Below are 57,671 nucleotides of genomic sequence, written 5' to 3' on the forward strand. Positions count from 1 at the left end.
GTATTCATTTTTGACAAGACGACTATTTGGACGGCGTCAAATGTCACATCAATAGAAAACTCTCTTGCCAGTGGGCCGTTATTGCAAAAAGCATTTTTTAAAATCGTATTTAACAATTCTCTTTCTTGCGGCTGGTTGAGATAGGGGCCGTAGGCAAAAACGGCGCCAAATACATTTCGCCTGTTGTAGGGGCCGAGGAGCTGGCTATAAAGTTTCGGAGTGATTTTTTGACCATAAACTTCGTGATTGTCTTTGAAGAGTTTAAGATAAAAGTCGGCATTAAAGGTTTCATTTCCGCGAAAATGACTAAACACCAATGGAAGAGGTGAGGCCACAGTAGCCAGGCCGAGGCCTCGAAGCGCGCTGAAGCCAGGGATCATTCCAAAAACCTGAAACAGACCTACAAAAATAAGTATGTAGTATGGCCACCGGCGGCTATTCATCTAGATCCCGTTTCTGATTTACATTTTTAAAAGTAAGCATTTTATAAAACATCAGCTCTCTTTCTAGGCGAAACCCACATGTGACCTCTCTGTGGGGATTTTCAAATGTGCCAAAGATCATATCCCACAATGGAAGATCAGCAAAATTTTTATAGTGTTTGTTTCGTTCATGGTGTACTCGGTGGCTTTCAGGCCGTTGAAAGACAAAACCCCACCAATAAGGGGTTTTAATATTCATGTGATATAAAAATTCGGCGAGTCCAGTACACACAGTGACCCATGCGCCTGCTTGTAAAGAAAGTCCCATAACCGGGTAAACAATGGTCGCAATGATAATAGAATTCAAAAAAATTTCTAAAGGGTGTTTATAAAAAGAAGTGATGGTTTCAATACGACTAGGACTGTGATGTATTTGATGACAGGTGGTCCATAGCCATTCGACATCGTGTCGCCACTTGTGCCACCAGTAAAAAACAAATGTGATAGCGAAATAGGTCGTGGCCACAGCAAACACCTCATTGGGCCAAGGTACGTTGACCAAAGAAAGTGATTGCAGATATTGCTCCCAGGTGAGTCCACCCAATACCACCACGCCCGCTTGCATGATGTTGATAAGAATGACTCGCATCCACCAACCCGGTACATGAGGCAGAGACCGTGCCGGCAAAATTCTTTCTAAAATCATCAAGATAATACCGGCAGTGACTAACACTGCTATTGGCCAAATCAGCATAAAATTCATTTTGATGTAATTAACACTTTCGTCAAGTTATTCCCGGATAGCGGGGCTATCCCATTTGCCGAGCGTGTCTCAGCCGGTGGAGGGGAGAAAAATTCAACTTTTGTTGGCTTGCGCCAACAACCCCGCCACGTCTAAGTAGTTGAAATTGCGCGGTTATTGGTAATAGGAAGTACCTATCGCGCGATCGCAAATCAATATTAAACATCTATTGTGTTTCAGGTGATGGTGATTGTGTACACACAGTAAAAATAAAGGAGATCACTGCGTAAAATTGAACTAACCGTTGCATTAGTTAAAGAAAAGTTAACATTTTATAACTCAACTATCTATTAGTTAGAACTAGTAGAATTATCGAATTCAGAAAATCGAATTTTAAGCAAAGGAGCAAAAATGAAAACATCGATGTTACTAGTGGCAGCATCCCTGATTGTGGCGGGATGTTCTTCCACCTCGTCGGATAAGGCCATGAAAGGGCCAGCCCCCGGAGAGGCGAAATCAAGTCAGTTTTGGTGGCCTGAGGCGTTGAATTTACAACCACTCAGACAACATTCTGCAGAGTCGAGCCCCTTGGGAGAAAAATTCGACTACGCAAAGGAATTTAAAAAATTAAATCTTGCGGCAGTTAAACAGGATATCAAAAAAGTGCTGACGTCATCTCAAGACTGGTGGCCAGCCGACTACGGACATTACGGGGCGTTTTTTATACGAATGGCTTGGCATAGTGCAGGTACTTACCGCACATTAGACGGACGTGGTGGTGCTGGTGGCGGTCAGCAAAGATTTGAACCTCTTAATAGCTGGCCAGACAATGCCAACTTAGATAAAGCCCGTCGCCTGTTGTGGCCAATCAAAAAGAAATACGGCAACAAGATTTCTTGGGCTGATTTGATGGTGTTAACCGGTAACGTGGCGCTTGAGGACATGGGCTTTAAGACCTATGGATTTGCTGGCGGAAGAGTAGATGACTGGGAAGCTGATCTTGTCTATTGGGGCCCAGAAACAAAAATGTTGGCTGATGCCCGCTTTAAAGGTGATCGTCAGTTAGAGCGCCCTCTTGCAGCTGTTCAAATGGGTTTGATCTATGTGAACCCGGAAGGTCCAAACGGCAACCCTGACCCCTTGCTTGCTGCAAAAGACATTCGTGAGACATTCGGCCGCATGGCGATGAATGACGAAGAGACGGTGGCCCTTATTGCTGGTGGGCACACATTTGGTAAAACCCATGGAGCCCACAAGGTGGAAGAGTGTGTTGGAAAAGAGCCGGCCGCGGCAGGAATCGAAGAACAAGGTCTTGGCTGGAAAAACAAATGTGGAAAGGGCCATGGCGTTGATACAATCACGAGTGGATTAGAGGGCGCTTGGACAGCCACTCCCACATTATGGACGCATCAATTTTTAACCAACTTGTTTGCTTTCAACTGGAAAAAAACAAAAAGTCCAGCTGGCGCCATTCAGTGGATTCCAGATGATGAAAGTGTGGCAAATCTTGTACCTGATGCTCATGATAAAACAAAGAGACACGCTCCGATCATGCTCACCACCGACTTAGCGTTAAGGGAAGATCCTATTTATCGAGAAATCTCTCTTCGATTTAGGGATAAACCGAAAGACTTTGAACTCGCCTTTGCAAAGGCCTGGTTTAAACTCACTCACCGAGATATGGGTCCTCGTGCTCGCTACATTGGCCCTGAGCAACCAAAAGAAGCTCTAAGTTGGCAAGATCCGGTGCCGGCAGCGAACTATAAAACGATTAGCTCCGCTGAGGTCGAACGACTTAAAAGCAAAATCCTAAAGTCGGGTTTGACTGTGCCTGAGTTGGTAAGAACCGCCTGGGCGTCTGCTTCAAGTTATCGCGGGACGGACATGCGCGGTGGGGCTAATGGTGCTCGTATTGCTCTTGCCCCTCAAAAAGACTGGCAAGCTAATGATCCTGCTGACCTAGAAAGAGTGTTGGGTAAGCTAACTAACATTCAAAAAAGTTTTAACAAAGAGCTCTCTGCTGGAAAGAAAGTATCTTTGGCTGACGTCATCGTATTAGGTGGAGCGGCAGCAATTGAGAAGGCGGCCAAAGATGCTGGATATCGCAATGTAAAAGTGCCTTTTAAACCAGGGCGGACGGATGCATCTCAAGAGCAAACGGATGTAAGTTCATTTGCGGTTCTTGAACCTAAAGCTGATGGCTTTCGCAACTATTTCTCTTCGAACAGCATGCAGTCGCCCACCTTCATGTTAGTGGACAAGGCCAACATGTTAACGCTTACCGTGCCTGAGATGACAGTGCTTGTGGGCGGCTTGCGGGCATTAAATGCAAACTCTGGCGGCACCAAACATGGGGTGTTCACAAGTCGACCAGGAGTTCTAAGTCCAGATTTCTTTATAAACTTACTCGATATGTCTACAAGGTGGACACGGTCAGAGGCTTCACCTGGCGTCTATGAGGGCTTAGATCGTGCTTCTGGAAAACTGAAGTGGACGGCCACTCCGGTTGACCTTGTTTTTGGATCAAACGCTGAACTTCGCGCCATCGCTGAGGTTTATGCGGCAGATGATGGTAAAGACAAGTTTGCCAAAGACTTTGTAGCGGCTTGGTCAAAAGTGATGCAGTTGGATCGCTTTGATCTCAAGTAAGCGCATTAAGAAACTAGACGTTTATAAAACCAAAAGGGGCCTTGATACAGGCCCCTTTTTTTATACCAACGTTCTTTTTCATGGCCGATGTTGAATCTTTTTAGATTTCAAGTAGGCTGAATGGGCCCAGATAACTTAACCGTTGAGGCGAACTGATATCCATACCAGTCCATTAAGTGGTGCCCGATGCATGATCTTAATTTATTGCTAATTTTGTTTTTGTTTTCTGTGGCCACAGGCACCTTATCGGGCGTTATTGGGATGGCTGGCGGTGTGACTTTGCTCTCGTTGATGACGTTTGTTTTGCCATTTTCAGCAGTGGTGCCGATTCATGGCGTTGTGCAATTGGTGAGCAATTCTTCACGAGCCTATTTTTTGCGAAAGAACATCATTCGTCCGGTCGTTGGATGGTTCGCCCTGGGGTTGCCAATAGGCGTGGCTGTGACCGTGTGGTTGATTCAACAGATCAACAACAAAGAGGCATTGTTGCTATTGATAGCAGCGATGATTTTTTATGTGCTTTTAAAGCCAAAAAAATTGCCGAGCCTAAAAATACCCATGTGGGCATTTTTCTTTGTGGGCATCGCTGTAGGTTTTCTTGGGCCATTGGTAGGCGCCACCGGACCCTTTATTGCACCTTTCTTTTTAAGGAATGATTTTAGTAAAGAAAATATAGTGGGAACCAAGGCCGCAATTCAGTTTTTAGGACATGTGGTCAAGGTGCCAGCCTTTTTATATTTGGGTTTCGATTATCTAGAGTACTTACTTTTAATCATTGTCATGAGTATCGGCGCCATATTTGGAACGAATCTTGGCGTTAATTTGTTGGGAAGGGTGAATGAGAGTCTTTTTCGGCGCCTCTATCAAGCGGCGTTATTTTTTGCGGCATTACGCATTTTATATAAGGTTTTTTCTGGCTAGAGATTTAGCTTTTTTAAGTTAGACATTTTGAAAGCAAATATTGAGCTGTTTTGTTGATTCATGCTAGCTTGTGTGTCGCAATGTTGTATTCAAAGAGACATCAATTGAGGGGAGCGAAGATGAAAACTAAATTTTGCATTACAAAATATCGGTTGGTCGGAATTTTTGTTATTATTTTACTCCTATCTTCAGTTAGTCAGGCAAAAACTGTTGAGTACGAGCTGATCGCAAGAAAGAGCACCATCAATTTAAGCGGTCAACAGGAGGTTGACTGGGCTTTGATGATAAATGACAGCATTCCTGCACCCACTTTGGAATTCACAGAGGGAGACGATGCTGTTATTAAATTGATTAATCAAATTCCAGATGAAGAAGTATCTATACATTGGCATGGAATCCTGTTGCCACCAATTATGGATGGTGTGCCGTACATTACGACGCCCCCTATTTTGCCCGGCCAGTCATTCACTTTTAGGTTTAAAATCAGACAACACGGGACTTATTGGTATCATTCCCATACTTCGGTGCAAGAGCAGAGAGGGGTGTACGGGGCTATTGTAATCCACCCTAAAAAGCCAATCATAAAGGTGGATCGCGACGTCGTATTAGTGGTGAGTGATTGGTCCGATGAAAGGGCCGACAAAATTATGAAGAACTTAAAAAAAGACGGCGATTACTACATGTATAAAAAAGGCACCATTCGTTCGTGGTGGGGTGCGATGTGGGCCCATTCATTAGGATCGTTCATAATGAGTGAGTGGACGAGAATGGGCGGGATGGATTTGTCCGATGTGGGATATGATGCCTTTTTAATCAACGGAAAGAAAAATCTAAACATACCCGCAAAACCTGGAGAAAGGCTTCGTTTACGAATCATAAATGCGGGGGCCTCTAGCTACTTTTACGTAACATTGGGCAAAAAGCCCATGCGAGTGATTGCAGCAGATGGAGTGGACGTAGAGCCTGTCGCCGCGAACGAACTGTTGATGGGAATGGCTGAGACTTACGATGTGCTATATGACGTGCCAGACGGGCAAAGTGTAGAGCTTAAAGCTACAGCTCAGGACGTGACGGGGTCAGCTTCAGCCTGGATCGGTGATGGTGAAAAAGTTTTTTCTAAAGAAAGGCCCGTTCCTAATCTCTACGCCGAGATGGATCATGGCCAGCATGCAGATGATGACAGTGGACATAACGGAAGTGGAAGTCATGGTGAACACGGAGGCCATAGTCATCATTCAAAGCCAGCAAAAATGGGGCACAGTGCAAGGCCAGCGGTATCGACTCTTACTGTAGACGACCTTCGATCCCAGTCCATGACGCATTTTCACCATGCTAAAAAAACTCACGATGTAAAACTGGTCTTAGACGGCGACATGGAACGATATGTTTGGCACATTAATGGGAAAGCCCTGTTTCAAGATCGATCTATAGAAGTGGAAGAAGGCGAGATAGTACGATTTCAATTCGTGAATAATTCGATGATGCATCATCCGATGCATCTGCATGGGCATTTTTTTAGAGTGTTAAATAAAAGTGGACACTACTCGCCACTGAAACACACAGTGGACGTTCCGCCTCATGGGACCAGAACCATTGAATTTCTTGCAGACGAGCCAGGGCAGTGGATGTTTCACTGTCACAATCTATACCACATGAAAACCGGAATGACGAGAATAGTGAGTTACAAAGGATATACGCCTGACCCAGAGATAGCGGCTATTCAAAGTCAATCACCAATGTTTAAAGATCATTTGCATTTGACAAGTGAAGTGAGTTTTTTCACAAACCACATTAGTTTGTTAGCGAAGGGCAAGCGAACTTGGGATGATTTCGAAATGCGATATGAGAACAGCTCTTATGACAATTTAAATGAGGCCGAAGCTGATCTTTGGTACCGGCGCTGGTTCGGCAAATACTTTAGTTTAATTGCGGGGGGTGTGTACTATGCCGAATACATGGTGGACCAATCTCGAGCTTCGCTGGGATTTGGATACATACTTCCGTTTTTAATAGAAACCAATTTTTTAATAGATCATCGTGGCGAGGTCAGGCTAGATGTTGAAAAGCGATTTCAGTGGACCAAATTTATCTTTACCGACATAGAGGCTACCTTTCGTAAAAATGCCACAGATTTTGAAGCCACACTGATGTACGCCAATAGCTGGACGTGGGCCGCCGGCTTGATGTTTTCCCACGACGAGGTGGGTGCTGGTCTGCAGATGAAATTTTAGGCGCAAAACTGCATGCATATGTGGGGTTTAAGACATACTAATTTGCGCCAATAGTGGGAGCCTTTTCTGTCTTGTGCAATTCTGCCACATAGGTGTTTAGTAGAAGCGAATATCTAGTTGAATCATCGATGCGAAGTGGGCTATCCAAAAAATTGTTAAAAAAACGACTAATTAGTATTCAGTTTTTACGTTGTCAGTGATGGAGCAGCCATTGGGTGAGTCTCCGCAGGAGCCTAAAAGGTCAGTGGCTGTAGCCGGCAAATCTGAAAGAGATTGGTTTAAGCTTTCGCACTCATTCAACGAAAAGGAAATCTGGTGGGAAGAGTTAGTGGATTCAAAAATCACTAGGTCGCCTGCCAGGGAACTCATCATTCCTTCCCCAGGCGAAGAGGTGAGATCACAGTCAATTATCAGATTATCTATTGAGCATTGAGTGGCGGGTTTTACATAGGACCACGAGGGCAGACTGTGGTATTGAAAGTCGTCAAAAGAAGCGGCAAAATGGTCCTCGGTGGCGATCACTTGGGAGTGAATGCCGCCAGCGAAACTTTCGCAAAAAATAACCTTTTCCACAGCAAGAGGTTGTGGCGTCTGTTCGACGCCGCCTTCATCTTGGGATGTGCAGGCCACCTGAATAAGTAGCGAAGCACTTAAAATAACTAATGTATTAAACTGAGACATTTTATTAAGCCCCCCACATATTGATGTGCAAACCCTAAACCAACTAAGGGCCTAAGTGCCGCCATTAGAGCGGAAAACCAGTATACATCGTCCATAGTCTTTTCAATAAATTAAGGATTTTCTTTTCTTAACATCCACCCATTGCTAGATGCTTTAAAGAGTTAATTTCGTGAAAGGTGACTCGGTTTACTAGATGGCTGAGGTTTTAATTACATTCGTTCTGTCACAGGTGGCTTTGCTGGTCTTGTCGGCGATTCTAAATTTGGGCAGAAACCGACTTTCCAACACCATGTTGGCCCTTTTGTATGCCAACGTGGCCGTGTCTGCCGTGATTGTTTACTTGTATCTACATTATGGCACAGCTGTGGCCATTAGGTTGCGAGGGGCTATGGCACCACATGTGATGGGTGTGGGGCCGCTTCTCTATTTTTACTTACAGTCGGAGCTGAACCCAGGATTTCAGTTTAGAAAAAAACATATTCTATCATTGTTGCCGTATGTCGGTGGTGTTGTGGTTGCGGTGTATGCGATATACGCATTTGATGCGCATGAACGAGCCCAGATGCAGACACAGCTGTGGTCATTTAACGCCCTTAACTTGATTCGATTGTTGGATAGCGCTGTGGTTGGTTATTTTTTGGTGAAGTCGTACCAGTTGGTGCGGAAACGTAGCCTTCTTTTAGAAGAAGTAACGGCGAACCAAGATATAGTAAAACAAAACTGGGCATTATTGCTTTGTGGAATTGTGTTTGGAGTTTTGCTGCTCATGCTTATGTTTGCAGTGTTCGGAGCATCTAACGTAACGGTCGTAGTGGCCCTGCTGACCATGGCTCTTTTATTTTTTACAGCAGCTCTGTATGGGCACTTTCATTCAAAGGTATATGGGTTAGATAAAGAGTGCGAAGAGTTTTTGGCAGCGAGAAACTCCAGTAATGGCCACTTTTCGCAGATAGAAAATGGCCAAAAATACAAAACTTCTGGATTAACCCCAGAGCAAATAGATTCGTATTCGCAAAAAATTGTGGAAGCCCTCAATGATAATACTCAAGAGGTGTTTGATCCCCTTTTCCAATTGTCTCGGCTGGCAAAAATGGTGGGTTTATCAAATAGTGTCACCTCCCAGGTGCTTAGTATGGGTTTAGGAAAAAGTTTTTACGATCTGGTAAATGAGTTTCGAATTGAATAGGCCAAACAAATGCTCGCAGACCCGGCATCATTCCAAACCAGTATTTTGGATGTGGGACTATCTGTAGGATACAATTCCAAGTCCACATTTAATGCCGCATTTCGGCGAATCGTAGGGGAAACGCCCTCAGCGTTTAGAAAAGCCAACGCTCATGGTCAGTGACGTCCTATTCAATGGAGTTGTACGGTTATTTGGCCTGATTAATTGAGAAAGACGAAAAAAATAAAAATTTAGCGTCTTCTGGAGGTATCAATCCAGGAGGCAAAAATGTTGGTACCAAAAATCTACCTTGTTGACGACAGCTACGACTTCAGAATTTTGGCAAAAGCGTTATTAGAGGCTTACCTGCCGTCGGCGGCAGTGGTCGCCTATGAAAATGGTCTAGATATGCTAAAAGACCACGAAAAAGAGAGGGCTGATATTATCATCACCGACACAAACATGCCCCATATAGACGGGGTAAATTTGGTTAATGAGGCTAGAAAAATAGACCGACAAACAACCATTGTGCTTCTGTTTAGCGGGACCATTGAATCCCCGGGGTTGACTGAAGAGATCATCGCCTCCAGTGAAGCCAATGTGATCCTATCAAAACCCGCATTTGTCGATTGGATCAAAGAGATGTTCAAGGAGTAGTTACTTCTAGCTGAACGCTCCCGCCAGTTGAGATCTGCTATGATAAACCAAGAGCAAAAGTGTTAAGTCCCGCATCAGATAAGTCGAGCCGAAGTAGCTCTTGGCCATTTGAGTTTTGGCAAATCCAGCTAGTAAATTTCTATTGCGCAAGCAACGTATCCCAGATCCAATCAGCTACTATAGCGCATATGGCGACTTACAACTTTGGCTGGGACCTTATGGTTATGCGCTCACCTCACAGGTTCTGGCGATCAGCCAGAGACTTCTCGTCTCGATGTTTAAACTCGAGTATCCGTAGCAATTCGCCCACTCGGCCAACAGGCATAGGCCCTTTATCTAGCTATTACCCATCATTACACCCATAAATACCCTTAAATAGCCATATTTTTTGACTTTACGGGTATTTATGGGTGTAATTGTGGGTATATGAGAGCACCTAAAATAGACCTGATACCGATAAAGATTAACAACATCATTGCGGAACTCGATGAGTTCAAAGGCCGGTGGGCCGCCACTCAGGCCCTAGCACCCGACAGGCTGGCGGCCCTCCGTCAGGTGGCAACTATTGAATCCGTAGGATCCAGCACCCGTATCGAAGGTGTGAAGCTGACCAACTCTGAAGTCGAAGCCCTACTTCGTGGCGTGAAAACATACTCATTCAAATCTCGCGATGAACAAGAAGTGGCCGGTTACGCGGAACTGATGGAGATGATCTTCTCGTCTTTCAAAGATATTCCGTTTACCGAAAATCACATCAAGCAACTACATGGCGTGCTCCTCAAATACAGCACTAAGGATGACCGTCATCGCGGTGATTACAAAAAATTTGCCAATAGCGTGGAGGCCTTCGGTCCTGATGGTAAAAGTAAAGGCGTGATATTCCATACGGCATCGCCGTTTGATACTCAGGCCTTGATGACTGAACTTATCGAGTGGACCAATACACAAATCAAACGCAAGGAATTGCACCCACTCCTTGTGATCGCCGTATTCGTGGTCGTATTTCTGCACATCCATCCATTCCAAGACGGCAATGGTCGCCTGTCGCGTGCACTCACAACTCTGCTGCTCATGCAGCTGGGATATAGCTACGTGCCCTACAGCTCATTTGAACGTGTCATCGAAGAGAACAAAGACGCTTACTACCTGGCTTTGCGCCGTGGGCGGGCGGAGCTCGAAGAGATCAACGTCAAAACCAAAAGTAAAACCAAAGTTAAATCCGGTGGCATTAACGACTGGCTGGAGTTCTTTCTCAAATCTATGCAGAAACAAAAGGTCGCACTTGAAGTGAAGATGAAAGACGAATTGGCGGCGACCAAGATGCCACGCCTTTCACTCCAGATCATCGAACTTATCAAAAGCCGTGGGCCGACATCCATTGGTGAGGCCGTGGCCGCCACTGGTGCCAACCGCAACACCGTCAAACTTCATTTCAAAAATTTGGTGAAGGACGGGCATCTTGAGAAAGAAGGCGTGGGGCGTGGCATGAGATACCGGATGCGGTCTTGAGTAGAGATTTACCTGTTCTTGTTAAGAAACAACAAAGACGGAATTGTATTTAGTTACAGGCCATAAGTATCTACCTCATACTATTGAAATTTACTCGCTGAAATTGCCAAACCCTAGGTGGCCATGAGCTACTTCGGCCCGACTTATCTGATGCGGGACTTAACACTTTTGCTCTTAGTTTATCATAGCAGATCTCAACTGGCGGGAGCGTTCAGCTAGGGACTTCTGGCCTTCGCTTTAGACCCTAGTGCTCGTTAATATACGTCTCATGTCCTTGAAATCTACGGCTAGCCCCGAGGCTCGCCGACTCTCGTGCTGGAGACGGCACTTTCTCCTTTCTTAATTCAGCACCGCTTTATTTCACTGTCTCCCGTAGGCATCATAGCATGTTGTGTGCTATAAGATTGACTGCCAAAACTAGGGTTGAATAGAAAAAAGGCCAGAATTAGAGCTTCAAAGGATCTCTTTGTTTGAACGCACGTCGAGCGAGTAAATTTCCATATCCAAAGGCGGCGATAAGCTTTACCCAGTGGCGTTGGGACCTTCTGGGACGTTCCCATCCACTCGTACCGTCCAGGCGGCTAGCCTCCTCGGTTCGCATCACTCTTGTTGCATCCGTGATTTGAGTGGGAAATTTCTTGGTATGAGGAATCGAACCGGCAGGCTTCGCTCCCTCGCCCCCTTGGGGCTCGGTCGCTCGTCTTGCTTCCATGGTTCGTTCTTGATGGTGTCTGTAAGATGTATGTGTCATCTTGGTCATATACCGAGTAGCCAGGGCGCGAAGCCCCAGCCCTCACCGAACCGGACGTGCACGTTGAATGCATCCGGCTCTTTCAACTTAAAACAAGTGTATTTGGACTTGTTTCTGGCGAACTAAATCTGGAATGACTCTAACAGGGCGAAATCCGATCTTCAAACTTCGCAATAGTGGCCATAGCCTGCGCCAAGCCACTGGACGTCGTTGCTGGCGGTACTTGCGTCTGAGGTATCGCACCAAAGCTTTGTGAACAGACCTGACCTCGCGGTAAAATACCCGATTGGCATTGCTGTACCTAAAGTAGTTGGCCCAGCCCAGCCATATCTCCTTTGCTAGCTTGCGAGCCTGCTCCAGAGTGTGGTGGGGCAAAAGCTTTTCCCTCAAGGCCTGATGCAGTTGCTTACGGGCTTTCTCCGAGGGCTGTCTGGCCACCCAAAAACGCTTGGGGTTGTCACGGAATGCTCTTAAGTGGAACTTAAACCCAAGGAAGGTAAATTTGGCGTCATGGTTTCGGCTGCGGTTTTTCATGTTCACCCTGGTGGTCTTTGATCCCTTAAGGGTGAGCTTTACTTCCCGCATCCAGTAGTTGAGCCACTTACTAGCAAGGTCCAGATCCCTCTTTGTTCTGGCCGCGATGACGAAGTCATCAGCGAAGCGAAAAAGATGTATATCCAGTCCTTGCGCTTTCACATCCTCGACTTTCTTATCCAATCCATAGTGGAGGTAAATATTGGCCAGCAGGGGCGACAGGGGGCCACCTTGTGGTGTCCCTTCTGGTGTCGGCTGCCAGGGTTTATTGACCTCTTTAAATCCTGTTTTGAGGATTTGGTGGATAAGATGGAGGATTCTTGGATCGACGATTTGCTCTTTGAGCATGCCAATGAGCTTTTTGTGTGAGACGCGGTCAAAGAAAGACTCAATGTCCGCATCTAGCACGTGGCGATACTTGAAGACCGTGTTTGCCACATCTGCGGCGCAGTCTACGGCTCGTCTATTCGGTCGGAACCCATAGGAGCAAGGCAGGAACTCTTGCTCATAGATAGGCTCTAGTAAAATGAGAAGAGCTGTCTGCACCACCCGGTCTTCGATGTTAGGTATTCCCAAGGGACGCTCTCTGCCATCCGCTTTAGGGATGTAGACTCTGCGGACCGGACCTGGTTGATAGGTCTTCATTTTAAGCTGTTTGGAAAGCTTCGTGGCGTAGGACCATTCCTTACCTTTAAGTTCTTCCACACCCAGACCATCGAGACCGGCAGAGCCGGAGTTATCGATCACCCTTTGTATGGCGTCACATAGTAAGAACGGGTCACACAACCACCTGAAAAGATCCCAGTGTTTGCGCCCTTGTTTTGTTTGAGTTGCCAGTCGGTGTTGCACTCGAATGGTTTGCGGGTGAAGGGACTTGCGCTTCTTCGCCCGGGCGGTATTTGTGTTCATTTTCACTTTCCTCCTTACCTACGAGTGGAACAACGAACTTGCGTTGAACCTGACAACCCCTTCCCCTTATCCTCCTTGAAGTGTAGTGGGCTTTCCCCAGCTTCTGAGTACTATGGGTGTCTCTGACTCCTGCCCTGGCCTCTGTTGCCTTATGTGTTCGGCTTTTGAGTGGGGTGGCTTACCAACCCAGCCACCTCCTGCCAGTCAGGTCTCACCAGTTAACATCATCCTCATACATCCGATCCTACCTGCCCGCACTCTGTGCAAGGAGCCGTCCTTTAAGATGTGATCGCTTTAAGTTCCACGAAGTTAGTGGGGCCTGACGATCACCCAACCAGACACCCTAAAAGATGTAGCCTTCCACGCCACCATACGCTTGGGCACAGACTCAACTTCCTATTAACTCACATTAAGAGTGTTCGTGTTCCTCGGGCCGATAGGTTTGGCTTTCTCAGAGTACCTCCTGATACTTTTCCATCGCAATTTCACCCCCGATGTCACCATCCAAAGGCGGCGATAAGCTTTACCCAGTGGCGTTGGGGCCTTCTGGGACGTTCCCATCCTACTCGTACCGTCCAGGAGGCTAGCCTCCTCGGTTCGCATCACTCTTGTTGCATCCGTGATTTGAGTGGGAAATTTCTTGGTATGAGGAATCGAACCGGCAGGCTTCGCTCCCTCGCCCCCTTGGGGCTCGGTCGCTCGTCTTGCTTCCATGGTTCGTTCTTGATGGTGTCTGTAAGATGTATGTGTCATCTTGGTCATAATGGCGGAGAGGGAGAGATTCGAACTCTCGATACCGGTTAAGGTATACACGCGTTCCAGGCGTCAACCCTGTTTGTCCAAAAAGAGCGTAAACACTTATTTTAATTAATTTATATGTAAGATCAGCTCATTCTGAAGCCTTGGTTATTTTTGATTGTTTTTAGTTGGTTTTGGGGGGTGGGTTCCCAAAAAGTTTCCCGAAACGCAGTTGTGTGAGCTTCCCCAAATTTAGTGGACACATCGGAAGGCAGGATGGTTCCTCTCGGCACCGGTTGTTAGTTAGATGTGTTGTAACTTTGCATTTCTGGGCTATTTAACGCCTAGGTAGACATTGCTGAGTGACTCAATCACAGGGGGTATGGTGTATGTTTGGTAAGGGATATAGTAGGTGGCCGTATTGCCGCCGTCAGCTTCAATTTGGCAGGCACCAGTTTCATCGCGATAAGAAGCGTTGGTCACCCCATCTCTAGTAAAAGAACTTTCATCGCCCATCCATTTATACCAGACTCGTGCACCAGTATCGTCATTGTGAAACGTTAGCGAGTTTCTAGGTGGTCTTTCATATCTGCCACAGCTTCCTGAGCATACTGTGTTGTTGTAAAGGCATATATATGAAAGCCCGCTCGGTATCCTATGGATATAGAACTTGGAGGAGAGGTCTGTGGAAAGGTACTTGAAATGATCTGTTGTTAATCCTTGGTTGGGTGTAATAACTAAAAAAGCACCATCGTCCATAAATACTGTGAAATCACCTGATTCCTTTAATACCTTGCCAACATAGGTGCCATCGCCGTTGTATAGCGCAGGACTGGGTGCTGCATTCTCGCCATCCATACCATCGGCACCAGCCGGCCCTGCGGCCCTGGAGGCCCCTGGGCGCCGTCTGAACCCTTTTGCGCAACAAGCGACCAATTGGACCCTGGGGGAGTATCATTGGTATTTGAGGCCGTCGCCATGTACGTAGAGCCATTATAGCTGACCAAATCATTCGTGCTGTTTGCGGTGCCACTATCCCAAGCGTCCTGCCAGCTACCTACACCAGGGGTGCCTTGGGCCCCTTGCGGCCTAGGCTCGCCTGGTGATCCAGCAGAGCCTTTTTTGCCTTCCAGGCATCCTAAGGCAAATGAAACAAATAGCAAAAGCGAACAAATACCAATGATTCTAGTCAAAACTATCCCCCGAATGATTTTTGTGCCTCGATTGATTAAATGGTAACAAAAAATTGGTATCGATTGTGAGTCTAGTAAAAAAATACCGCTTGGGGGCGGGTGAAGTGGCCGTGCATTGTATTTCGCTGGCTATTTCTGTCTGTAGTGTAATATTTTGATACGCAGAAGATTGCTGGTAGGGGTCAAAGTGCCCATTAATTTAGCACTGTCTGTTGCAGTGATTTTTTTCGGTAACTTCAGTCCAAAGGCGACCTGCTTAATGGATGGGCATTTTGGTCTAGGTGCCTCAATTCGATACGACTGGGCGGATAATTCGACATAGCACACATGTGTGGAATAGGATTTAGGGTAATACTTTAGGCCGAGATGTTTTACAGGGGGCTATTGGCAATGTCGCGTGATTTTGGTTCTTTAATTAGTGAGCTGCGAAATGAATACGGTGGCAAGCTTATCTTCGAAGAAAATGGGAGAATGGACGATGTTGTGGTACGTGGCCGAGGGCGTGCCCGTGGGTTAATCATGAAAGGGCATATTGTCGAAACAGACTACGTTGATGGTCGAGTTAGCGTTGAAGATATTCGGAGCAGGATTGATACTTTCCTTACGGAAGTCGAGGCATATCTTGGGCAACAGAGTCAAACTGAGTAAGTCGTGGGCGAACATTTTACTAGGGATTTGAATTAATTTTTTTAGGGAGAAGCTTGGTGCAACAATACCTCAAACAAACTATTTTTCTTTTGGCCTTGGTTGGATTCTTCACGGGTTGCCCGGGAGTCGACAAGCCTGAAAACGACGACCTAGTGTTGCCGTCGGTCACCATAAGCGCCCCAAATCCCTCAACAGGGGATATTAGTACGACATTTCAATTTTCTGTCGTCTATACGAACGCTGCAAGTGTCAGTCTTTTGGAAGCCAAAGTCGATACCGATGTCGCTGGTGACGTTGTTTGTGCGCCACCAATTGTGGTTTCACCGGACACGGCAAATCCGACAATTGAGCTTACTGGTTGCACGGGGAATGGCACTGTAAGTGTTACGATACTTGCTGGCACTAGCTATAGTGCGGCCGGCACTGCAGACGCTGGCTCAATCCCGAGCCCAACGGCCACAGTTATCAATTCAGTCTTACCGTCATGCCCAGACGGCTATGTCCCGGTTCCAAATGACGGGATCAATACTACGGAAGATTTTTGCGTTATGAAATTCGAAGCTAAAGCTGAAATTGACGCTGCTCCAGGTACATACAACGACAATGGTTGTGATGGTACGGGTAGCGACTGTACTGGGAGTCCAAACAATTGGGGAGTTGCAACCCATACACCAAGATCAGTAGAAGACGCTAAGCCGTGGAGAAAAATCGACCGAGTTAACGCAAATGCCGAATGCAGAAGCCTAAATTCTGAATCGAGTTCAGCCAACATCGACAGTGATACGAACGGTGATGGTACCTTTAATTTAATCGCCAATGCGGAATGGCAAACCATTGCGCAAAATATAGAAATGCAAAGCACAAATTGGTCGGGTGGCGCGGTAGGAAGTGGCTGCATTTTTCAAGGTAACAATGGGGGTGCAGGTTGTGGTTATGATGGGGCCGACCCAGAAGGTGGGCCAGTTGCTAGTCGCGATTCAAGAGGCAAACATGTGATTTCCACTGGAGAATTCATTTGGGATTTGGCTGCAAATGTTGTTGAGTGGGTAGCAGAGGATTCGAGTTTCGCATACGGGCCTGACAGCTACGTATCAACCTGGACGCCAATGTTTGGCATTAGTGGTCCTCTAGGTTATCCCAAGCCGGCATTTGGACCACTGGGTGACTATACATCTGCAAATGCAGGTAACAGCTATGCAGGTTTAGGTTTTGGCTATATCAACCATACTGCTGGAGCGATTTGGCGCGGTGGCTATTGGGTCTACGGCGTCAGCTCAGGCATCTTCGCCGTCAATTTCACCAATAGCCCCACGCTAACCAATAGCCCAGTCGGGTTTCGCTGTTCGTTCACACCCCCGTGATTATGCATGAGCTTTCTAGACGCAAAATAGAACTATCATTTGAACAAAACATGCGGGAGATTGAGTGGCGATGAAAAAATTAGCGCGTTATACATTTTTAGTATTTTTGGCGGCAACCTCGCTTGCGAGCAATAGCGAAGAAAATGAATACGATGTTATATTGCGTGACATGAATCGAATTAAGGTCATCGATGCTTATGGCGGCAAAGTCGTTAAGATTGAGGGCGAGATCAAGAAAGGTGATTATCAACGTTTCCTTGCTGTGGTGAAGAAGGCAGGGAGCTCAGTTAGGGAGATCTATCTCTACTCCCCAGGTGGCGATGCTCAGGAGGCAATGAAAATTGGCCGTTTAATGCGCAAGCTGCGCTATAGCGTTAACGCGCCTGCATTTGATGTTGAGGGTAAGAGGGTTTGTACGCCCCCACCGGATAACCCCGAAAACTGTAGATGTGATAGTTCCTGTTTTCTGATCTATGTCGGAGGGGCTCATAGAAATGCTAAGTTGTTAGGCATTCACCGAATATATATTGATCACAAATTTCAAAAAGGGTTGAGCGGTACTGACTCATCAAAATTCTCCAAGGCAATAAAGGCGGATGTATCTTCGTACTTAAAGGAAATGAGCGTGCCTACAACGTACACGGACAAGCTGTTCTCGGTCCCCTCCACTAAGATCGAATATATATCGCAAGCAGATCTTGCTCGTTATTTCATCGGCGACATACCTGAGTTTCAAGAATGGATCATAGCTCAATGCGAAAAAGAGATAAAATACAACGATGAGATGATGCATATTTGGAAGCGGGTCAAGGCTGGTGTCTCCTCAAAAGAAGAGCAAAAGAAGTTGCAGCAAGAAAAGCAGTTCTATCTCAAGCTAACAGACTGTGAGATGCATGCTCGCACGAAGCTGACCAATGAAGTTTGGGTTCGTGAGTTGCGCAAAGCAATCAAGGAGGAATTTCCTAATACGAAGTTTAAGTTCTAACATGTCAAGGCCGGCATGTTGCCACTATTATTCGGACACGGCTGCCTTGTCCGGGCCTTGGTGAAGTTCATTGGCGTTGATGATATATAGCTCAGGTTTTTTGAAGCTTTCTGGGTCTTTGCATCCACAGTTTATTTTGTTGCAAGCTAGTGGTTGAATCTTCGATAAAAGTTTAGTCCCATTTGATGTCTCCAACAAAGCGCGCTTGGCTTTTGAGAAAAACGCTGGGTCATGGGGTAACGTCTCAATTTCAATCGTTTGGCAGAGATTCAGAGGTATTCCATCTATTCCTGAGATTACAACATCTGGCCACCTGCCTTTTTTTTCCCGAAAAAAGTTCTCGCCGCGCCTTGGGGCATCAAATTGCGCCGCTAAATCCTGCAGTGAAGTAACCCACTTTTGTTCACCAGCATAAGCAGGCTTTTCCCAATCTGAAGGCGGTATTTTTGTGATACTAATCTTCGCACCTTGTACACGGCCAAAAAAATTCAACAAAATGTCTATTGAAAAACTAAAGGAAACTGGGCCATATGTATTGGGGCGGCAAAATCGTCTGTGTTGATTTGAGAGGTTTAAAAACAGATCGTGCCAAATGCCAGATCTTTTATCTAGAGAATCTGTGTACTGATCTGTTTGAAACATTCCTTCGCTCTCGACTGCACCGCGACTTAAAAGACGGAAAGCCTCACAAAAAGTCTTTGCTGTGATAACTGAGTTCGCATGAATCAAATGTTTTTTACCCAAAGAACGCAATAGGTCGAGTACGTCACAAGGGTCAAATGATATTCTGCCTTCGCTCATGCTTATGTGTCGGCTACTTTTAAAGACAACATTAATGTTACCTGTGAATTACGACTTGGCCGTGGCATATAGTGTAGTCAGGTTAGGCCAACCAGGGCTAAAGTTCTGCTATTAATTTGTTGACCGCAACACCGTAAAGTTCGGCGAGTCGCTTAAGAGTCACGACCGATACATTTTTCTTACCAGTCTCGATCTGCTGCAAATGTCGCCAGGAGGGCCAGCCCTTCGACTGTCGTATTTCACGGAGCCTGGACCCAAGGCTAGCTAAGAATTTTCTATCTGACGGCGACAGATTCATATAAAGATCGTCGCGGAAACTGCCGATGAGGTGTACTGCCGATCGAGAGTAAACAACGGGGGAGGAATAAATGGGTTATGTTGAAAAAAATTTGATGAATAACGAAAGGGTCATGCACAAGACGAAGCTAAACGCGGTGCACGTTCTAGCGTTGCCAGCGTTTTTTGTCGTGGCGGGTATAGTGATGGTAGTTTCAGAATTTGTCTTTGGCGTATTTCTTGCGCTTGCTGGACTATTTATGGCGGTTACCGGATTCGTAAACCTAATGTCATCTGAATTTGCGGTCACAAATAAGCGGATAGTTTTCAAAACTGGCCTAGTGCGTAGGCAGACCGTGGAGCTAATGCTGGGGAAGATAGAGGGCATGAATTTGGGCTAGGGGCTAATTGATCGAATCTTGGGGACTGGCACTATTACAGTGACCGGTACAGGCGGCAAACCAGTTGCCTTCAAAAAGATCGATGGGGCACTTGCGCTAAGAAAACATATTAATGAACAAATTGATGGCGTAGGTAGTGCAAATAATAAAAATAACGTCGCCTAGGCACTAAGTTTGTGGTGAGCTTCAGCAGCCTGGACTAGTTCCACTAATTGATCGTGGAAAGACCTTGGCTCGGCTATTTCCTGTGACGGTCTCGGTATTGGTTTACCAATGAGTTGTTCAATCAAAAAAGAGACTCGGTGGTAATCGCCGGATTCTACGGCCCTCTCGATGGTAGCTATGATCATGAGATCGATCATTGGCGTAGCCCGGTTCTGCTTAAGTGCTGCAAGAGTCGTTGGCGGTAACATAAGCAATTCATTCAATCGCTCCTCTAAATAGCTTCTGTTAAACCTCCGTAATGCCTTCTGTTCAGGCGGTGTTCTGGGGCGGCCATTAGGGTTCCCAGATTGTCCAGGCTTGAAGTTGCGCCCACCCGTCTTTTTGCCTTTAGCCATCCTATTTGCCTCATAGTCGCTGTTTTTTCGCTGTTATTGCCCATTATCTCTTTCTTGCCTTGCGCTATGCAAGGGTGGGCGATATAGGCCATATGAACCTCATGGAACAAATAGAAGAACAAATTCGTGATATTTTAGAGACCTATTTCGCAGTGATCCATTGGAGGGGCAAGCATGGTGGGCAAGACGGGGCTCCGATAGCGATTGGTCTCAATGACATCCTTTTCGAGCGGGGTCTTTTGGTAGATACCTTTCTCAACATTTACGACAAATACGACAATTACGACAAAACTATGGATGTGAATATGTGGAGTGCTAGCGGTTGGGACAGATGGCTGCAGATGCTTGCCCCCACGGCTGGGTGGTTGAGTGATGGGAAGCTCTTGGTTGATGATAGTAGCGGTGGGTATCGGCAGGAAGTTGGATGCTATATAAACAAAGCTAAAGATTTTTTTCAATTCAATGAAACTGACTGGGATAAAATTGACTACCTTTCAAAGGGAATGCCCTCAGAGGATCAAGTAAGACTGTGGAATATGGCTAACGGGGGTATTCACTCACTCAGTATAGCCTTGAATTGTTTGGTTAGTATCGAAGACCTGGATAGTCAGCTTAGATACCATCCATTGTATAAAGCTTATCCACGTATAGCGCTGTTGAAAGCACCTGATAACTGGGCAATTTTTTCGATGTCTAGATTATTGCAGTCAAAACAGCGAAAGTCGCCAACTGACAGATCACGTCGCACAAATTGGCAAATGATACTTGGTATTCTTAGGGCGATTGATCTGGGCAGGAAGTTTCTCGGTGGGCTTAGCTGCGAAGGCTTGGAAGACAAAGACATTGCGAAGCGCCTTAGTGAAAGAACTCGTAAGTGGGAAGCTCAGTGCCAAAGAGAAAATTTGGCCCCCTAATATCTACAATATGCGAGTCTAATTAGTTACTTACAGAGTACTCCAGCAAAGACACTCAGGAACCTGGCTTTAGGGTTGCGACGATAGCTCTTAGGGTCTCTCAAAACAAAAGGAGATTCTATGAGTACAAAAGACACCAAAATCTATCGTCTAAAAGACGTCGTCCATTTAACCGGCCTCAGTCGGTCCACTATTCTTCGGCTTGAGAACAGTGGCAAGTTTCCTCGTCGAATTATGTTAACGGAGCGGGCGATTGGGTGGCGAATTGCCGACGTTCACGGCTGGCTGGATCAGAGGATTGTAGGGACAGGGGGGGTAAAATGAAAATTCGAGAAGAAGCCCTGTATGGTTTATTCGGAGATATAGTAAAAGCAGTCGATCCACATACGGAGTCCTCACCCCTTGCTGTGTTGGTTCAATTGGTCGTTATTGTCGGTAATGTCGTAGGGCGTTCAGCTTACTATCGAGTCGAAGCAACTAAGCATTTCGCTAATACATCGATTGTTTTGGTGGGGCCAACTGCTACGGGGCGTAAAGGCACTTCCTTCGGCTACGTTCGCGCAATGGCTGAAAAGACAGACCAAATATACGTGAAAAATAGAATTGTGAGTGGCCTATCTAGTGGTGAGGGGGTGATAGCTTTTGTGCAAGACGCTGGGGAGAGTCAAACTGATTGCAATCGTAGTGCTCCCCCGGTAATTCAAAGCGGCATCAGAGATAAACGAATGCTAGTAATGGATGCCGAATTTGCTAACACACTCAAAGTGATGAATCGGTCAGGCAATACACTATCGACCATATTGCGAAATGCCTGGGATGGCACTTGTATTGAAGCGCGTACCAAAAAGGAAAGCATTAGGTGTCAAGAGCCTCATATTTCAATAATAGGTAACATTACTGAAGAGGAACTTGGAAGTCTTTTGACTTCGGCAGAGATCAACAATGGCTTCGGAAACAGAATCTTATTCTTCAGGGTAGACAGATCAAAGTCCCTTCCTCACGGCGGTAAGTTTTTAAGCTCTCCAAAGTTTCAATCACTTGTTGAGAGGCTGGAAGCAGCTGTTCGTTTTGGAAAAGCGACCGGTGAAGTAACAATGGCTGAATCAGCAAAACAGTTTTGGGAAAGTATTTACGAAGGTGTTTCTGCGGCGACTCCAGGCATTGTTGGGGCGCTAAGTGCTCGGGCAGCCCCACATATTATCCGCATTGCAATGATATATGCGTTGGTTGACCAAAGGACACAGATAGAGCGGGAGCATTTGGCTGCGGCATACGGCCTTTGGCTACATAGCTATGAGAGTCTATTTGAAATATTTGGCAAAGCTCTTGGCAACAGGGTGGCAGATGATTTGCTGCCAGAGCTTCGCGAACGTCAAGACGGCATGACTAGAACAGAGATACGCGACTTCTTTAAAAAGAACAAGTCTCAAAATGAAATTGAAATAGGGTTGAAGCTCTTGCGTGAACATGGCTTAGCAGAATTTGTTCTGATTCCATCCGGCGGCAGACCACTGGAGCGATGGTTCGCCACTAAGAATAAAGCCGGCAAGTACGACCAAGGAGACTTAAACGATGAAATATCAGAGCGTGATCATGAGCCAGTATTATACTCCTGACGAACTCGCGGCGTTGATAAAGGTTCCAAAATCCACCATATACTACTGGGTATGTCGTGGAAAAATCCCGTATATCAAATTTGAGAAACACCTGCGCTTCTATTTGCCTGAAATTATTCAGCATTTTAGGGCCAAACACGCCTCTGAAGCAGGTTGCATAGATTGGGAGAAGTATATAGATATGGACCCACGCTCTTTGACAACCAAGGTGGATGAGTCAGCTGGTCTCCAAGACTAAGGAGAACAGTATGGCAATAGTAAAGCGAAAAACTAAAAGAGGCACTGCCTTTCAGGTGAAGGTGAAAGGTGTGGATGGCCGGTGGATTACTGAAACTCACTACGATGCCAAACTCGCAAAAAAGCGTGAGCTTGAGTTGTCAGAAATGAAGGAAGCAGGTCTGCCGGTTAAATCCATATCGAACAGCCTGACGCTGTCTCAATATTTTGGTGCGTGGCATGAGCATACCAAGGATGGTAATACCTCAGCTGGGTGGCGGAACTCGCAGATACAAATGTTCAACTCGTACATTCATGAATCTGTTGGCACGATCAAGCTAAGGCAATTTGGGCCTGCACACGTTCAGAAGGTTCTAAATGGCGCGAAGAGATTGGGGCGTTCTCCCCAAACTTGCTTACATTTATATAACCTCATGCACAAAATGTTTGAGGACGCAGTCGAGTTGTTTGAGATTATGCAACGAAACCCTGTCCTTAAGACGCTTAAACCACGAGTACCCACTAAAGAAAGCAAATACCTAAATCCCGATGAGGCGAGGGCACTGCTTGGTTTCGTGAGGGGTAAAGCGTACGGAGTTGCGATTTGGCTTCAGGTACTTGTGGGGATGAGAATTGGTGAGGTGCAGGCATTGAAATGGGAAAATGTAGACTTTAAAGGTGGGCGAATCTATATCCGGTCGACCTATTTGCGTAAAGAAGGACGATTTCAAGATTATCCAAAAGGGAAAAGGTGGCACACAGTTGTGATGCCACCAGACCTTGTTTCATATTTGCGTATTGAGAAGGTAAAAAGTGTTGGCGAATTTGTAGCGACTTCACCAAGTACTGACTTTCTTTCTTATCACTCTTTCTACGATGGCTTAAGGAAATATTGTAGGTTGTTGGGGCTACCTAGTATCGGTACTCACGCATTAAGACACTCAGCTTCTGAGCTGTATATGCAGAGTGGTGCAAGTCGAGATGATCTGCGAATTTTGTTTAATCATAGCTCTTCGGCTGTCACAGATCGATATGTACATGATAAGGGTGAACGACTAAAGTCTGTGGCAAAATTAGTCCGTGTTACAGGCCATTAGTTCTAGTGTGTGTTGCCAAAGGTTAGTGGCACAACTACTCTTAGAGGGTGCTACCAAAATCAAACAGTACAAAATATCAGACAACTGCGACGGACCCATTTCAATCAAGATGGTATGATTTCCCGGGCGGCTTGGTATTTTTATGTTGGTTAGTTTACACAGCCAATTTGTATCTAGAGCACACAAATGGTGTACACGCTATTTATTCATTTCTGTCTGGAGTATTGGTAATTCTTTGGGGCAGGCGTCTATCTACAACTCGGGAAATGCATCAGTTCTACGGCTGGGACGCAATAGGGCCTCGCAAAGACCAGAGTTCACAAGAACGATATGAAAGGCAAATTAAGCTGAGAAAAGTTTTACCCCGGATGTTGTTGTTGGCTACTTTTGCTCTTGGCCCGTCAGTAGTGCTTACAGTTCGAGAGCTTTCTCCAGACTGGGTCGATGGCTTAATTGAGGATGGTACCCTAATTTTTGTCATTGGTGGTACAGTTGGTTTTGTTGGCGGGCACTTGAGCGCTCTATTCTTAACCGGTGACCTAGCACATGAAGAAGTCCTCCAAATCAAGGAATGGGAAAAAGAGGAAAGTGAAACATGGTCGCAACGCTGACGCTAAGTCTGCACATGAAGTTTTCCCAAAAAGTTTCCCGATTTTGGTGTCACCAATAGCGAACGATGGACTGTAGTCAGATTTTTCTGGTGAGCAGCACATAGATTTGAATTGGCGGAGAGGGAGAGATTCGAACTCTCGAGACCGGTTAAGGCCTACACGCGTTCCAGGCGTGCGGTTTCAACCACTCACCCACCTCTCCGCAACATGGAACTTTAATGATTGCAGGAACTTAGCAGCCATCTAATGCGGTGTCCAGGTGATTTAACAGCCCGAATTTCAAGAACAGTGAAATTTTAGTGAAACTCACCGAATTACAATCACTTAATAACGCGTAAAAATCCTTTAACTGGTGCGTTGAATTCATCCCCTGGCCCCTCCACTGTGGCCGCAATCTTACTCAGGCGCTTGTCTGTGCGGTGAATATAGCGTCGGGTGAAGTCCACACTGCTATGATTAAGAAGCCGCCTAATGTCCTCTGCGCTCGCACCCATTTCGATGTAAAGTTCGGTACATGAGTGACGCAGCTCGTGGGCTGTAACCACCGGAATGCCGATCTGCTTGCAAGTCTTCGTTAGAAACTTCAAAAACCTGTCGTAATTTAGATGATCCGATTTTTGGCCCCGTACAACAAAGCCCGATGCAGGTCGTTTTCGCGCCACCTCCATCAGGTAATCTCGCAGTTGGGGTGGCATCGGTGCCTTTCCGTGATCTCTTTGTTTGGGCCGATCTTGAAATTCCTTCGTCTTGCGGTTGTAGGTCCCTTTGATCCAAATCTGACAGTTATCAAAATCCAAATCACAGATCTGTAGTGCTTGAATTTCACCGATCCGAAGACCAGAGAGCAGGCTAATCCATGGATCTAAAAGAAAATAGTTTGATTGAAAAGATAGAATGCCAAACGCCTAATTCAAAAAAGATAACTGAAGGTGAGCTTATCTCAGTCCTGGGAGACTTGGTTGCAGTCCTTGTTCCACCTTCTGACATATAGGCCTCTGTCGATAGATTATCTACTTTCTTGATTCTAACTGTTCGTTAATTATCTTTTGTGTTAATAAAAGGAGTTGGTCTTCAGCCTCTCCTTTTGCTTTGGAAATACGCCAATGAAAACAAGTTGTTATAAGGGATTAAATGGGTGGTATGCTTAACCTACGGAGGTTATTTATGACACAGAAAAGTAAACTCGATCAGGCCAGAGAAAAATACAAAAATATGCTTAAGAAAAAGCCGTCCGAGGAGCAGAAAAAGATCATTGAAGAGTCCACGTTTGAGTATGATAAAAATCAGCCTAAAGAGCGACCAACTGACCAGGTGGCACGCCCGAAGGAGATTAATCCTTAATGTCCGATATCCGTCCATTTTCATCCTTAGAAGCGCATCTAGAGCAATCAACAGAACCTCAACGTTGTGTTGTAGACACACAGCTTTTAATTGCCTCCCTATATGATCCCAGCGCTTTTTATGAAGATGTAGTTGAGCTTACAGCAATCTTAGGTCGATATGGCGTTAAGGTTTATTCCAACGTGAACATCAGGGCAGAATTTTTGGATATACAACGGCGTATATTTCTAACAGAACATCTGATGGATCTGTTGGAAGATCAAAATGTAAAATTGAGCCGAAGTGCCCGTAGCTTTTTGCAATCAAATATTAAGGCCTGGTTGAACCGTCAGGACGAGGGGCAAAAGATTTTATCAGATAGAAAACTCAAAGAATCTCGCGATGTATTTCCTTTAGTGCCCCACTCTGGACACATCGGATGGGTTCAGTTTTGTGAGTACGCTCTAGCCAACCTAGAAGAATCCTGGGGCTTATTGGAAGAGACCTATAGTTTAGAATACATCAGCTTACGAGAAGAGGACAAAAGCCCTTTGGTTGCGGGTGAAGTCACATGGGGTAATATGATCCAGATAAGCAAAAAGGTGGGCATAAGCACACACGATGCTATGATACTAAATTTGTTTTTTAATTGTGAGGTGGAGTTTCTAATCTCAGCCGATGCTGACGTTTGCTTTGGTGGTTTAGTGTCAAGAAGTACAAAACCTATTTTTGCCCCCGATGGCTTGTATAAAAGGAATTTTAAGCGCTACGAAAATAAAAAATTTCTACGCCAGTTCTGATATCAGTAGAAAAAACCAGTGAAACTTTTGGTGAAAACAATCCATCAAAATTTAGCAAAAAATAGTAAAAAAGAGAAAAAGGGTCAGCTGGTTCAACACTCTAGAATAATTAATAAATAGTTAGAATTACTGATTGGTAGAATTTGCCGTCATCGGTGTTCCAGGCGTGCGGTTTCAACCACTCACCCACCTCTCCGCGAGGTCACGTTAAAACCTAACATCGCTAACACTGGTTGAATTTGGTGTAAAGCGTAAATACAAAGTCACCGGCGGGCCTAGAATCATCATTGCAAGGATTGATAGTCAACGTGGACACCGCCTAACGCTAAGTGTTGGTGGCGCCTTTTGTTGGCGTCCCTACAGTAGAATATGTTACCACCTTACCTCCAAAATATTTTGCCTAGAGGGGGTGCTGATGGGCGTTCGATACATTTTGGCTGGATGGCTAGTTGTCGTTGTTGGGTTGACCGGTTCGTTAGCTCGGGCTGAGGGCATTGATTTTTCTCGTTTAATCGATGGCTCTAAAGAGCCCAGCCTTTCAGAGATCTATCATACTTTTTTAGAGTTTCGCCGAACTTTAAATTATCAGCAGCTTTCAAATGAGCAAAAAACCTATCTACAAAAATTAGAGTCGTCCTTTAAGGCCGTAGATGTGCCCGCCACTTTGGAGCTCACCTGGACGGCGGGCCCCAACTGGAAAGATGCATTTGAAAGTAACCTGAGCGAAAAACTGGGTGCCGACGGCCTTGAAAAGATTGCCGCCAACACGCCTTCAGAAATTGAAAACGTATATTCCTATTGTGGGTTTGCGGACCCCGAAATGTTTTCTAGCGAAGATGTTAGTGAAGAAGTCAAAAAGATGGTGGCAGTGACTACCAAGCCAGATCAATATTCATTGCGCTGGAATGCTGTAAAAGAAAAAGCCTCTGGCGAAGTTTTGGCCTTCGCAGTGTTTTTAGCCGTTCCCACTGAGGGTTATGATCTTGAAAAGAACAAACGCACAGAATGTTTATTCCCCAGGCATGTTTGGGGTGCCCAAAATGATGCAGTACACTCGCGCGGGTTTAGGCTAATTCCCACATCGGGGCTTAGTCGCGGCTTGATGCAGTAGAAGCCCTCTTTTTTCTAAAAAAATCAGAAAGCCGGGCACCACACTCTTCCTCGAGCAAGCCGCCCTCAGCGGGCACCTGGTGGTTCAGTCGAGGGTCCGAGAGGACCTCATAAAGGGACTTTACCGCCCCACCTTTTGGGTCATGGGCCCCAAAAACCAGTCGTCCCAGCCGAGCTTGTTGCATGGCTCCTGCGCACATGAGGCACGGTTCAAGCGTCACATAAAGCGTGCAATCAGAAAGCCGCCAGCGCCCCAAGGCCTTAGAGGCTTCAGACATCGCCATGACCTCGGCGTGGCCAAGTGCGGTTTTTGAACCTTCACGGTGGTTGAGACCGCGCCCCACGACCTGTCCCTCAAAGACCACGATAGCGCCAACGGGGACCTCATCTTGAGCGGCAGCCTGATCAGCAAGGGCCAGCGCCTGCTTCATATAGTCGATGTCTTCCTGTAAAAATCCCATATTATTGCGCCGCAAAAAGCTAGCGGGGACGCCTCCATTGTGGGGCCTTTGAAGGCCAGATTAGGCCATAGCCATAAGGGAATCTTTCAATTTGTCAAGAGCGTCATGATCTGCTATCCCACAGGCTCCCTAAAACGGAAACTTTCGAGTTTCCCAAAATTCATGTGTAGAGAAGGGCAGGTGAGGTCAATTGGCACTAGTCAGAATTCGAGAAAACGAATCATTTGAACAGGCATTTCGTCGTTTCAAGAAGTCGTGCGAAAAAGCGGGCATTTTGTCTGATATTAAAAAACGAGAACACTTTGAAAAGCCTAGCGTTCGTCGAAAGAAAAAATCCATCGCTGCTCGTAAGCGCATGGCGAAAAAAATGAAAAAGCAGCAACGAGGCCGATAACCAAGGTTTTACACTTCATGAGTTTAAAAGACCAAATCATGGCTGACGTAAAGTCAGCCATGAAAGAAAAAGATCAAGAGCGTTTAAATTGTCTTCGGTTTTTACAGGCCGCTGTAAAAAACAGAGAAATTGAAGTGCGCCCCAACGCGATCAGTGACGATGACGTTTTAGGGGTCATTAAGAAGCAAGTGAAGCAACGCCAAGACTCCATTGAACAATACTCCAAAGCTGGGCGTGAAGATTTAGAGGCAAAAGAAAAATTCGAACTGTCCGTACTTGAGGGCTATTTGCCTCAACAAATGAGCCGCGAACAGCTAGAAGGGGTCGTCACAGAAGTCATCGCTGCATTGGGCGCTGATTCAGTGAAACAAATGGGGGCTGTTATGAAAGAAGTTATAGCAAAAACTAAAGGTGCTGCTGACAACCGCGTGGTCAGTGAAGTCGTCAAAGAAAAGCTTCAGTCCTAAGCTAGCTGCTTTTCCAATATGAGATTCGAACAAGACTTTATCGAAAAGGTGAGAGAGGCTAATAATATCGTAGATATTATTGGAGAATTCACTCAGCTAAAACGTGTTGGCCATCGGCTGACAGGACTTTGTCCTTTTCCAGATCACAACGAAAAAACACCGAGCTTTTCGGTGTCTGAAGACAAGCAGTTGTATTATTGCTTTGGCTGTAAAAAGGCTGGCAACATTTATACCTTTTTGCAGGGCATACGCGGATTTACATTTCCCGAAGCAGTGGAGTACTTGGCCCATCGATCGGGCATAGAAATACCAAAGCCCAAAGACCTGCCGCCCACAGCAAAGGCGCAAACCAAGGTCACACACGATGCTAAAAAGATCATGTGGAAGCTCAACCGCTTTGCGGCGGTTTTTTATCACAAGAAGTTAAAATCACTTTCGGCAGATCATCCCGTGCGGGCTTACGTCAAACAGCGGGGCTTGAGTGAGGATATTGTCGATTTATTTCATTTAGGTTATGCGCCCGATGGTTGGAGTGAGCTGGCTGATTATCTTGAGCAACAAAAGGCGCCAGTGACTGTGGCAGAGCAACTGGGTCTTGTGCGGCAGCGGACAAAGGGTAAGAACGGACACTATGACCTTTTTCGCAATCGACTGATGTTTCCCATTCAGTCGCCCATGGGCGAGTTCATAGCGTTTGGTGGCCGGGCTCTCGGCGATGATAATCCAAAATACCTTAATAGTCCTGAGTCAGAAGTTTTTAACAAAAGCCACGTGTTTTATGGTCTAAATGAAACAGCAAAATTCATTCGCACAGAAGATCTGGCGGTGGTGGTCGAGGGCTATATGGATCTTTTGGCGCTGTTTAGTACAGGTATCAAAAATGTAGTGGCCCCATTGGGAACTGCTTTTACAAGTGGCCACGCAAAGCTCATAAAGAGATACACAAAAAATGTTTTGGTTTTCTTTGATGGTGATCAGGCGGGACAAGAGGCGGCACACCGGGCACTGCCGATACTTTTGGCTGAAGGGTTAATTCCAAGAACATTGGTGCTATCTGATAAACAAGATCCCGATGACTATGTAAAACAGGTCGGTGCAGATGCCCTGGGGCAGGAAATCAAAGCCGCACCAGAGTTATTTAATGTGGTCTTAGAGCATATCCTTGAGAACTATCGAGGGGCTTCTGGTGATAAAGTGGCTGTACTGGATCAGATTGGTCCCATTATTCAAGTCATTCCCGATCGGCGGCTGCGAGATCTCTATGTGACTGAGGTGGCCAGTCGATTGACAGTGGCCCCAGAATGGGTTGCGAGGAGTATTTTTTCTAGTGCTCCGACCCCTCGACCCGCATCCACTGAAAAGGTAGGAGTAACCCAAAAAGCAGCTCAGGGCGTCAAAAATGATGAGGCCCTGATTCCCCTTTCTGGAGCGCCGAAGGCCGAAGTTTTTCTCGTGAACATCGCTTTAAAGGATGAAGAGCGATTAAAAGAGCTTTTGGCCTCTGATCTTGCAGATCAGTTCAGTAGCCAGGGTCTTAAACAAGTTGTTGGCCGAATACGTGAAGCTTATGGACAAATGCCAAGTGACTTTGCTAAGTTATCGCCTTGCTTAGTGAATTTCGTAGATTCACCGGGGGTCATAAGCCAGTATTTAGCGGAGCCACTCGCCTCAATGGAGGCTGAGGGCTTAAAAAAGGTTTTCGCCGACTGCAGTCGACAGGTGCGAGAACGTTATTTGCGCTTTAAATCGCGGGAATTGTCGGCGCGGTTAAAAGCGTCCAATCCATCGGAGCAAATGGAGCGGTTGGAACAGATTATGAATATTCATCGAGATAGAAGAACACTTCAAAAAGATTAGGGTCCTTGAAAAAGGTTTGTGGAGCAAAATAAATGGCAAAAGAACCAGGTAAAAATAACCAGCGTGAGGAAGTTGTAGAGCTTACGGTTGAGCAACAAAAATCCTTAATAGCTGAGGAAATTCAAAGAATTACCAAGATGGCCAAAGAGCAACGGGGGATCTCAATTGAAGAGATCAACGACCAGTTGCCAGCAGAAATAGTGGACCCTGGCGTCCTTGATTTCTTCATGCAGAGTCTTGAGGTCAATGGTGTAGTAATTACAGAGGTGTCAGAAAATAATCGCCCCCAAGAAGACGATGACAACGAATTTCTGGCCGACCCCGAGAAAGCCTTTGAGGGCGATCAAGACGAAGACGAGCAGGAAGAAGCCACAGACAGCCGCAGTAACGACCCTGTGCGCCTTTATCTTCGAAAGATGGGAAGCGTTTCGCTGTTAACCCGCGAGGGAGAGGTTGAAATTGCTCAGCGTATTGAACGAGGGGAGCGTGAAATTGTTCGCGCCATTTTGATGTCACCCATCGGTACACGAGAAATTATCGAACTTGGCCGTCGTCTTGATGAAGGTCGACTAAAGGTGAAAGCGATTTTTCGCGGTCTTGAAGATGAAGAGACCCAGTACGAAGAGCAAGAGTACATCGAAAAAATTCATGAATTGATTGGTCATGTGCAAGCTTATGAGAAAAAAGCCCGCAAGCAGTTCACTGTAATTCGCGATAATTCTCGTGAATCTGAAAAAACAATCAAAGCCGAAGAGCTATTAACGAAGTTAAATAGAGAGTTAATGGTAAACTTTGAAACCATTAACTTTAATCGAAAGACAATTGATCGTATTGTTATCAAGTTTAAAAATCTCGTATCCCGCATGACGGTGCTAAGAAAACGGATTCGCGAAGGTGTTAAATTCACATTCACAAACGACGTAAATGAACTGGCTAATTGGTATAAGCAGATTGAAAACAGTGATAAAGAAGCGCAAAAGATGACTCAGAAAACAGGGTTGTCTTATTCAAAGTTCAGAGGTTATGCCACGGAAGCCATTGATGCGCAAAAACGTCTTGATCGTTTAGCTGCTGAAACTGAAATGACCTTTGAGTGGATTCGTGACACGAATACGCTCATTTGGCGTGGTGAGCGCGAGGCCGACAAGGCAAAATCAGAGCTAGTTGAAGCAAACCTGCGGCTTGTTGTGTCTATTGCGAAAAAATACGCAAACCGTGGTTTACAGTTCTTGGATTTGATTCAAGAGGGCAACATCGGTCTTATGAAAGCCGTTGATAAGTTTGAATATCGTCGGGGTTACAAATTCTCCACTTACGCCACCTGGTGGATTCGTCAGGCCATCACACGCGCTATTGCAGACCAAGCGCGAACCATTCGTGTGCCTGTGCATATGATTGAAACCATCAACAAGCTTGTTCGTACTTCGCGGTTGCTTGTTCAGGAATTGGGTCGGGAGCCCACGCCTGAAGAAATCACCGAGAAAATGGATATGCCGGTAGAAAAAGTGCGAAAGGTTCTGAAAATTGCTAAAGAACCCATAAGTCTTGAAACCCCTGTGGGTGAGGAAGACTCTCACTTGGGCGATTTTATTGAAGACAAAAATGTTATTAATCCAGCTGAGGCCATCGTAAACCTCAACCTAGCAGAGCAGACGCGTAAGGTACTTGCCACGTTGACTGCTCGTGAAGAAAAGGTATTACGGATGCGTTTCGGTATCGGTGAAGAAAGTGACCATACCCTAGAGGAAGTGGGTCAAGACTTTAACGTTACTCGTGAGCGGATTCGACAGATTGAGGCAAAAGCGCTTCGCAAGCTTCGGCATCCGAGTCGGTCGGGTAAGTTAAAGGCCTTTATCGAAGGTGGCGAATAATTTAGTTTTTATTAGTGATGGGGGCTTAGCTTAGTTGGTTAAAGCATCCGGCTCATAACCGGAGGATCGCAAGTTCGAGTCTTGCAGCCCCTACCAAAAAAACCACCCACCGGGTGGTTTTTTTATTGGCTTGATAGGGCCTTGGCGAGTTTGTTCGCGCTTCAATTGTTCATTATAAAAGTCATCTAAAGGACGTTGGGTTCGGAGAATAGATTCATCTGCCGACGTTTGCTATTCATTAAATAGGTTTTTGTTTTAACCCGTTTCATTCTTGGGGCTCGGCCATCAAGGCTGGCATCGATGGTGAATAAATCGCTTCCTTCCTTTAAAATAAAACCCACATGGCCGTAGCGCCGGCTCCCTGTTTTAGGCCATTGGCCCACTGTTGAAAGCCCTGATGTGAGGTTTTCAAGGGTGGCATGCACTGAATCTTGGCTTCGAACGAGGTCTATATCTTCAATGCCGGAAAAAGCGGCCTTTTCCCAGTCTTGAAGCTGTTGATTATAGCTAAAAAGCTGGTCAAATTCGTCAGCTACGTAATTGCGATCAATGGGGTAGCCACTTACAGCCAATACGGTGATAACAAAAATATTGCATGCGTTCCTGTAAACTTGAACGTTTTGCTCTACAAAGGTTTTTGCGACTTTTGCAATTCGAGCAGAGGCTTCGCCGGGTGGCAGAGCACTAGGTGGGTTCATTTCAAAGGCGCTTGTGATCATTTGCGGATTGTTGATGTATTGATTGCGACCCACAACATCCAGGGGAAGATTTAAATCAAAGGCTTCATTAGCGTGGGGTGTGACCACAACGTCCGGTGCATCAGCTACAACTGTTGGGGTCTCAGACGGTGGGGCAGATGTGGTGGCCGGCGGGTTGTCCGTCTGAGGTGATGGTGCAGGCCGGGGAGTGGGCGTGGGCGTGGGCAAAATGTCTTCAGGTTCTAAGGGAATAACTAAAATTTCTGGTGGCGCAGGGTTGTCTGCTACCACAGAGATCACCACAGTATTGTCATCAGGGTCCGATGGCAAAGTGTCGTGTGAAGCCGAGTCACTTGGGTGGGCCGGTGCGGTTAATGGCGCGGCATTGGGTGCGCCGATGACTTCCACTTGCGTATCATCGCTGTCATCAAAAAATGGCTCTTCAATTTCGTCCACTTGGGGCCGACTGACCACGAGACGTTCAAACGAAGCTCCGCCTAATACATCAATACGAAAGCGACGTATGGGCAGATGATATTTTACAGCGTCCTTCAATAACAAGGGAGCCTCTTTTTTGAGGGGAGTGTCAGCTTTCATGTACTCAATACGTTGATAGATGCGCAGTTGGATTTGCGACTTATCAGGACTTCGTTCACCACGTAGGGCGATAGTTTGGCAGTTATCGCTCACGCAAATAGCCTCTGTGATTTTAAGTGGACCACTGACTGTGGATCCAACGATTTTACCAGCAGTAGTTGGTTTGATTTGAAAAAGAGATCGCTCTAATTGCTGACCCTCTTTCCACACAACACTCAAGTTAAGAGAAGACTTTTGTGGGTCCACTTCTTCTACGGTCACATCAGTGACATCCGATGAAAAAGACGCCAGGGGAGCGGCAAAAGGCACTTGCGGGATGGCTTGGTGATCGATGGCGTTGGCTTGAAAACGCAAATTTAATGGTTGCTGCTTAGGAGGTGGCTGGGGAGACCCTGGGGTCGCTGGCTGTTGAGGCTGATAAGCCACCGGCGCATTGTAGGTTTGAGTCACCGGGGTTCCGGGAGGTGCCCCACAGCCCAACAAAAGAGCTGAAGCCCAACCGGCAGCCAAAAGGGCTGAGAGTCTGATAACGGGCGATAAAGATGTGGAGCCATTTGATTTCATGTGGCTTCAGTGATGCAAAAAGTTGGCTGGAAAAGGCGGGCTCAAGTCGAATGTGTTCGATTTTGGCCATGGGACCCGGTTTAGTGTGACGATTCTGGGCCACGGAAGTGCCCGATTTTGGTCAATTTTTCCTGGTCGCCGGGGCTATTTAGAATCTGGTTGAGGGCCCGCAGTAAGGGTGCTACGAAGGCTAAAACCCTTAGCTAGAGAGGACTTGGTGCAGATTCGCGCCCTTATCTTGTTTGCCATAATGTTCGCCTACCCACTGACTTCAAGTACCGTGGGCGAGGAGATGCCTGATGCGGTAGAAGTGGATCTCACCCAACAGGTGGAGTGTCGTTCAACAAACATGAAGGTATTGGAGCGAATAGTGATTAATCCATCCCTCGTACACAGTGACGATCGCTTTCTTCAGGTTCAGTATTTTCAACAATTGGAGCCGTCGCAGACAGCTCGCTGCAAAATTGTCGGTGGCAAGTATGATTGTCAATGGAGAGACAATCAGCAACTGCAATTGAGTTTGACTGAGCCAGTTGTGGAACCATTAGGCGATCGCGGTTATCGCGTGAAGCTGGCAGGGCAGTATTTGAAAAACTACAAAGTCCTCGCACAGCTTTCTTGCATCGCTTATAGCTTTTGATATGTTTCAAGCATGAACAACAAAAATCTCTCTATGGGAAATGCGACCAATTGGCCCGATGAAGTGGTCATTCACACAGATGGTGCCAGTCGAGGTAATCCTGGCGACGCCTCACTCGGGTTAACTGTTTTAGATGCCGAGGGTGAAACATTGTTTGAATACGCTGAGGCATTGGGCACTCAAACCAATAATTATGCCGAATATTCAGCCGTGTTAAAGGCTTTGGAGTTGGCCTCAGAAAATCATGTCAAATTGTTGCACCTGCGTAGTGATAGCCAGCTTTTGATTCGTCAGCTCACGGGCGAATACAAGGTCAAATCAGAAGGATTGAAGCCACTTTTTTTGGCGTGTCGTGACGTTGCTAGAACCATTCCAAAGGTGAACTTTGAGCATGTTCGTCGGGAGCAAAATGCTCGAGCTGATAAGTTGGCCAACATGGTTTTGGATGAAATATTTTAAAAAATCTCAGCAGCTGAAATTGGTTTCTTTTTTTGAATGTTAGAATGAAAAGAAATTGTGATACATCAATACGATGCAAAGCAAACCGAATACCACAAGAAACCAAACGACTTTTTTGTTCATTAAGTTATTAGATAGCTAAATCTTGCGGGTTTCACTCTGCGCCGCACAATTAACGGCGAATCAGACTCCGATCAAAACGGGTTCATCAATTGGGCATAGACGGCCAATTCTGTACCCATTCGTCCCGGAATAGACTGTTTGCTTCGCTCCCAAAATAAAGCATCAAATTTATTCTTTGTGATGCGCTGACGGATTTCCCATTCACTTCCCCCAAAGGGAGGGCCTGTCCGCTTTTCCATGGTGAAAAATACACCGAGAAGATGGCCTGTTTCACGAAGTAGCTTTCGCCACAGGACCACAAGGTCATTTCGCCGAGAGGGGTTTACGGCGCAATAGCAGGTGTGTTCAAACACTACGTCATACTGTTTAAAATGGTCTTGGCCCAAATTAAAAATATCGTCGTGAATATACTTGAGCAGTTTGGTTTCTGGATATTTGGCCTTGGCTCGCAAGATCGCTTCTTCACTGATATCTACTGCCGTGACAAGATGACCTTGGCTCGCCAAAAAAGAAGCATCGTTGCCGGTCCCACACCCCAATACGATAATTCGACTTTTGGGTATTTTTAATCGGGGCACAATATTTACAAGCGGCGGGCTGGGAGCATCCAACTCCCATCCGGGTTTTTCTTCTTGTTTATATTTGCAACTCCAAAACTCAGCATGGTCTGGAGTTGAATCGCCTTGGCAATCAATAAGCCACGGGCCTACCAGAATCCGCTCGCCATCCGCTGTGATGCTGTCATCATCAAATTCATCCAATTGATCAAAGAAATCATGTTGTGCCGAATTTGATAGTATAAAGGGCACGCCGTTGGTGGCCACTCCGTGAAACCGATCCCACTCATCCACACTGAGGGTATGAAGGTCAAAATCGATCTGAAACTGATAGGGCATTAGGGCTTTCCATTTTTGGCCCGGTTTTTTGAACACTTGTTTGACGACATAGGGTTCGTCAAAGGCTTCGACAATGACGTCGTACCCATCCGAGTGGGTTACAAATCTTAATCCTTCTTGGCGAAGCTGACTAAGAAGATGTTGTCCTTGCTCGGTATCGACGACGCGTACACCGTTGAAGTGAAAATAACCCTCTTCATCCAACTGGATAAAGCGAAAGTTAGAGTTCATCAGCGTCCTTTAGATCACCCTCAATGAGCATGGGTGTTTTAAATTCGACACTGTCATTAAGGATGTAGAGCTCATCAAAGCTCCATGAGTTGCCCGACTTATCAGTGTTTGCCCGGTTCAAAATGGCATACCCTTCGAGGGCCACATCCACGTCTCCGGTCTCAACATCTGAATCTTCGAAACTGTAGCTAAAAGAGGCTTTGACTTTGTTTTTGCCGATGCTTTCTGTCCAGATTTGTCGAAAGACCACATTACGGGCCGAGGGGCGTTGGGATTGGATGTACTCTGAAATATAATCGGACAAACTTTTTTGAATATCCATGTGCACTGTTTCAGCAATCACAGGTGGTCGATTAAATACGGTCCAAGTCCAATGCATAGCGGCTGCCAGAAGTAGCAGACTGATGTATTTCATGGGGTTGCGCCCTCTTAGGTGATTGATTTCAATGTGTTTTCATCCTAGCCTATGCGGCAGGCAGCGGCAACGAATCTCCGTCCCTAGCTGGACAACGCGGTGAGCTGTAAGATTAAGTGGAGTTATAATGGCGGTTTTAGAATCACGTATCAATATCAACGCGCCCCAATTCAAAGAAAATCAATCAGCCATGAAGGGGTTGTTGGATGAATATCATCGGCTCCGAGGGAAAGTGGAAAAAGGTGGTGGTGAGGCTTATGTGGAAAGACATCGAAGCCGAGGCAAGCTGACGGCTCGGGACCGAATTGCAAAGCTCATCGACCCAGGGTCGCCATTTTTGGAACTCTCTGCTTTTGCCGCATTTGGTATGTACAAAGGGCAAGCGCCGGCAGCGGGCATTGTCACTGGAGTCGGAATGGTCAGCGGTCAAGAGTGTGTAATAGTGGCCAATGATGCCACGGTTAAGGGCGGCACCTATTTTCCGATGACGGTAAAAAAACATTTAAGGGCCCAAGAGATTGCTCTTGAGAACGGTCTTCCTTGTATTTACCTCGTCGACAGTGGGGGTGCTTTTTTGCCCATGCAAGATGAGGTGTTTCCGGATAGAGATCATTTTGGTCGAATTTTTTATAATCAAGCCCGAATGTCATCTTTGGGGATCGCCCAAATTTCTGCAGTTATGGGAAGTTGTACTGCGGGTGGCGCCTATGTACCAGCTATGAGTGATGAGAACATTATTGTAAAGGGCAATGGGACGATCTTTTTAGGTGGCCCACCCTTGGTTAAGGCAGCCACTGGTGAAGAGGTTTCAGCAGAAGAATTGGGTGGGGCCATGACTCATAGTAAAATAAGTGGCGTCACCGATCATTTTGCAGAAGACGACGAACACGCACTAGAAATTGTTCGCAGTATTGTGGCTCATTTGAATCGAAAAAAAACAATATCGGCGGCTTTGCAAAGTCCCGAGGAGCCGATTTATAAATCTAGCGAACTTTACGGGATCATTCCAAAGGACACGAGGCAACCTTTTGATGTGCGTGAAGTGATTGCTCGAATCGTTGACGGCAGCCGGTTTCATGAATTCAAAGAATATTTTGGCGAGACTGTAGTCACTGGCTTTGCCCACATTTTTGGATATCCAGTGGGTATAGTTGCAAACAATGGAGTGCTTTTTAGTGAAAGTGCTCAAAAAGCGGCACACTTTGTCGAGCTTTGTGATCAACGATCTATCCCACTCATATTTTTGCAGAACATCACTGGTTTTATGGTGGGCAAAAAATATGAAAATGAAGGGATAGCCAAGCATGGCGCAAAAATGGTGATGGCTGTGAGCACCACACGGGTGCCAAAATTCACAGTGATCATTGGTGGCTCTTATGGTGCGGGTAATTACGGTATGTGCGGTCGGGCGTTTCAACCGCGGCAGCTATGGATGTGGCCAAACGCTCGAATATCGGTCATGGGCGGAGAACAGGCCGCGAATGTTTTACTGACAGTTAAAAAAGACCAGTGGGCCGCAGAAGGCAAGAGCTTTACGGATCAAGATGAAGCCGAATTTAAACAGCCCGTTCTTGATAAGTATGCCAATGAGAGTTCGGCTTATTATTCCAGCGCAAGATTATGGGATGATGGCATTGTCGACCCGGTGGACACTCGTAAGGTACTAGCACTGGGGATCAGTGCCAGCTATAACCGTTCGTGGGGAGACCCTGTTAAAGGTGTGTTTCGTTTTTAGGAGATTTTGTGAAAAACATATTGGTGAATGATAAGGGTTCCGTTCGATTTATAGAAATGAATCGTCCCGACTTCAGAAATGCCTTTCATCCAGAAATGATAGCTGAGCTAACTACGGTTTTTAAAGCGGTTAAAGAAGACACGACGATACGAGCTGTGGTGTTGTCTGGGGCAGGAAAGAGCTTTTCTGCGGGGGCAGACCTTACCTATATGAAATCGATGGCCCAGTTCAGCGAAGAGCAGAATATTCAAGATTCTAGGCAGTTGTTTGCGATGTTTAGCGAGGCATTTAGTTGTCCAGTTCCCGTTTTTGGACGAGTACATGGGCACGTGATGGGTGGTGCCATGGGGTTAATTTCTATTTGTGACGTTGTCGTGGCTGAAGCGTCAACCCAGTTTGCATTCAGCGAAGTCAAATTAGGGCTCGTCCCCGCGGTGATTAGCCCCTTTGTGTTGTCAAAAGCCTCATTGAGTTTGGCTTCACAGTGGATGTTAACGGGGCAAATTTTTACAGTAACTGAAGCTCAACAAATGGGTTTGGTTCATTACGTTGGTGCAGAAAATAAAATAGAAGAACACCTTCAAAAGTGTATAGATTCTGTATTGGCAGCGGGCCCTGAAGCGATGAAAGAGACGAAGAGGCTCATACGCAAGGTTTGGCAGCAGTCACTTGCTGTAACAAGCCCCATTGCGGAAGAGGCCATCAAGGTCATTGCCCATAGGCGAGTGAGTGCAGAGGGGCAAGAGGGGCTTCAGTCATTTTTTCAAAAACGAAAGCCAGCTTGGTGTGAAAGTATAAAAGAGTAGATTATGTCTCGAAAGATCGAAAAAGTGGCCATTGCCAACCGTGGAGAAGTTGCGGTTCGTATTATCAGAGCTTGTCAAGAAATGGGATTGGATACGGTGCTATTGCACTCTGAGGCCGATGAAAAAACCCTGGCTTATCGTTTGGCGGACGAAGTGGTTTGCATTGGCGGCGCCGAGGTCTCTAGTAGTTATTTGAATATCGCCTCGACCATTCAAGGCGCTCGAAGTGCTGCCGCCGATGCCATTCACCCTGGTTTTGGTTTTTTATCAGAAAATGCGGAATTTGCAAAAGCGTGCTTGGCCAACCGATTGATCTTCATTGGTCCAAGCCCTCAATCCATTGAGCTTTTTGGCGATAAAATTTCAGCCAAAAAATTAGTGGAGCAAGCAGGAGGCCCGATCATTCCAGGTTACCAGGGCGAAGATCAATCCCTGGGCCGCATGCGTGAAGAAGCTAGTAAAATAGGCTATCCCGTGATTGTGAAGGCGGCTGGTGGAGGCGGTGGTCGAGGCTTGAGGGTTGTAGAGCGTGAATCCCAGCTTGAAGAGGCCGTTCAATCTGCGGCGAGAGAGGGCCTTGCCGCCTTCGGCTCGGAGCGATTGTTTCTTGAAAAGTATTTGGGTCGGGCAAAACATGTGGAAATACAAATTTTCGGGGCCGCTGATGGAGAGATTTTTCACTTATATGAACGAGAATGCTCCGTGCAAAGGCGTCATCAAAAAGTTATTGAAGAGGCGCCAGCATCTCTGTTGGATTTTTCATTGAGGGAAAGTATGGCGCAAGCGGCTGTGCGAATAGCACAGGCCGCGAAGTACAAGGGTGCTGGTACCGTTGAGTTTTTAGTGCAAGATGGGCAGTTTTATTTTCTTGAAATGAACACTCGTTTACAGGTGGAACATCCGGTCACTGAGTTGGTCATGGGCGTTGATTTGGTAAAGGCCCAGCTTCAGACAGCTATGGATCAGAGTCTCTATTGGATGCAGGATGAACTGTTCCCGCGGGGACATTCTATTGAATGTCGGATTTACGCTGAAGACGCTTATGCTAATGGTGTTCCCAGCACGGGGGTGCTTGGTAGCTGCGTTTGGCCCCGAGGTCCTGGGCGTCGATTTGAAGTGGGTTTTGAGGCCGGGGATGAAGTGACTCCCTACTATGATTCGATGATTGCCAAAGTTGTGACCTATGATGAAACCCGTGCTCGCGCCATAGAAAAAATGCGACAGACCTTAAAAGATACAATTATTTTTGGCGTGAAAACCAACATTCCGTATTTATTGTCAATTTTGAGTCATCCAGAATTTGTTGAGGGATCAATGACTACAGGCTTTATAGCCGCTAATTTTCCAAAAGGCATAGAGGCAAAGCCTATTTCATCCACAGATAGGGCAATCATCGATGAAGTGAATGAAAAAGTGGCCGAGTCAAGTTCAGCTATGATGAGCGAAGGACCAGACGCGGTAAGCCCGTGGAAGTATCAGTGGAGCCATAAATGAGACGTTTTTTGCTTGAAGTAAATGGCCAGACCTACAAAGTGGTGGCAGAACGTTTAGGTGGAAAACTCTGGTTGCACTATGACGGAAAGACCATTGTACATTCACCAGAAGGCCCGCGTCGCAGCGGTGGCCACGCAGCGCTTTCAGAAAGCCCAGGAAAAATCGTTGCACCAATGCCTGGAAAGATCATTAAGATTCATGCGCAATTAAACTCCAAGGTTGAAGTGGGTTCGCCTATCGTGACAATGGAAGCGATGAAGATGGAGTACAGGTTGTCGGCAGAGATAACTGGTGTATTGGCCGATCTCAACTGTCAAGAAGGCGAACAAGTGAGTCTTGGTCAGATACTTGCTGAAATAAAAGAAGAGTAAATATGGGAAAAAAAATAAAAATTGTGGAAGTGGGGCCGCGCGATGGACTCCAAAACGAAAAATCGCCACTCTCATTGACCACTCGATACCAACTAGTAAAAAAATTAGCTGACGCCGGTTTAAAAAACATTGAAGTTGGCGCTTTTGTTTCTCCGAAATGGGTGCCGCAAATGGCTGGTTCAGGTCGGTTGGTAAAAAAAGTATTTGATAAGCAAAAACAGGGTCAACTACCAAAAGATTTAAATTTCAGTGCTCTTGTGCCGAACCCCAGAGGGATGGAGGACGCATTAAAGACACCAATTAAAGAGGTGGCTATTTTTGGCGCTTGCAGTGAGTCGTTCTCGAGAAAAAATATTAACTGTTCCATAGATGAGAGTTTTGATCGTTTCGCAGAGGTGCTGAAAATGGCCCGCCAAAATAAAATTCGAGTGCGAGGGTACTTGAGTACGGCTTTTGGCTGCCCGTATGAAGGTAACGTATCGCAAACCCGGGTGGTTAAGCTCGTTTCTCGAATGCTTGATCTTGGGGTCTTCGAGGTGTCATTAGGCGACACCATTGGTGTTGCAACACCAAAGCAGGTTAATGACCTTTTAAAAAGGTTAAACAGAGCTGTGGTTTTAAATAAAATTGCCATGCATTTTCACGACACTCGTGGGACGGCCCTCGCTAATGTGTATGCGAGTCTACAGTTTGGTATTCGGTCCTTTGACACCAGCGTTGGGGGCCTAGGTGGTTGCCCCTATGCCAAAGGAGCCTCTGGAAATCAGGCCACTGAGGATTTAGCATATATGCTTGAGGGAATGGGGTATTCCACGGGGCTTGATATCAACAAACTTGTAAGCATGCGCCAATGGCTAGAAAAACGGGTGGGTCATAGTTTGCCCTCACACGTGGGCCAGGCGGGTTTACCTCTGGGCTGGAAGTAGCCTGTATATCTAAATTATGGCACTAATTTCGCTAACTTTTTAGCTTATGAGGAGAATCATAGGCCTAGTAATCACTGTAGTGCTTGTTATTGTATCGTCCGTGCTGTTGCAAAGGGCATTGACCTTTGATTCTTGTATTAATTCTATCGTTGTTGAATCTTTAGTCATTGAGCGATCAAACGGTGAGCTGATTGATTCGTGTGAGTTTCGCCAGCGGCAGGCGGACCCAGCGGTCTCTTCAGAGCTAACAAATCTTTGGTCAATTATCGAGCGGGTTGAAGCGTTGAATCGTCTACAGGCCTGGTTACCCGTGCCGGGCAAAAAACTAAAACTTAAGGTCTCATTAGTGTCTCAAAAAGACTTCATAGAAGGGCCGGGTGGGGCCATCTTGAGTTATAGTTTGGCCCAGTCAGAAATTGAGTCGGTCGTGGTTGATCTTTGGCTCAATCAAATCAATGAAAAGTTTGTTGAAAATCAGTGGTTAAAAATGGCGATCGGTGATTTTTTGCTGAAAGCCGAAAATCTAAGTGGTCATTTGGCGTTGGCGTCGCAAAATGCTGGATTTCCCTTTAGCGTTTTGAGCTGGTCCGAATACTGTACCGGGCAGCCCTATTTTCGACATCAAGAGTTTTGTGGGCTTTCAATAGAAAGCCTTATCGTAAATAAAGTGATGGCTACGGCCACAGAGTGGAGCTTGAGAGAGTTTTTACGAGAAGCCCTTTTTGACTTCTATGCCACACAAGACCTTCGCGATCGTAGAAAATTTCTATTAGGCCTAAAAGACACCATGGCAAACCGGGGTTCATCTTACTTGCTTCATTTGGATGTGTTTCGTGATGTGAATACTGCGTCTATACAAAGGGGCATTCAAAGCTACCTCCACCAGTTTTTTTCGTTGATTCCAGGAGAGAGAAATACCACAGAGATGGTTGTGCAAGCCCTATTTCCCCAGCAGATAGCCTGGATTCGGCAATGTAGCATTCCAAAAATCACCGAGATTTTAGAGCGGTACAAAGAGGGCGTGGAAAGTGTTATTTATTTGCAGGATTGCGGGGAAGGGTCATGGCGTTGGGACCTCTTAAAGAATCAAGGGGCTGAAGCCTTTTTCACACACCATGCTGGCGCCGTATTTGTAAGGTTCCATTTGCCATCTCTAATGCTTTGGGCGAGAGACTTTGGGTCGCACACCAACTTTAATGGGACAGATCTTAGTTCACTGTCAGAGTTGAAAAAGAAATTTCGTTGGAACGCCCTTAGACCGGATCACGAGTTGAAGGCTTATCGTCCGGTCAGTGCAATCGATGCAATCACAATATTACGTTTAGCAAAAAAGAATTGACCGTATTTAGTGTTTTAAATGTTAGTTTTTCCTTTGGGCTTGTTGTTTTCATCAAGCAAAATGAGCTCAGGTTGATGTTGAGCCGCTTCTTCAGAGTCATAGTCTGCGTAACAGGCAATGATGACAAGGTCTCCTTTTTGAACCATGCGGGCGGCGGCACCATTGAGGCAGATCTCTCCCGCTTTGCCGTGAATAACGTAAGTCGAAAATCTCGCTCCGTTATTACAGTTGTAAATTTCCACTTTTTCAAATTTGTGCAAATGAGCTAAGTCACATAGGGCAGGATCAATAGATATTGAACCCTCGTAGCTAAGGTCCGCATCTGTGACAGTGGCTCGATGGAGTTTAGATTTTAATAGTGTAAGACGCATTTTGTTGTCCTTTTCGATTAAGTATTTAAAATTAACGATCGTCGAAGCCCCTGCAAAACGAGGTCGGGTATTTCCTGATCGAAAATTTTTGTATCAGAAAATAAACTGGCAAATCCGCCAGTGCCGATGATGAGGGGCCTACTGTTGGGGAATACTTCGTTGGTGATTCGCTCAGTTATTTCTCGTATGGCGCCCACGGCACCGTAAAAGAGGCCGGATTGAATGCTCTCCACGGTACCGCGCCCAAGTGTTTGAGGAGGTTGCAAGATTTCAACAGCGGGAAGTTTTGCGGTATTACTTTCAAGGGCGCGCATGGAAATTTTCATTCCCGGAATAATTACTCCACCCAGATATTCGCGTTGGGCGTTGATCGCGCAGAACGTGGTCGCCGTACCAAAATCCACGACAATGAGGTTCTGGTCGGGGAACATTTCAATTGCCGCTACAGCGTTGCTGATTCGATCAGCACCCACCTCAACCGGATTACGATATTTGATTTTTAATCCGGTTTTTACGCCGGCCTGTAAGACAAAGGGGCGGCACTTGAAGTATTTTAGGCAACAGTTTTTCAATGAGTGGAGGGCGTCGGGAACCACCGAACAAATGGCGATTTGTGACACATCATCAGGGTTAAGGCCATTTTCTCGCAATACACTTCTTAAAAAAAGACCGGTTTCATCGGAAGAAGCCCCTGTGGGTGAGGATCTTCTAAACTGAAGCAGCAGGGAATCGTCTTTAAAAACTCCCCCGTAGATCTGTGTGTTTCCCACATCCAAACATAAAATCATGGAGTCACTCCCTCATCTCGTAAGAGATGGATAAATTGATTGGCCATTTCTGACTTGGAGGGACCAGTAGCGACGACTCCCGTCGGATCAAAAAGGCTAAAATGATGTGAAGTATCACTTAAGAGCTTTAAATCATTGTGTAAGACCCAATCCGAATTTTCTCCTAACATTTGTCGTTTCACCGCCGACGCAATTTCATCTTCAGTGGCGCCCGATGTGAGTTTGAATCCGATCACCTTAAGATCGGGATTTAGCGAATAGGTCTTTATTTTTGAAAGCAGTTTTTCATTGGGAACGAGTGACAAATTCAACTCATCTGTGGATTTGATCTTTCCAGGCAAGGGTTCTTTCACTCTAAAATCACTGACAGCCGCGGCATGCAGGACAAAGTCAAAAGAGGTTTCACTTAAGACTTTTCGAAGTTGTTGATCCAAATCATCAAATGTTCTAAATGGGAGAGTAGAAATGTCTGGATATTTGGTTTCCAACACGCCTGATTTTAACAAAGTGACATTGAATCCGGCCTCAAATAACCTCTCGGCCAAAAACAGTCCAGTGCGGCCTGAACTATTGTTTGATATACATCTCACATCATCTAAAGGCTCTTGAGTGCCGCCGGCTGTAATCAAAACCTTTTTTCCCTGAGGATTGAGTTGTTTCACAATTTGGCTAAAAATAACTTCAGGCTCTGCCAGGCGGCCGAGCCCGGTTTCGCCACAGGCAAGATTGCCGGAAGTGGGCGGCACAATGACATGGTGCCAGCTTTTTAGTTGATCAATGCTTTTTTGTACTGATGGATGAGCCCACATTTTTTGATTCATTGCCGGGACGACGAGTAGGGGCTTTTGGGGCTCCCAAGCGAGCAAAATATTTCCGAGCAGGTCAGAGGCCAAGCCGGCAGCCATACTGTTTATGGTATTGGCGGTGGCCGGTGCGATGACCAAAGCATCTGCCCACTTCGGTAAGTCTATGTGTTGCATCATAGAGCTGCGAGATAATGGACTCGTCAAGACGGGTTTTCTTGTCAGTCCTTCCAGGGTCGCTTCACCCACAAACTCGAGAGCAGAAGTAGATGCCACCGTCTGCACATCAAATCCTTTTTTGATTAAGAGCGAAATCAACTCACAGGCTTTATAGCAGGCAATGGATCCCGTAAGGGCGACGATGATTTTAGAGGGGTACATTATCAATTAACCTTGTTTGGCCGAGGCTGGCTGCGGCAAAACGACGATGAAAAAGATCTTCAATGTAATCCACTTTGAAGCCAAGGCCCTCCAGTTTCTTTTTTGCATCTTCTGCCGATGCAGCGGATTGAATTGTCTCAAAAAGCTTTGGCGCCATTGCTCGTTCAGAAGGTGAAAGGCGAAGATTTCGCGAACTCAGTGCCAAGCCATCCGTATCTCGCACAATAGAGCAAGGTACAATTTCTGTTGGCAAAAAGAACGCTCGCACCATTTGTGAAATGAGCAAGTACTGTTGATAATCCTTCTCGCCAAAATAAGCTTTATGAGCTTGAGCAATGTTTAAAAGCTTTAAGACAACGGTCAGCACTCCCGAAAAATGGCCGGGCCGATGCGCCCCACAGAGCAACTGACTGAGTTGTCTCTCTTGTACCTGAAACTGGTAGTTATCAGCGTAGAGGTCATTAAAATGCGGGGTAAGCACGAAATCCACGCCTGCGGATTTAAGTTTCGACAGATCTTGTTCAAGGGATTGTGGGTAATTTTGTAGGTCTTGGGGATTATCAAATTGGGTCGGGTTTACAAAAATGCTAAAAATTGTACGATCGTTTTCGCTTCGAGATCGTAAGGCCAACGACAAATGACCATCGTGCAAGGCTCCCATGGTGGGTACAAATCCCAACGATCCATTGAGGGTTTTTCTGATTTTTTGCCAGTTTTCTATATGAGAAAATACTTTCATTATTCAAAGCTCTCTTTGAGTGAAGGAAAATCGCCTGACACCACGGCCTGATGAAAGTTGTTGAGTGCTTCAACGACCAAATGTTGACCACTTAAGAATTGCCGTACAAATTTGGGGCGGAAATCTTTATTCATTCCAAGGAGGTCGTGTAAAACCAGAACTTGTCCATCGGTATCTGGGCCGGCACCGATGCCGATGGTTGGGATTTTTAAACTTTCGCTGACTTCTCGGGCCAAAACGCTGGGCACGCATTCAAGAACTAATGCCGTAACTCCGGCTTTTTCAAGCAATAGCGATTGTGTTCGCAATTTATCTGCCGCTTGTTGATCTCGGCCCTGAACTTTGTATCCACCCAGCATATTCACTGATTGTGGTGTTAGCCCGAGGTGGCCTATGACAGGAACACCGCTTTCAACAATGTAATTTACAAGTTCTAAATTTCCAGCTGCGCCTTCAAGTTTTACTGCGTGGGCACCAGCTTTGACCAAGGCCTCTACGGCCTTCATATTTTCAGTTAAATCTTTACGGTAAGATAAAAATGGCAAGTCACCCACGATAAATTTTTTTGCGGCCCCACGGGAAACCGCAGAAACGTGCCAAGCCATCTGTTCAATAGAAATGGGCAGCGTAGATGCGTGTCCGTGCATGACCATTGCCGCACTGTCGCCGACCAATAGGCAGTCCACATCAGAATCTGCCAGTAAACACGCCGACCAGTAGTCGTAGCAAGTAACCATACTGATTTTTTCGCCGTTAGATTTTTTTACTAAGAAGCTCAGTGAATTCATTGTGGTCTCGTTGTTTTATAAAATTTAAGAAACGATTCATAGATATCTGAAAGTGGGTTTCCCGATAGGGCCTGCAAATTTTTGTCAATAGTCTGCTTGTCGCCTCTAGCCAGCGGCCCGGTCAGAGCTGACTCCGAGTATGTGAGGATGTTATTCATTGTGACTCTTAAAAATGGAAACAACACTTCTCTGGGCAACCCAAGGTATTTTTCAAACTCTTGAAAACAAGCCTGGGCCAAGACGGTGGGAAAGTTCCCCGAGATCACACACAAAGCATGGTACAAAGCAAAATTTTTCTCTTCTAAGGGGAAACTCGGATTAGGCAATTCTGGAAACACCTGATCAAACGAGGTGCTTTCTGAAACATAGACAAACGGAATTTGAGGATAGAGTTCTTTTTCATAGAGCTCAGGGCCAAAAGTCATTAGCGGGTGCAGAGTCACCATGTTGGGCAAGGTGAGGCTTCCAGAAAAATGAACCACCACTTTTTCGCCAAAGTGTTGTTGGCTGGCCCAACTCACCAGAGCCTGATCAGATATAGCCAGTAAGACATGATCGACTTGTTCAAGGGAATGTGTAAGGCGATCTCCTGCATAGGGAAAGTCGTCAATGTTGAGTGTATTGAATTCTCTTAAGGGTTTTCGCGCCCACTGCCAGTGGGGCACCTCGAGGGATTGAAAATAAAAATGTAAATGTCGCGCCAATCGGCCGGAGCCAACAATGAGATACTTTGGCGACTTTGGTACCTGTCCCATGGATCAAGTCCTTATCGTAGTTAAAATCATCCAACCTCACGGAACTAAAAAATAGCAGCTAGAGAGTCTGCCTTTTCGATCACCGGCCCAACACAACAGTGTCTGGCTTAAGGGTTTAGAGTTGCCTTCTTTTTTAGCAGATTTTACCAGCAAAGGTAATCTCTATGGCGCAAGGCAGCAAGTAGGTTGCCAGCGGGATTTAAAGTGATAAGAACCGCAACCAATGAAAAAGCTGGCAGTCATAATCTTGGGTTTGATGGTTCTCGTAGGCCTAACAATGGGGGTTCATTCTCTCGTGTCGGCTCGGTTGGTATTGAAAATGAAACCCACCGAATTTGAGCATTGGGATTCAATAGGGGCGGTCACCTACTATCGGTTGCGTCAGGAGCTGAATGAGGCCGACAAGGTCTATTATCAAGTTGATCCCATTCTAAAAGGGGGTCATTTGTGGGTTCGGGGATTAGAACTTACAGCGAAAGCCGATCACTCCGGCGTACAGTGGTTAAATGCCCTGGACGACCCGCCGGGGGAAGGTGTGATCTTATCGGTAGTACCGCTGACCCGACTCAATCAGCCACGAAGTCGACGAAAGGTGAACTGGGAAAGACTCTCAGCCACCATCGAGCAGGCGGGATTAAAAAAATACATTATCAAAGTGCATGACCCGCAATAGCGAAAAGGTATCCCTTTCCTTTTTGCGTTGCACAGCGCTACGTCGTAGCGCTGTGCAACGCAAAAAGGAAAGGGATACCTTTTCGCTATTGAGGGTCGTGTGGCATGAGGCGACGAAAGCTTCTAAAATATGTGCGTGGAGAGAGCTCAAGAAAATCAGAAATTCGAGCCATATAGATACAGGCAAAGCGTTCCATTTGATTGGCAAAGTAGCTTTCTTCAATACCCGCGCGCATGATCTCACCCCAATAGGGATTAAACTGCTCTTGTTGCTTTTTTATAAGGGGGCCGATCTGTTTGTCCAGAGCAGAAATATCCGACATGAGAGTGTCGATTTTTTTCTCGTGTTTTTTGTGGTGATTTTCAATTTGATCTGAAACAAGTTGGTCTACTTCACGCTCTAAGGGGACTTTTTTGTCCATGAGAGTTGTGATCTGTTGTGTGTAAGGAAGAGCTTCGAAAGTTTTTCGAACCTCTTCTTCCAGTTCTTCCACGACAAGCGCAGTCCGCCACGCACAATCTTTTTTGAGTCGAACAATATCTCCGTAGATATGGTCACCGATGTACAAAATCTCGTTCGGGTCTAAGTGAAGATCGGCAGTGAAGCGAGCGGCACAACCGCCCTGATAGACTCCGGGTTCAAGTGTCGATTCGAGGTTTGTCATCAAGCCTGATTCAGTATCAATTTTAAGAAAATTCAGCTTGTCATAAAAGAAGCGGGGCTTTTGAGCCGCAGCAATAACAAACTCAAAAAGCTCTTCCCAGTTCTTGTGTTGTTTTAAAAAGGGGTTAATGGCGTAATCAAGAAGGAGTTTGCAATAGGGATAGTCGGAATTTGTTAATACAAATATCTTTTTCCCGTGAGCTTTGAATCTCTCTAAACCCTGTACCACAGCTTCGTCTTTGATAACAAAATCTTGTAGTCGACTTCTGACCACACTTTTAAGGCTATCATCCCGGTGAGACATATCGAGGGCCCACAGCACATCATCAGCCATGGTGTAATAGTCCGGCAGAGACTCTGCGTGAGTTTTATCTTTTAGGTCAACCAGTTGGGCAAAGAGCGTGGCGTGGGCTATGGAAAAAGTGGTGTCCACCGTATCGTAGTTGGAATCGCTCAAATCTACGTATGTACTTTTGTAAATACGGCGTTGAGATTTATAATCAATGGGCTTGAGGCCATGGTAGCTGACACGAATAGCTCCATGGCGGCTGAGTTTAAGTACGTTGCCATGGGTTTTATCTAAGACAAGTCCACGTACGGCCCTTTGAAAGTCGAACTTTAAGTTTAACACTTCTTTGGGATAGTCTTTGTCGGCCACCAGCTTCTTCACAATCATGCTGTGGGCCAAAGCTTCAAAGGCTTGGCTATCATACCGCACCAACGTGTGGTCCATATCAAAACCAATGTAATTGATGCGTTTGAGATTCAATGTGCGGTTTACGTAAACTTGTCTATTCATGATTTAATATGGGCAACTACCGTTCAACTTTAAACTTTTTATCGTTCCAGGCCATCATTCCGCCTTGCATGTTAAAGACGTTTTGAAGGCCCGCTTCTTTGGCCATCGCCGATGCCTGAGCGGAACGACCACCACTTCGGCATATAAAAACGATAGTACCAGTTGTAGGAAGTTCGTTTTTGCGGCTGGGGATTTCATCTAAAGTGATGAGGGTAGCGCCTGGAATGTGGCCAAGATCACCTGTGTACTCATCGGGCCGTCGAACATCAATTAAATGGACACCGTCTTTCTTTTCGAAAACCTCTTCACAGGTGACATCAAATACAGTTGGAAACATGGGGTTGGGCATTTTGTTCGTGAAATTAACAACGGATTTTTCGCTCATAATCATGACCTCGCTGGTTAATACTTGTGCCTGGGCACGCCATAAGCCAGTATCTTATGCGCATTTTACCTCGATGTCATGTTTCGGGTGGGAAAGGGCAAAATGGCACAAGCCGCCGAAGTTCGATTTACTGAAGACCAATTGCGGGCACTCGATGTTCTGCATAAACCCGGCAATGTGTTTATCACCGGCGAAGCCGGCAGCGGCAAGAGCTTCGTTATACGGCATTTTCATAGAAGCCTAAATGCTAAGACCTTTCCCATTTTAGCAAGCACCGGTGCCGCAGCGGTGTTGGTGGGAGGACGGACCTTTCATAGTTTTATGGGGTTGGGAATCATGGAGGGCGGCGTTGATGCAACGGTGCGCCGAGCCGTATCGGATCGGAGGGTGGTGTCTCGATTGAAAAAGGCGGAGGGGATAATCATCGATGAAGTCTCAATGATTTCAGGGCCCGCGCTGAGGGCCGCAGAACATATTTGTCGAATAGCTAGAAGCCATGAGGATCTTCCTTGGGGGGGCTTAAAGGTGGTCGCTGTGGGGGATTTTGCCCAACTTCCCCCTGTGGAGGCCGATCGTCAGGGCAAGTCTTGGGCTTTTTTGGACCCCGTATGGGAGCAGTCAGATTTTAGCACGGTGGTTTTGCGTCAAAATATGCGTACCCAGGATCATAATTTTTTAAGTGTGTTGAATACGGTTCGCAAGGGAGAGGTGGATTCAGATGTGGAGACCTATTTAAACTCCCGCATTTACTCGATTGAGGATGGCGAATTTCACGGCACTCGATTGTTTCCCCTTCGTCGACAGACTGAAGAATTCAATGACCGACAATTGGCCCAGCTAGAAGGTGACCTACATACTTTTACGGCCCAATACGTAGGAAAAGATCGATCCATAGCGCAGTTAAAAAAATGCTCCCCTTTGCCGGAGTTTCTGCGCCTTAAGCTAGGGGCCCTTGTCATGTTACGCCATAATGATCCGCGTCAAAGATGGGTGAACGGAAGTACGGGGTGGGTGAGGTCGATCAGTGAAAACTCTATTCGAGTGGAGTTGGCATCAGGTCGTGAGGTAGATGTGGAGCCGATCACTCTTACCCAAATGAATGCTGAAGGTCAGGTGCAGGCGGCCGTAACACAGATGCCATTAAACTTGGCCTATGCGGCAACCATACACAAGGCCCAAGGTTTAACTTTAGACAGTGCTTTAATTAACCTTGACGCTCTGTGGGAGCCAGGTCAGGCCTACGTGGCTTTGAGTCGGGTGATACAAGGGGGGCGGCTGTGCATTCAAAAGTGGAGCCCCGGTTCAATAAAATCAGATCCTCAGGTTATGGATTTTTATCGTCACTTAGAAGCCCAACTCGAGGACACGTCTTTACTTTAGGTGCGTTTCATGTTTTTAAGATGCTGGGAGGTGTCACGTGGAAACAATGACTACACAAACAAAGGATAAAACCATGTCGCAGAGGTCTTCTGAAGCCTTCAACCCCGTGGGTTTAGAGGGAATGGAGTTTATTGAGTATGCATCACCTGATCCCGATGCCTTAGAAGAACTCTTTTATAAACTTGGGTTCAAGAAAATAGCCCAGCACAAGAGCCAAGATGTAGGACTCTTTCGGCAAGGGGGAGTGAATTTCATTTTGAACAAAGAAAAGGGCAGTTTTGCCGATGAGTTTCGCGATGCCCATGGCCCGTCAGTTTGTGCAACGGGTTTTCGAGTCAAGGATGCAAAAGAAGCCTTCAAGGCGGCTGTTGAGCGAGGGGCTCGTCCTGTAGAAGCCGCTCCTTTTCATAGTTTTCCAGCTATCTATGGAATAGGTGATTCGGTGGTTTATTTTGTAGATCATCACCATGAGGGCAAAGTTTACGAGGGTGATTTCAATTACATCGGTCCAACAGATGTTCCTGGCTTTGGGGCTGAGGTGATTGATCACATGACAAACAATGTGCCGCTTGGGCAAATGCAACAGTGGTGTGATTTTTACGAGAAAGTTTTTAACTTCAGCGAGCAGCGCTACTTCGATATTAAAGGAGAGTCCACGGGACTTATTTCGAAGGTGATGCGTTCGCCTTGTAAAAAAATTATTATTCCTATTAATGAGCCTTCAGATTCTAAGTCGCAAATTCAAGAATACCTTGATGAATATAAAGGTTCGGGCATTCAACACATTGCTCTGTTAACCAATGACATTATTCAGACGGTATCTAATATGAGAAGACAGGGTATCGATTTCTTAGAGGTGCCGGACACCTACTATGAACTTTTGCCCGAGCGTATGCCGCAAATTTCTGAAGACATAGATGTTTTGCGAGATTTAAAAATTCTAGTTGATGGCGATGACGAGGGGTACCTGTTGCAGATTTTCACGAAAACTCTCATTGGACCGATCTTCTACGAGATCATCCAGCGCAAAAATCACAACGGATTTGGCGAGGGGAACTTTCAGGCTCTATTTGATTCTATTGAGTTGGATCAAAAGCGTCGAGGTTATTTATAGGTCGAGGCAATAGGAGGCCATCGTGCACCATTTTTCACAAGGTATTAATACGAAGCAGGCGCACAAAGCCATCCCAGACGGCCACTTCGAAGAGGAACAAGGTCATCTGGGCTTCTTTGGCCCTGTCTCCCATTTAATTCGCAAACAACCAAGCACCCGCTGGACAAATATCGACGGTCCGCTGAAACCCAGACTGTATGATCTGGTTGAGTACAAATCTACCGATCAATGGCAGCGCCTTTTGTTCAATGATTCAGTTTCTATTGGGTATCAACATGTGACGGTGAAGTCAGCTGACCAGCTGGTGGGTGAGAGAAATGCCGATGGAGACATCGTTTATTTTTGTCATCAGGGGTCGGGGCAGATTTTGTCTGAATATGGTCAACTTGATTATCGGAGAGGGCATTATGTGATCATTCCAAAATGTGTCACATACACCGTGAATGCCACTGAGCCGACCACATTTTTGACCATCGAAAACCGAACAAGTCATTATGTGGAACCAGATCGCGGTATTGTTGGGCGGCATGCCGTTTTTGATGTGAATGCCATTGGCAAGCCCAATCTCGAAGTTCAGGAGTCCACGCTGTCTTCTGCTGGCATTGATATCAAACAGATTCGAGTCAAGCACTGTGATGAGCTAACGACCTATAGTTTCTCTAGCAATGTGTACGACGTTGTCGGTTGGAAGGGAGACCTGTTTCCCTATACGCTTCATATGGATGATATGATGCCACTGATGAGCCACAGGGCACATTTGCCGCCCAGTGCTCATAGTACTTTTGTGGCCAGAGACTTTGTGATCTGCACTTTTTTGCCTCGACCGCTTGAACATGACGAAGACGCATTGAAAGTGCCATTTTATCATCAGAACATCGATTACGATGAAGTGTTGTTTTATCACGATGGTGATTTTTTTAGTCGTGATAATTTGCACGCAGGCATGATGACTTTTCATCCTGCTGGATTTCCACACGGGCCGCACCCTAAGGCCATTGAGGCCGTGAAAACTAAAACAGAAACCAAAGAATATGCGGTGATGATTGATACCCGCTGGCCGCTAAAACAGGATAACTTTTTGGGTTCCGTGGAAGTGAAGGATTACTGGAAGTCTTGGCAAACAAAGTAGATATTCCGTGGGGTCATGATCTGACCCCAGATCAAGCAATGACTTTGGCCATAAAGCTGGCGCAAATGGGTAAAGGCCATGTAGAGCCGAATCCGCCTGTGGGCTGTGTGATTTTAAACCGCGAGGGCCATCTAATTGGGGCAGGTTATCATCGCAAATATGGTGGTGATCATGCAGAAGTGGCTGCACTAAAAAGTGCAGCCTCGTCGAACCTTGATGGCGCTGTTATTTACGTGACATTAGAGCCCTGTGCCCATCACGGGAAAACCCCTTCTTGCGCTAAGCACATTGCAAATCTACCGGTGCAAAAAGTTATATATGGCTTGCAAGATCCAAACCCCCTTGTGGCTGGACAAGGTGCAAAAATATTGTCTGATGCAGGTGTAATCGCTGAGCTGTGGGTGGGCGAAACAGATTCATTGTATGACTTGGTGGAAATGTTTTTTCATAACATGATTCATAAGCGAGCTTTTGTAACCTTAAAGGTGGCTACCAGCTTAGATGGGTTCATGGGGCTTCAGTCAGGGGAAAGTCAATGGATCACGGATGAGGTGGCCCGCAAGTACAGTCATTATCTTAGGGCACAGCATGGAGGTGTCGCAGTTGGGTTGGGTACCTATCGTCATGATAATCCCTCTCTCGACGTACGGCATGAAGATTACCCCGATAAAAAAAATACGGCAGTTATTCTTGATCCGTTGGGCGAAAGTTTTAAAACTTTGCCCCACTCAAAACTGGCGAGCTGTCATGACGAGAAAGATCGGTGGGTGGTCACTGGGGAATCAGCGCCACAAGTTGCGGGGCCATGGCAGCAAATCACTGCACCTATGTCGAGTCATGGTGAGTTTGATCTCATTGATCTGACAAAAGTCCTCTACGACAATGGTGTTCACTCGGTCTATGTCGAGGGCGGGGCTGCGACCTATGGATCATTTTTGCGGCAACAAGCGTGGAATCGTTTGCAGCTTTTTATGGCCCCCAAGATTATAGGGGGAAATGCCGGTCTTGGCTGGACGGCTGAAACAGGCGCCGATCGCCTCGATGATGCTTGGATTTTAGAAAAATCTTCGATCATGGACCTAGGTGGAGATTGGTTGATTTCGGGCCTTTCGCGTCAGACATTAAATGATCGCAAACCAATATAAACACAGGTTTTTTTGTTACCCCTAGGTAAGTCCAGAATTGTTTTCTGAGGTTCAGTCTTTTTCGACTTTGTCCGAAATATTCTAAGTATTAGTCCATGCAACTTAGGGTATTAAATGTCATCGGCAAAAAAACAAGCGAGCGCCTCGGAGAATTGGTACAGACACGTGCCATCATATCTGAGAACTAAGGTTGAATTCGTGGATCTCACGAAACCGGCTCACTTGGTTCAGGGGCCTAAGCCAGCCATTGACGTTTCCAGGACACTGCAGCCCGACTTGGTTGTAAATCATGTTCTCACAGAACATGTGGATTGCGTGGTGCAAGAGGGCAATCCCTTTTTTAGTACTGAGGTAGGAGCGGCCGCCATTATTTGTGGATCGCCGAAAGACTTTTTTAAATTTCCAGTTTCAACCATACTAAGCCCAAACGAGTTGAACAAGAAGTCGGAACAGAAGATGATGCGCCTTTTTGCCTCTTTTAAAGAGCCATCAGAAAAAACTAAGCTCCTGAACGACTTAAATCATGAGGCTCGCACCCTCTCTCGATCAGAGAGCTTCGTTTCAGAAGCGGCAATGGTAGCTGATGAATTGATTACAAACGCTATTTTTAATGCGCCGTTTGTCAGTGACGAAAATAGATCCGGTGCGGACCGTTCGTTGCGGACATTGATAAGCAAAGATCAGAAAAATTCAGAGTTTTTTGTGGCAACCGACGGGGATCGACTCATACTAGGTTGCCGCGACCCTTTTGGGGGACTGGATATTAACTATTTACTTAACAAAGTTTATCGCTGTTATGTTCAGGGTGTTGATAAAAATATCAACATGGGCCACGGTGGTGCGGGTATTGGCTCATTCATGGTATTCAACACCGGAGCGAGCTACTACTTGGCGGTTGAAAAAGGCAAGCAAACAATTGTGTGTGCCAGTTTGCCATTAAAAATGAGTGGTTCAAAGAGATCATTATTACCTAAGAATTTACTAAGTGTCACAATTAAGGAGGACATCTAAAATGGGTCAATTTAGTGTTAGTCAGAGTCAAGAAGGCAACGATGTGGTCTTGACGTTTCAGGGACAGATTGATGAAGATGCCAACTTCCAATCCGCATCTGGTGTGTCAGGCAGCTCCATTATACTGAATTTAGATGGCGTTACAGCGATCAATTCATGCGGTATTCGGGAGTGGATTAAGTGGTTGAAGGAGCTTCCGTCAGGGGCCTCAATCACCTACAAAAACTGTCCAAAAGTAATCGTTGATCAGATCAACATGGTGGCGGGATTTCTGCCAGACAATGCAAAAGTGGATAGTTTTTATGTCCCTTACTATTGTGAAGAATCTGGCAATGAAAAAATGGTGCTTTTCACGTCAGGAAAAGAGTTTAACGGAGACAGCGTGAATCCGCCAGACTCAGTTGTGGACGATGAGACGGGTGACGAAATGGAAATGGATGTCATTGAATCAAAATATTTTAAGTTTTTACAGGGATAGGGATATTTAGTGGATTATAGTATTTTTGACTCACTCATTGATGGCGTGTTCGTACTTCGTGCGGATCGATCCGTTTTGTATTGTAACGAAGCGGCAGCCACGTTGGC

General features: G+C 46.1%; 59 protein-coding genes and 2 tRNA genes (2 of these 61 running past the window's edge). 41 read left to right on the plus strand and 20 right to left on the minus strand.

Features of this window, described 5'->3' with window-relative positions; translation table 11 throughout:
- A protein-coding gene (locus H6626_12985; protein ID USN47089.1) for a hypothetical protein crosses the window boundary here: on the minus strand, positions 1 to 443 show its 5' portion. The gene continues 40 nt to the left of window position 1, outside the view; 443 of the gene's 483 nt are visible here — the first part of the coding sequence; its start codon is at positions 441 to 443; its stop codon lies beyond the left edge, outside the window.
- On the minus strand, positions 436 to 1,128 hold the full coding sequence (locus H6626_12990) for a sterol desaturase family protein (GenBank protein USN47090.1): 693 nt from the start codon (positions 1,126 to 1,128) through the stop codon (positions 436 to 438). The genes H6626_12985 and H6626_12990 overlap by 8 nt, the downstream gene beginning before the upstream one ends.
- A 447-nt stretch (positions 1,129 to 1,575) precedes the next feature.
- Here H6626_12990 and katG point away from each other — a divergent pair, with 447 nt between their 5' ends.
- The 3 genes from katG to H6626_13005 all read left to right on the plus strand — a co-directional run bounded on the left by katG (position 1,576) and on the right by H6626_13005 (position 6,965).
- Positions 1,576 to 3,813 (plus strand): catalase/peroxidase HPI, encoded by a 2,238-nt coding sequence (gene katG, locus H6626_12995; GenBank protein ID USN47091.1) that lies wholly within the window; start codon positions 1,576 to 1,578, stop codon positions 3,811 to 3,813.
- A 186-nt stretch (positions 3,814 to 3,999) separates the two neighbouring features.
- The gene (locus H6626_13000; protein ID USN47092.1) at positions 4,000 to 4,734 is read left to right on the plus strand and encodes a sulfite exporter TauE/SafE family protein; all 735 of its coding nucleotides are present in this window, start codon (positions 4,000 to 4,002) and stop codon (positions 4,732 to 4,734) included.
- A gap of 119 nt (positions 4,735 to 4,853) precedes the next feature.
- Positions 4,854 to 6,965, plus strand: a complete 2,112-nt coding sequence (locus H6626_13005; GenBank protein ID USN47093.1) for a multicopper oxidase domain-containing protein — start codon at positions 4,854 to 4,856, stop codon at positions 6,963 to 6,965.
- Between the two features lie 171 nt (positions 6,966 to 7,136).
- On the opposite strand, the gene H6626_13010 is transcribed toward H6626_13005, so the two are convergent.
- Positions 7,137 to 7,646: a hypothetical protein gene (locus tag H6626_13010; protein USN47094.1), complete on the minus strand. Its 510-nt coding sequence runs from the start codon at positions 7,644 to 7,646 to the stop codon at positions 7,137 to 7,139.
- Positions 7,647 to 7,839: 193 nt separating this feature from the next.
- Between H6626_13010 and H6626_13015 the strand changes: the two genes are divergently transcribed.
- The 4 genes from H6626_13015 (at position 7,840) to H6626_13030 (ending at position 10,977) form a co-directional block, all read left to right on the plus strand.
- Complete coding sequence (locus H6626_13015) at positions 7,840 to 8,832, plus strand: hypothetical protein (protein ID USN47095.1); 993 nt, start codon at positions 7,840 to 7,842, stop codon at positions 8,830 to 8,832.
- Between the two features lie 9 nt (positions 8,833 to 8,841).
- Positions 8,842 to 8,994 (plus strand): AraC family transcriptional regulator, encoded by a 153-nt coding sequence (locus H6626_13020; GenBank protein ID USN47096.1) that lies wholly within the window; start codon positions 8,842 to 8,844, stop codon positions 8,992 to 8,994.
- 105 nt (positions 8,995 to 9,099) lie between these two features.
- Complete coding sequence (locus tag H6626_13025; protein USN47097.1) at positions 9,100 to 9,468, plus strand: response regulator; 369 nt, start codon at positions 9,100 to 9,102, stop codon at positions 9,466 to 9,468.
- 426 nt (positions 9,469 to 9,894) lie between these two features.
- Entirely contained in the window at positions 9,895 to 10,977 is a 1,083-nt protein-coding gene (locus H6626_13030) for a Fic family protein (protein USN47098.1), read from the plus strand.
- Positions 10,978 to 11,815: 838 nt separating this feature from the next.
- Here the strand turns inward: H6626_13030 and ltrA are convergent.
- Entirely contained in the window at positions 11,816 to 13,171 is a 1,356-nt protein-coding gene (ltrA, locus tag H6626_13035) for a group II intron reverse transcriptase/maturase (GenBank protein ID USN47099.1), read from the minus strand.
- A 1,071-nt stretch (positions 13,172 to 14,242) separates the two neighbouring features.
- On the minus strand, positions 14,243 to 14,767 hold the full coding sequence (locus H6626_13040) for a hypothetical protein (GenBank protein USN47100.1): 525 nt from the start codon (positions 14,765 to 14,767) through the stop codon (positions 14,243 to 14,245).
- A 725-nt stretch (positions 14,768 to 15,492) separates the two neighbouring features.
- Here H6626_13040 and H6626_13045 point away from each other — a divergent pair.
- From H6626_13045 to H6626_13055, 3 genes are all read left to right on the plus strand, one after another.
- Entirely contained in the window at positions 15,493 to 15,750 is a 258-nt protein-coding gene (locus H6626_13045; protein ID USN47101.1) for a hypothetical protein, read from the plus strand.
- A gap of 56 nt (positions 15,751 to 15,806) precedes the next feature.
- Positions 15,807 to 17,111: a hypothetical protein gene (locus H6626_13050; GenBank protein ID USN47102.1), complete on the plus strand. Its 1,305-nt coding sequence runs from the start codon at positions 15,807 to 15,809 to the stop codon at positions 17,109 to 17,111.
- 64 nt (positions 17,112 to 17,175) lie between these two features.
- Positions 17,176 to 18,096 carry a hypothetical protein gene (locus H6626_13055; protein ID USN47103.1) on the plus strand — a complete coding sequence of 307 codons (921 nt, stop codon included), beginning with the start codon at positions 17,176 to 17,178 and terminating at the stop codon, positions 18,094 to 18,096.
- Positions 18,097 to 18,123: 27 nt separating this feature from the next.
- Here the strand turns inward: H6626_13055 and H6626_13060 are convergent, their stop codons facing one another.
- A complete protein-coding gene (locus H6626_13060; protein USN47104.1) occupies positions 18,124 to 18,738 on the minus strand; it encodes a hypothetical protein in 615 nt (204 codons plus the stop codon).
- A 527-nt stretch (positions 18,739 to 19,265) separates the two neighbouring features.
- On the opposite strand from H6626_13060, the gene H6626_13065 reads away from it, so the two are divergent.
- The 7 genes from H6626_13065 to H6626_13095 all read left to right on the plus strand — a co-directional run bounded on the left by H6626_13065 (position 19,266) and on the right by H6626_13095 (position 24,588).
- Positions 19,266 to 19,574, plus strand: coding sequence for a hypothetical protein (locus H6626_13065; GenBank protein USN47105.1), 309 nt, complete (start codon positions 19,266 to 19,268; stop codon positions 19,572 to 19,574).
- Between the two features lie 652 nt (positions 19,575 to 20,226).
- Entirely contained in the window at positions 20,227 to 21,048 is an 822-nt protein-coding gene (locus H6626_13070) for a hypothetical protein (protein ID USN47106.1), read from the plus strand.
- Positions 21,049 to 21,168: 120 nt separating this feature from the next.
- On the plus strand, positions 21,169 to 21,372 hold the full coding sequence (locus H6626_13075) for an AlpA family phage regulatory protein (protein USN47107.1): 204 nt from the start codon (positions 21,169 to 21,171) through the stop codon (positions 21,370 to 21,372).
- Positions 21,369 to 22,664, plus strand: coding sequence for a DUF3987 domain-containing protein (locus tag H6626_13080; protein USN47108.1), 1,296 nt, complete (start codon positions 21,369 to 21,371; stop codon positions 22,662 to 22,664). The genes H6626_13075 and H6626_13080 overlap by 4 nt, the downstream gene beginning before the upstream one ends.
- Positions 22,621 to 22,902 (plus strand): helix-turn-helix domain-containing protein, encoded by a 282-nt coding sequence (locus H6626_13085; protein USN47109.1) that lies wholly within the window; start codon positions 22,621 to 22,623, stop codon positions 22,900 to 22,902. Before H6626_13080 ends, H6626_13085 begins: the two co-directional genes overlap by 44 nt.
- 10 nt (positions 22,903 to 22,912) lie before the next feature.
- Positions 22,913 to 23,977, plus strand: a complete 1,065-nt coding sequence (locus tag H6626_13090; protein ID USN47110.1) for a tyrosine-type recombinase/integrase — start codon at positions 22,913 to 22,915, stop codon at positions 23,975 to 23,977.
- 377 nt (positions 23,978 to 24,354) lie between these two features.
- A complete protein-coding gene (locus H6626_13095) occupies positions 24,355 to 24,588 on the plus strand; it encodes a hypothetical protein (protein ID USN47111.1) in 234 nt (77 codons plus the stop codon).
- 112 nt (positions 24,589 to 24,700) lie between these two features.
- Here the strand turns inward: H6626_13095 and H6626_13100 are convergent.
- Positions 24,701 to 24,790, minus strand: a tRNA-Ser gene (locus tag H6626_13100).
- A gap of 118 nt (positions 24,791 to 24,908) precedes the next feature.
- The gene (locus tag H6626_13105; GenBank protein USN49039.1) at positions 24,909 to 25,484 is read right to left on the minus strand and encodes a site-specific integrase; all 576 of its coding nucleotides are present in this window, start codon (positions 25,482 to 25,484) and stop codon (positions 24,909 to 24,911) included.
- Between the two features lie 268 nt (positions 25,485 to 25,752).
- Between H6626_13105 and H6626_13110 the strand changes: the two genes are divergently transcribed.
- The 3 genes from H6626_13110 to H6626_13120 all read left to right on the plus strand — a co-directional run bounded on the left by H6626_13110 (position 25,753) and on the right by H6626_13120 (position 27,819).
- Entirely contained in the window at positions 25,753 to 25,929 is a 177-nt protein-coding gene (locus tag H6626_13110; protein ID USN47112.1) for a hypothetical protein, read from the plus strand.
- A complete protein-coding gene (locus H6626_13115) occupies positions 25,929 to 26,708 on the plus strand; it encodes a hypothetical protein (GenBank protein ID USN47113.1) in 780 nt (259 codons plus the stop codon). The genes H6626_13110 and H6626_13115 overlap by 1 nt, the downstream gene beginning before the upstream one ends.
- Before the next feature lie 415 nt (positions 26,709 to 27,123).
- Complete coding sequence (locus H6626_13120; GenBank protein ID USN47114.1) at positions 27,124 to 27,819, plus strand: hypothetical protein; 696 nt, start codon at positions 27,124 to 27,126, stop codon at positions 27,817 to 27,819.
- Here H6626_13120 and H6626_13125 read toward each other — a convergent pair.
- Positions 27,797 to 28,294 carry a nucleoside deaminase gene (locus H6626_13125; protein ID USN47115.1) on the minus strand — a complete coding sequence of 166 codons (498 nt, stop codon included), beginning with the start codon at positions 28,292 to 28,294 and terminating at the stop codon, positions 27,797 to 27,799. The two genes, H6626_13120 and H6626_13125, sit on opposite strands and share 23 nt — an antisense overlap.
- A 175-nt stretch (positions 28,295 to 28,469) precedes the next feature.
- Between H6626_13125 and H6626_13130 the strand changes: the two genes are divergently transcribed.
- The 5 genes from H6626_13130 (at position 28,470) to H6626_13150 (ending at position 32,964) form a co-directional block, all read left to right on the plus strand.
- Positions 28,470 to 28,673: a 30S ribosomal protein S21 gene (locus tag H6626_13130; protein USN47116.1), complete on the plus strand. Its 204-nt coding sequence runs from the start codon at positions 28,470 to 28,472 to the stop codon at positions 28,671 to 28,673.
- Positions 28,674 to 28,690: 17 nt separating this feature from the next.
- Positions 28,691 to 29,140, plus strand: coding sequence for a GatB/YqeY domain-containing protein (locus tag H6626_13135; GenBank protein USN47117.1), 450 nt, complete (start codon positions 28,691 to 28,693; stop codon positions 29,138 to 29,140).
- Between the two features lie 18 nt (positions 29,141 to 29,158).
- Entirely contained in the window at positions 29,159 to 30,997 is a 1,839-nt protein-coding gene (locus H6626_13140; protein ID USN47118.1) for a DNA primase, read from the plus strand.
- 32 nt (positions 30,998 to 31,029) lie between these two features.
- On the plus strand, positions 31,030 to 32,868 hold the full coding sequence (gene rpoD / locus H6626_13145; protein USN47119.1) for an RNA polymerase sigma factor RpoD: 1,839 nt from the start codon (positions 31,030 to 31,032) through the stop codon (positions 32,866 to 32,868).
- Between the two features lie 19 nt (positions 32,869 to 32,887).
- Positions 32,888 to 32,964: transfer RNA gene (locus H6626_13150), tRNA-Ile, on the plus strand.
- Between the two features lie 89 nt (positions 32,965 to 33,053).
- Here H6626_13150 and H6626_13155 read toward each other — a convergent pair.
- A complete protein-coding gene (locus H6626_13155) occupies positions 33,054 to 34,727 on the minus strand; it encodes a hypothetical protein (protein USN47120.1) in 1,674 nt (557 codons plus the stop codon).
- A 217-nt stretch (positions 34,728 to 34,944) separates the two neighbouring features.
- On the opposite strand from H6626_13155, the gene H6626_13160 reads away from it, so the two are divergent.
- Both H6626_13160 and H6626_13165 read left to right on the plus strand, forming a co-directional pair.
- Complete coding sequence (locus H6626_13160) at positions 34,945 to 35,367, plus strand: hypothetical protein (protein USN47121.1); 423 nt, start codon at positions 34,945 to 34,947, stop codon at positions 35,365 to 35,367.
- Between the two features lie 12 nt (positions 35,368 to 35,379).
- Complete coding sequence (locus H6626_13165) at positions 35,380 to 35,826, plus strand: ribonuclease HI family protein (protein USN47122.1); 447 nt, start codon at positions 35,380 to 35,382, stop codon at positions 35,824 to 35,826.
- Positions 35,827 to 36,020: 194 nt separating this feature from the next.
- On the opposite strand, the gene H6626_13170 is transcribed toward H6626_13165, so the two are convergent.
- A complete protein-coding gene (locus H6626_13170) occupies positions 36,021 to 37,076 on the minus strand; it encodes a methyltransferase domain-containing protein (GenBank protein ID USN47123.1) in 1,056 nt (351 codons plus the stop codon).
- Positions 37,066 to 37,491, minus strand: a complete 426-nt coding sequence (locus H6626_13175; GenBank protein ID USN47124.1) for a hypothetical protein — start codon at positions 37,489 to 37,491, stop codon at positions 37,066 to 37,068. Before H6626_13175 ends, H6626_13170 begins: the two co-directional genes overlap by 11 nt.
- Positions 37,492 to 37,618: 127 nt before the next feature.
- Between H6626_13175 and H6626_13180 the strand changes: the two genes are divergently transcribed.
- From H6626_13180 to H6626_13205, 6 genes are read left to right on the plus strand one after another with little or no spacing between them, the layout of a single operon-like run.
- Positions 37,619 to 39,226, plus strand: a complete 1,608-nt coding sequence (locus tag H6626_13180) for a methylcrotonoyl-CoA carboxylase (GenBank protein USN47125.1) — start codon at positions 37,619 to 37,621, stop codon at positions 39,224 to 39,226.
- An 8-nt stretch (positions 39,227 to 39,234) separates the two neighbouring features.
- Positions 39,235 to 40,032, plus strand: a complete 798-nt coding sequence (locus H6626_13185) for an enoyl-CoA hydratase/isomerase family protein (protein USN47126.1) — start codon at positions 39,235 to 39,237, stop codon at positions 40,030 to 40,032.
- 3 nt (positions 40,033 to 40,035) lie between these two features.
- Positions 40,036 to 41,526, plus strand: a complete 1,491-nt coding sequence (locus H6626_13190; protein USN47127.1) for an ATP-grasp domain-containing protein — start codon at positions 40,036 to 40,038, stop codon at positions 41,524 to 41,526.
- Positions 41,523 to 41,897, plus strand: coding sequence for a hypothetical protein (locus H6626_13195; GenBank protein USN47128.1), 375 nt, complete (start codon positions 41,523 to 41,525; stop codon positions 41,895 to 41,897). The genes H6626_13190 and H6626_13195 overlap by 4 nt, the downstream gene beginning before the upstream one ends.
- 2 nt (positions 41,898 to 41,899) lie before the next feature.
- Positions 41,900 to 42,823, plus strand: a complete 924-nt coding sequence (locus tag H6626_13200; GenBank protein ID USN47129.1) for a hydroxymethylglutaryl-CoA lyase — start codon at positions 41,900 to 41,902, stop codon at positions 42,821 to 42,823.
- 46 nt (positions 42,824 to 42,869) lie between these two features.
- On the plus strand, positions 42,870 to 44,162 hold the full coding sequence (locus tag H6626_13205) for a hypothetical protein (protein ID USN47130.1): 1,293 nt from the start codon (positions 42,870 to 42,872) through the stop codon (positions 44,160 to 44,162).
- Positions 44,163 to 44,176: 14 nt separating this feature from the next.
- On the opposite strand, the gene H6626_13210 is transcribed toward H6626_13205, so the two are convergent.
- From H6626_13210 to H6626_13235, 6 genes are read right to left on the minus strand one after another with little or no spacing between them, the layout of a single operon-like run.
- Complete coding sequence (locus H6626_13210) at positions 44,177 to 44,533, minus strand: aspartate 1-decarboxylase (protein USN47131.1); 357 nt, start codon at positions 44,531 to 44,533, stop codon at positions 44,177 to 44,179.
- Positions 44,534 to 44,550: 17 nt separating this feature from the next.
- Positions 44,551 to 45,321, minus strand: coding sequence for a type III pantothenate kinase (locus tag H6626_13215; GenBank protein USN47132.1), 771 nt, complete (start codon positions 45,319 to 45,321; stop codon positions 44,551 to 44,553).
- Positions 45,318 to 46,505, minus strand: coding sequence for a bifunctional phosphopantothenoylcysteine decarboxylase/phosphopantothenate--cysteine ligase CoaBC (gene coaBC / locus H6626_13220; GenBank protein USN47133.1), 1,188 nt, complete (start codon positions 46,503 to 46,505; stop codon positions 45,318 to 45,320). Before coaBC ends, H6626_13215 begins: the two co-directional genes overlap by 4 nt.
- On the minus strand, positions 46,492 to 47,244 hold the full coding sequence (panC, locus tag H6626_13225) for a pantoate--beta-alanine ligase (protein ID USN47134.1): 753 nt from the start codon (positions 47,242 to 47,244) through the stop codon (positions 46,492 to 46,494). The genes coaBC and panC overlap by 14 nt, the downstream gene beginning before the upstream one ends.
- The gene (panB, locus tag H6626_13230) at positions 47,244 to 48,032 is read right to left on the minus strand and encodes a 3-methyl-2-oxobutanoate hydroxymethyltransferase (protein ID USN47135.1); all 789 of its coding nucleotides are present in this window, start codon (positions 48,030 to 48,032) and stop codon (positions 47,244 to 47,246) included. The genes panC and panB overlap by 1 nt, the downstream gene beginning before the upstream one ends.
- Positions 48,029 to 48,787, minus strand: a complete 759-nt coding sequence (locus H6626_13235) for a DUF2520 domain-containing protein (protein USN47136.1) — start codon at positions 48,785 to 48,787, stop codon at positions 48,029 to 48,031. The genes panB and H6626_13235 overlap by 4 nt, the downstream gene beginning before the upstream one ends.
- A 223-nt stretch (positions 48,788 to 49,010) precedes the next feature.
- On the opposite strand from H6626_13235, the gene H6626_13240 reads away from it, so the two are divergent.
- A complete protein-coding gene (locus H6626_13240; GenBank protein USN47137.1) occupies positions 49,011 to 49,460 on the plus strand; it encodes a hypothetical protein in 450 nt (149 codons plus the stop codon).
- A gap of 85 nt (positions 49,461 to 49,545) precedes the next feature.
- On the opposite strand, the gene H6626_13245 is transcribed toward H6626_13240, so the two are convergent.
- The gene (locus tag H6626_13245; protein USN47138.1) at positions 49,546 to 50,922 is read right to left on the minus strand and encodes an HAD-IG family 5'-nucleotidase; all 1,377 of its coding nucleotides are present in this window, start codon (positions 50,920 to 50,922) and stop codon (positions 49,546 to 49,548) included.
- 16 nt (positions 50,923 to 50,938) lie between these two features.
- A complete protein-coding gene (locus tag H6626_13250; GenBank protein ID USN47139.1) occupies positions 50,939 to 51,307 on the minus strand; it encodes a rhodanese-like domain-containing protein in 369 nt (122 codons plus the stop codon).
- Positions 51,308 to 51,409: 102 nt separating this feature from the next.
- On the opposite strand from H6626_13250, the gene H6626_13255 reads away from it, so the two are divergent.
- The 7 genes from H6626_13255 to H6626_13285 all read left to right on the plus strand — a co-directional run.
- A complete protein-coding gene (locus H6626_13255) occupies positions 51,410 to 52,687 on the plus strand; it encodes an AAA family ATPase (protein USN47140.1) in 1,278 nt (425 codons plus the stop codon).
- Between the two features lie 73 nt (positions 52,688 to 52,760).
- Positions 52,761 to 53,801, plus strand: a complete 1,041-nt coding sequence (hppD, locus tag H6626_13260) for a 4-hydroxyphenylpyruvate dioxygenase (GenBank protein ID USN49040.1) — start codon at positions 52,761 to 52,763, stop codon at positions 53,799 to 53,801.
- Between the two features lie 22 nt (positions 53,802 to 53,823).
- Positions 53,824 to 54,930: a homogentisate 1,2-dioxygenase gene (locus tag H6626_13265; GenBank protein ID USN47141.1), complete on the plus strand. Its 1,107-nt coding sequence runs from the start codon at positions 53,824 to 53,826 to the stop codon at positions 54,928 to 54,930.
- Positions 54,915 to 56,075 (plus strand): bifunctional diaminohydroxyphosphoribosylaminopyrimidine deaminase/5-amino-6-(5-phosphoribosylamino)uracil reductase RibD, encoded by a 1,161-nt coding sequence (gene ribD, locus H6626_13270; GenBank protein ID USN47142.1) that lies wholly within the window; start codon positions 54,915 to 54,917, stop codon positions 56,073 to 56,075. The genes H6626_13265 and ribD overlap by 16 nt, the downstream gene beginning before the upstream one ends.
- 114 nt (positions 56,076 to 56,189) lie before the next feature.
- Positions 56,190 to 57,086: a hypothetical protein gene (locus H6626_13275; protein USN47143.1), complete on the plus strand. Its 897-nt coding sequence runs from the start codon at positions 56,190 to 56,192 to the stop codon at positions 57,084 to 57,086.
- 1 nt (position 57,087) lies between these two features.
- Positions 57,088 to 57,564, plus strand: a complete 477-nt coding sequence (locus H6626_13280; GenBank protein USN47144.1) for a hypothetical protein — start codon at positions 57,088 to 57,090, stop codon at positions 57,562 to 57,564.
- A 9-nt stretch (positions 57,565 to 57,573) separates the two neighbouring features.
- A protein-coding gene (locus H6626_13285) for a PAS domain-containing protein (GenBank protein ID USN47145.1) crosses the window boundary here: on the plus strand, positions 57,574 to 57,671 show its beginning. It continues 1,864 nt past the right edge of the window; only the first 98 of its 1,962 coding nucleotides appear in the window; it begins with the start codon at positions 57,574 to 57,576; its stop codon lies off the right edge, out of view.

This window comes from Pseudobdellovibrionaceae bacterium, from assembly GCA_023898385.1.
Classification (GTDB): Bacteria; Bdellovibrionota; Bdellovibrionia; order Bdellovibrionales; family UBA1609.

Bases quoted from the DNA above. Each gene is read 5' to 3' on its own strand.
- H6626_12990 (USN47090.1), bottom strand. From the start codon at position 1,128: ATGATTTTAGAAAGAATTTTGCCGGCACGGTCTCTGCCTCATGTACCG.
- katG (USN47091.1), top strand. From the start codon at position 1,576: ATGAAAACATCGATGTTACTAGTGGCAGCATCCCTGATTGTGGCGGGA.
- H6626_13000 (USN47092.1), top strand. From the start codon at position 4,000: ATGCATGATCTTAATTTATTGCTAATTTTGTTTTTGTTTTCTGTGGCC.
- H6626_13005 (USN47093.1), top strand. From the start codon at position 4,854: ATGAAAACTAAATTTTGCATTACAAAATATCGGTTGGTCGGAATTTTT.
- H6626_13010 (USN47094.1), bottom strand. From the start codon at position 7,646: ATGTCTCAGTTTAATACATTAGTTATTTTAAGTGCTTCGCTACTTATT.
- H6626_13015 (USN47095.1), top strand. From the start codon at position 7,840: ATGGCTGAGGTTTTAATTACATTCGTTCTGTCACAGGTGGCTTTGCTG.
- H6626_13020 (USN47096.1), top strand. From the start codon at position 8,842: ATGCTCGCAGACCCGGCATCATTCCAAACCAGTATTTTGGATGTGGGA.
- H6626_13025 (USN47097.1), top strand. From the start codon at position 9,100: ATGTTGGTACCAAAAATCTACCTTGTTGACGACAGCTACGACTTCAGA.
- H6626_13030 (USN47098.1), top strand. From the start codon at position 9,895: ATGAGAGCACCTAAAATAGACCTGATACCGATAAAGATTAACAACATC.
- ltrA (USN47099.1), bottom strand. From the start codon at position 13,171: ATGAACACAAATACCGCCCGGGCGAAGAAGCGCAAGTCCCTTCACCCG.
- H6626_13040 (USN47100.1), bottom strand. From the start codon at position 14,767: ATGGATGGCGAGAATGCAGCACCCAGTCCTGCGCTATACAACGGCGAT.
- H6626_13045 (USN47101.1), top strand. From the start codon at position 15,493: ATGTCGCGTGATTTTGGTTCTTTAATTAGTGAGCTGCGAAATGAATAC.
- H6626_13060 (USN47104.1), bottom strand. From the start codon at position 18,738: ATGTTTCAAACAGATCAGTACACAGATTCTCTAGATAAAAGATCTGGC.
- H6626_13065 (USN47105.1), top strand. From the start codon at position 19,266: ATGGGTTATGTTGAAAAAAATTTGATGAATAACGAAAGGGTCATGCAC.
- H6626_13070 (USN47106.1), top strand. From the start codon at position 20,227: ATGAACCTCATGGAACAAATAGAAGAACAAATTCGTGATATTTTAGAG.
- H6626_13075 (USN47107.1), top strand. From the start codon at position 21,169: ATGAGTACAAAAGACACCAAAATCTATCGTCTAAAAGACGTCGTCCAT.
- H6626_13080 (USN47108.1), top strand. From the start codon at position 21,369: ATGAAAATTCGAGAAGAAGCCCTGTATGGTTTATTCGGAGATATAGTA.
- H6626_13085 (USN47109.1), top strand. From the start codon at position 22,621: ATGAAATATCAGAGCGTGATCATGAGCCAGTATTATACTCCTGACGAA.
- H6626_13090 (USN47110.1), top strand. From the start codon at position 22,913: ATGGCAATAGTAAAGCGAAAAACTAAAAGAGGCACTGCCTTTCAGGTG.
- H6626_13110 (USN47112.1), top strand. From the start codon at position 25,753: ATGACACAGAAAAGTAAACTCGATCAGGCCAGAGAAAAATACAAAAAT.
- H6626_13115 (USN47113.1), top strand. From the start codon at position 25,929: ATGTCCGATATCCGTCCATTTTCATCCTTAGAAGCGCATCTAGAGCAA.
- H6626_13120 (USN47114.1), top strand. From the start codon at position 27,124: ATGGGCGTTCGATACATTTTGGCTGGATGGCTAGTTGTCGTTGTTGGG.
- H6626_13135 (USN47117.1), top strand. From the start codon at position 28,691: ATGAGTTTAAAAGACCAAATCATGGCTGACGTAAAGTCAGCCATGAAA.
- H6626_13140 (USN47118.1), top strand. From the start codon at position 29,159: ATGAGATTCGAACAAGACTTTATCGAAAAGGTGAGAGAGGCTAATAAT.
- rpoD (USN47119.1), top strand. From the start codon at position 31,030: ATGGCAAAAGAACCAGGTAAAAATAACCAGCGTGAGGAAGTTGTAGAG.
- H6626_13155 (USN47120.1), bottom strand. From the start codon at position 34,727: ATGAAATCAAATGGCTCCACATCTTTATCGCCCGTTATCAGACTCTCA.
- H6626_13165 (USN47122.1), top strand. From the start codon at position 35,380: ATGAACAACAAAAATCTCTCTATGGGAAATGCGACCAATTGGCCCGAT.
- H6626_13170 (USN47123.1), bottom strand. From the start codon at position 37,076: ATGAACTCTAACTTTCGCTTTATCCAGTTGGATGAAGAGGGTTATTTT.
- H6626_13175 (USN47124.1), bottom strand. From the start codon at position 37,491: ATGAAATACATCAGTCTGCTACTTCTGGCAGCCGCTATGCATTGGACT.
- H6626_13180 (USN47125.1), top strand. From the start codon at position 37,619: ATGGCGGTTTTAGAATCACGTATCAATATCAACGCGCCCCAATTCAAA.
- H6626_13190 (USN47127.1), top strand. From the start codon at position 40,036: ATGTCTCGAAAGATCGAAAAAGTGGCCATTGCCAACCGTGGAGAAGTT.
- H6626_13195 (USN47128.1), top strand. From the start codon at position 41,523: ATGAGACGTTTTTTGCTTGAAGTAAATGGCCAGACCTACAAAGTGGTG.
- H6626_13200 (USN47129.1), top strand. From the start codon at position 41,900: ATGGGAAAAAAAATAAAAATTGTGGAAGTGGGGCCGCGCGATGGACTC.
- H6626_13205 (USN47130.1), top strand. From the start codon at position 42,870: ATGAGGAGAATCATAGGCCTAGTAATCACTGTAGTGCTTGTTATTGTA.
- H6626_13210 (USN47131.1), bottom strand. From the start codon at position 44,533: ATGCGTCTTACACTATTAAAATCTAAACTCCATCGAGCCACTGTCACA.
- H6626_13215 (USN47132.1), bottom strand. From the start codon at position 45,321: ATGATTTTATGTTTGGATGTGGGAAACACACAGATCTACGGGGGAGTT.
- coaBC (USN47133.1), bottom strand. From the start codon at position 46,505: ATGTACCCCTCTAAAATCATCGTCGCCCTTACGGGATCCATTGCCTGC.
- panC (USN47134.1), bottom strand. From the start codon at position 47,244: ATGAAAGTATTTTCTCATATAGAAAACTGGCAAAAAATCAGAAAAACC.
- panB (USN47135.1), bottom strand. From the start codon at position 48,032: ATGAATTCACTGAGCTTCTTAGTAAAAAAATCTAACGGCGAAAAAATC.
- H6626_13235 (USN47136.1), bottom strand. From the start codon at position 48,787: ATGGGACAGGTACCAAAGTCGCCAAAGTATCTCATTGTTGGCTCCGGC.
- H6626_13240 (USN47137.1), top strand. From the start codon at position 49,011: ATGAAAAAGCTGGCAGTCATAATCTTGGGTTTGATGGTTCTCGTAGGC.
- H6626_13245 (USN47138.1), bottom strand. From the start codon at position 50,922: ATGAATAGACAAGTTTACGTAAACCGCACATTGAATCTCAAACGCATC.
- H6626_13250 (USN47139.1), bottom strand. From the start codon at position 51,307: ATGAGCGAAAAATCCGTTGTTAATTTCACGAACAAAATGCCCAACCCC.
- H6626_13255 (USN47140.1), top strand. From the start codon at position 51,410: ATGGCACAAGCCGCCGAAGTTCGATTTACTGAAGACCAATTGCGGGCA.
- hppD (USN49040.1), top strand. From the start codon at position 52,761: ATGTCGCAGAGGTCTTCTGAAGCCTTCAACCCCGTGGGTTTAGAGGGA.
- H6626_13275 (USN47143.1), top strand. From the start codon at position 56,190: ATGTCATCGGCAAAAAAACAAGCGAGCGCCTCGGAGAATTGGTACAGA.
- H6626_13280 (USN47144.1), top strand. From the start codon at position 57,088: ATGGGTCAATTTAGTGTTAGTCAGAGTCAAGAAGGCAACGATGTGGTC.